This is a genomic window from Sphingobium sp. LMA1-1-1.1 (assembly GCF_040676365.1).
Taxonomy (GTDB): domain Bacteria; phylum Pseudomonadota; class Alphaproteobacteria; order Sphingomonadales; family Sphingomonadaceae; genus Sphingobium.
This window is the reverse complement of record NZ_JBEGHS010000045.1, coordinates 115,344-171,212: the sequence shown is the minus strand read 5'-3', so window position 1 is coordinate 171,212 and position 55,869 is coordinate 115,344. Positions and strand designations below refer to the sequence as shown.

At 63.8% G+C, this 55,869-nt stretch carries 53 protein-coding genes and 1 pseudogene (2 of these 54 running past the window's edge); 12 read left to right on the top strand and 42 right to left on the bottom strand.

Annotated elements, in window-relative coordinates; all coding sequences use genetic code 11:
- The 26 genes and pseudogenes from trbF to MRBLMA1_RS17380 form a co-directional block, all read right to left on the bottom strand.
- Positions 1-675, bottom strand: the 5' portion of a protein-coding gene (gene trbF, locus MRBLMA1_RS17505) for a conjugal transfer protein TrbF (protein WP_363738491.1). It extends 9 nt beyond the left edge of the window; 675 of the gene's 684 nt are visible here — the first part of the coding sequence; it begins with the start codon at positions 673-675; the stop codon falls past the left edge of the window.
- A gap of 3 nt (positions 676-678) precedes the next feature.
- Complete coding sequence (gene trbL / locus MRBLMA1_RS17500; protein ID WP_363738490.1) at positions 679-2,058, bottom strand: P-type conjugative transfer protein TrbL; 1,380 nt, start codon at positions 2,056-2,058, stop codon at positions 679-681.
- A 1-nt stretch (position 2,059) separates the two neighbouring features.
- The gene (trbK-alt, locus tag MRBLMA1_RS17495) at positions 2,060-2,449 is read right to left on the bottom strand and encodes a putative entry exclusion protein TrbK-alt (protein ID WP_363738489.1); all 390 of its coding nucleotides are present in this window, start codon (positions 2,447-2,449) and stop codon (positions 2,060-2,062) included.
- Between the two features lie 10 nt (positions 2,450-2,459).
- Complete coding sequence (gene trbJ / locus MRBLMA1_RS17490; protein ID WP_363738488.1) at positions 2,460-3,224, bottom strand: P-type conjugative transfer protein TrbJ; 765 nt, start codon at positions 3,222-3,224, stop codon at positions 2,460-2,462.
- On the bottom strand, positions 3,221-5,680 hold the full coding sequence (gene trbE, locus MRBLMA1_RS17485; protein WP_363738486.1) for a conjugal transfer protein TrbE: 2,460 nt from the start codon (positions 5,678-5,680) through the stop codon (positions 3,221-3,223). Before trbE ends, trbJ begins: the two co-directional genes overlap by 4 nt.
- A gap of 14 nt (positions 5,681-5,694) precedes the next feature.
- Positions 5,695-5,976 (bottom strand): VirB3 family type IV secretion system protein, encoded by a 282-nt coding sequence (locus MRBLMA1_RS17480; protein WP_363738485.1) that lies wholly within the window; start codon positions 5,974-5,976, stop codon positions 5,695-5,697.
- Positions 5,976-6,323, bottom strand: coding sequence for a TrbC/VirB2 family protein (locus MRBLMA1_RS17475; RefSeq protein ID WP_414714773.1), 348 nt, complete (start codon positions 6,321-6,323; stop codon positions 5,976-5,978). The genes MRBLMA1_RS17480 and MRBLMA1_RS17475 overlap by 1 nt, the downstream gene beginning before the upstream one ends.
- Entirely contained in the window at positions 6,320-7,348 is a 1,029-nt protein-coding gene (trbB, locus tag MRBLMA1_RS17470; RefSeq protein WP_363738484.1) for a P-type conjugative transfer ATPase TrbB, read from the bottom strand. Before trbB ends, MRBLMA1_RS17475 begins: the two co-directional genes overlap by 4 nt.
- Before the next feature lie 172 nt (positions 7,349-7,520).
- The gene (locus tag MRBLMA1_RS17465) at positions 7,521-7,955 is read right to left on the bottom strand and encodes a CopG family transcriptional regulator (RefSeq protein ID WP_363738482.1); all 435 of its coding nucleotides are present in this window, start codon (positions 7,953-7,955) and stop codon (positions 7,521-7,523) included.
- Between the two features lie 11 nt (positions 7,956-7,966).
- Positions 7,967-9,952, bottom strand: coding sequence for a conjugal transfer protein TraG (locus tag MRBLMA1_RS17460; protein ID WP_363738480.1), 1,986 nt, complete (start codon positions 9,950-9,952; stop codon positions 7,967-7,969).
- Between the two features lie 25 nt (positions 9,953-9,977).
- Positions 9,978-11,717, bottom strand: a complete 1,740-nt coding sequence (locus MRBLMA1_RS17455) for a relaxase/mobilization nuclease domain-containing protein (protein ID WP_363738479.1) — start codon at positions 11,715-11,717, stop codon at positions 9,978-9,980.
- Between the two features lie 244 nt (positions 11,718-11,961).
- Positions 11,962-12,726, bottom strand: coding sequence for a lytic transglycosylase domain-containing protein (locus MRBLMA1_RS17450; protein ID WP_363738478.1), 765 nt, complete (start codon positions 12,724-12,726; stop codon positions 11,962-11,964).
- A gap of 3 nt (positions 12,727-12,729) precedes the next feature.
- The gene (locus MRBLMA1_RS17445) at positions 12,730-13,077 is read right to left on the bottom strand and encodes a DUF736 domain-containing protein (RefSeq protein ID WP_363738476.1); all 348 of its coding nucleotides are present in this window, start codon (positions 13,075-13,077) and stop codon (positions 12,730-12,732) included.
- A 45-nt stretch (positions 13,078-13,122) separates the two neighbouring features.
- On the bottom strand, positions 13,123-13,668 hold the full coding sequence (locus MRBLMA1_RS17440; RefSeq protein WP_363738474.1) for a S26 family signal peptidase: 546 nt from the start codon (positions 13,666-13,668) through the stop codon (positions 13,123-13,125).
- Positions 13,665-14,183: a DUF2840 domain-containing protein gene (locus tag MRBLMA1_RS17435; RefSeq protein ID WP_363738473.1), complete on the bottom strand. Its 519-nt coding sequence runs from the start codon at positions 14,181-14,183 to the stop codon at positions 13,665-13,667. Before MRBLMA1_RS17435 ends, MRBLMA1_RS17440 begins: the two co-directional genes overlap by 4 nt.
- Complete coding sequence (locus MRBLMA1_RS17430; protein ID WP_363738471.1) at positions 14,180-14,434, bottom strand: hypothetical protein; 255 nt, start codon at positions 14,432-14,434, stop codon at positions 14,180-14,182. The genes MRBLMA1_RS17435 and MRBLMA1_RS17430 overlap by 4 nt, the downstream gene beginning before the upstream one ends.
- Complete coding sequence (gene parA, locus MRBLMA1_RS17425) at positions 14,431-15,069, bottom strand: ParA family partition ATPase (RefSeq protein WP_363738469.1); 639 nt, start codon at positions 15,067-15,069, stop codon at positions 14,431-14,433. The genes MRBLMA1_RS17430 and parA overlap by 4 nt, the downstream gene beginning before the upstream one ends.
- Positions 15,070-15,277: 208 nt before the next feature.
- Positions 15,278-16,165, bottom strand: a complete 888-nt coding sequence (locus tag MRBLMA1_RS17420) for a replication initiator protein A (protein WP_363738467.1) — start codon at positions 16,163-16,165, stop codon at positions 15,278-15,280.
- Between the two features lie 11 nt (positions 16,166-16,176).
- On the bottom strand, positions 16,177-16,458 hold the full coding sequence (locus tag MRBLMA1_RS17415) for a helix-turn-helix transcriptional regulator (protein ID WP_048648556.1): 282 nt from the start codon (positions 16,456-16,458) through the stop codon (positions 16,177-16,179).
- Between the two features lie 126 nt (positions 16,459-16,584).
- Positions 16,585-17,031: a DUF2285 domain-containing protein gene (locus MRBLMA1_RS17410; protein WP_229002132.1), complete on the bottom strand. Its 447-nt coding sequence runs from the start codon at positions 17,029-17,031 to the stop codon at positions 16,585-16,587.
- Positions 17,032-17,035: 4 nt separating this feature from the next.
- Positions 17,036-17,350, bottom strand: coding sequence for a transcriptional regulator domain-containing protein (locus tag MRBLMA1_RS17405; RefSeq protein WP_363738945.1), 315 nt, complete (start codon positions 17,348-17,350; stop codon positions 17,036-17,038).
- Between the two features lie 118 nt (positions 17,351-17,468).
- Complete coding sequence (locus tag MRBLMA1_RS17400; protein WP_363738465.1) at positions 17,469-17,807, bottom strand: DUF2285 domain-containing protein; 339 nt, start codon at positions 17,805-17,807, stop codon at positions 17,469-17,471.
- Between the two features lie 45 nt (positions 17,808-17,852).
- On the bottom strand, positions 17,853-18,095 hold the full coding sequence (locus MRBLMA1_RS17395; RefSeq protein ID WP_024021493.1) for a helix-turn-helix domain-containing protein: 243 nt from the start codon (positions 18,093-18,095) through the stop codon (positions 17,853-17,855).
- 182 nt (positions 18,096-18,277) lie between these two features.
- Positions 18,278-18,604: a DUF736 domain-containing protein gene (locus MRBLMA1_RS17390; RefSeq protein WP_031310163.1), complete on the bottom strand. Its 327-nt coding sequence runs from the start codon at positions 18,602-18,604 to the stop codon at positions 18,278-18,280.
- A 576-nt stretch (positions 18,605-19,180) separates the two neighbouring features.
- Positions 19,181-19,621 (bottom strand): annotated as a pseudogene (locus MRBLMA1_RS17385) (hypothetical protein).
- A gap of 144 nt (positions 19,622-19,765) precedes the next feature.
- On the bottom strand, positions 19,766-19,933 hold the full coding sequence (locus MRBLMA1_RS17380; protein WP_162833680.1) for a hypothetical protein: 168 nt from the start codon (positions 19,931-19,933) through the stop codon (positions 19,766-19,768).
- A 303-nt stretch (positions 19,934-20,236) separates the two neighbouring features.
- Here MRBLMA1_RS17380 and MRBLMA1_RS17375 point away from each other — a divergent pair, with 303 nt between their 5' ends.
- The gene (locus MRBLMA1_RS17375; RefSeq protein WP_109856087.1) at positions 20,237-20,989 is read left to right on the top strand and encodes a hypothetical protein; all 753 of its coding nucleotides are present in this window, start codon (positions 20,237-20,239) and stop codon (positions 20,987-20,989) included.
- Between the two features lie 6 nt (positions 20,990-20,995).
- Here MRBLMA1_RS17375 and MRBLMA1_RS17370 read toward each other — a convergent pair whose 3' ends face one another.
- From MRBLMA1_RS17370 to MRBLMA1_RS17345, 6 genes are all read right to left on the bottom strand, one after another.
- Positions 20,996-21,931, bottom strand: coding sequence for a DUF2493 domain-containing protein (locus MRBLMA1_RS17370; protein WP_363738463.1), 936 nt, complete (start codon positions 21,929-21,931; stop codon positions 20,996-20,998).
- Between the two features lie 312 nt (positions 21,932-22,243).
- Positions 22,244-23,290, bottom strand: a complete 1,047-nt coding sequence (locus tag MRBLMA1_RS17365; protein ID WP_363738461.1) for a DUF7146 domain-containing protein — start codon at positions 23,288-23,290, stop codon at positions 22,244-22,246.
- A complete protein-coding gene (locus MRBLMA1_RS17360) occupies positions 23,290-27,615 on the bottom strand; it encodes a strawberry notch family protein (protein WP_363738459.1) in 4,326 nt (1,441 codons plus the stop codon). Before MRBLMA1_RS17360 ends, MRBLMA1_RS17365 begins: the two co-directional genes overlap by 1 nt.
- Before the next feature lie 152 nt (positions 27,616-27,767).
- Positions 27,768-28,169: a hypothetical protein gene (locus MRBLMA1_RS17355; RefSeq protein ID WP_153204398.1), complete on the bottom strand. Its 402-nt coding sequence runs from the start codon at positions 28,167-28,169 to the stop codon at positions 27,768-27,770.
- A 97-nt stretch (positions 28,170-28,266) separates the two neighbouring features.
- Positions 28,267-30,411 (bottom strand): ParB/RepB/Spo0J family partition protein, encoded by a 2,145-nt coding sequence (locus MRBLMA1_RS17350; protein WP_363738457.1) that lies wholly within the window; start codon positions 30,409-30,411, stop codon positions 28,267-28,269.
- A gap of 175 nt (positions 30,412-30,586) precedes the next feature.
- On the bottom strand, positions 30,587-31,780 hold the full coding sequence (locus MRBLMA1_RS17345; RefSeq protein ID WP_363738455.1) for a DUF932 domain-containing protein: 1,194 nt from the start codon (positions 31,778-31,780) through the stop codon (positions 30,587-30,589).
- A 13-nt stretch (positions 31,781-31,793) separates the two neighbouring features.
- On the opposite strand from MRBLMA1_RS17345, the gene MRBLMA1_RS17340 reads away from it, so the two are divergent.
- From MRBLMA1_RS17340 to MRBLMA1_RS17325, 4 genes are all read left to right on the top strand, one after another.
- Positions 31,794-31,976 (top strand): hypothetical protein, encoded by a 183-nt coding sequence (locus MRBLMA1_RS17340; protein WP_363738453.1) that lies wholly within the window; start codon positions 31,794-31,796, stop codon positions 31,974-31,976.
- 157 nt (positions 31,977-32,133) lie between these two features.
- On the top strand, positions 32,134-32,739 hold the full coding sequence (locus MRBLMA1_RS17335) for a type IV toxin-antitoxin system AbiEi family antitoxin domain-containing protein (protein WP_363738451.1): 606 nt from the start codon (positions 32,134-32,136) through the stop codon (positions 32,737-32,739).
- 165 nt (positions 32,740-32,904) lie between these two features.
- Complete coding sequence (locus tag MRBLMA1_RS17330; RefSeq protein WP_363738449.1) at positions 32,905-33,282, top strand: helix-turn-helix domain-containing protein; 378 nt, start codon at positions 32,905-32,907, stop codon at positions 33,280-33,282.
- Positions 33,282-34,514, top strand: coding sequence for a type II toxin-antitoxin system HipA family toxin (locus MRBLMA1_RS17325; RefSeq protein WP_363738447.1), 1,233 nt, complete (start codon positions 33,282-33,284; stop codon positions 34,512-34,514). Before MRBLMA1_RS17330 ends, MRBLMA1_RS17325 begins: the two co-directional genes overlap by 1 nt.
- Before the next feature lie 244 nt (positions 34,515-34,758).
- Here the strand turns inward: MRBLMA1_RS17325 and MRBLMA1_RS17320 are convergent, their stop codons facing one another.
- Together MRBLMA1_RS17320 and MRBLMA1_RS17315 are read right to left on the bottom strand one after the other, a co-directional pair.
- A complete protein-coding gene (locus MRBLMA1_RS17320) occupies positions 34,759-34,929 on the bottom strand; it encodes a YegP family protein (RefSeq protein WP_082143912.1) in 171 nt (56 codons plus the stop codon).
- Positions 34,930-35,067: 138 nt separating this feature from the next.
- On the bottom strand, positions 35,068-35,322 hold the full coding sequence (locus MRBLMA1_RS17315; RefSeq protein ID WP_153206834.1) for a hypothetical protein: 255 nt from the start codon (positions 35,320-35,322) through the stop codon (positions 35,068-35,070).
- A 172-nt stretch (positions 35,323-35,494) separates the two neighbouring features.
- Here MRBLMA1_RS17315 and MRBLMA1_RS17310 point away from each other — a divergent pair, with 172 nt between their 5' ends.
- From MRBLMA1_RS17310 to MRBLMA1_RS17285, 6 genes are read left to right on the top strand one after another with little or no spacing between them, the layout of a single operon-like run.
- Complete coding sequence (locus tag MRBLMA1_RS17310; protein WP_211101586.1) at positions 35,495-36,115, top strand: restriction endonuclease subunit S; 621 nt, start codon at positions 35,495-35,497, stop codon at positions 36,113-36,115.
- Between the two features lie 7 nt (positions 36,116-36,122).
- Positions 36,123-37,649, top strand: a complete 1,527-nt coding sequence (locus MRBLMA1_RS17305; RefSeq protein WP_363738444.1) for a type I restriction-modification system subunit M — start codon at positions 36,123-36,125, stop codon at positions 37,647-37,649.
- Positions 37,639-38,919 carry a restriction endonuclease subunit S gene (locus MRBLMA1_RS17300; RefSeq protein WP_363738442.1) on the top strand — a complete coding sequence of 427 codons (1,281 nt, stop codon included), beginning with the start codon at positions 37,639-37,641 and terminating at the stop codon, positions 38,917-38,919. The genes MRBLMA1_RS17305 and MRBLMA1_RS17300 overlap by 11 nt, the downstream gene beginning before the upstream one ends.
- On the top strand, positions 38,916-41,885 hold the full coding sequence (locus MRBLMA1_RS17295; RefSeq protein ID WP_363738439.1) for a type I restriction endonuclease subunit R: 2,970 nt from the start codon (positions 38,916-38,918) through the stop codon (positions 41,883-41,885). Before MRBLMA1_RS17300 ends, MRBLMA1_RS17295 begins: the two co-directional genes overlap by 4 nt.
- Entirely contained in the window at positions 41,882-42,622 is a 741-nt protein-coding gene (locus MRBLMA1_RS17290; protein WP_363738437.1) for a M48 family metallopeptidase, read from the top strand. The genes MRBLMA1_RS17295 and MRBLMA1_RS17290 overlap by 4 nt, the downstream gene beginning before the upstream one ends.
- A 7-nt stretch (positions 42,623-42,629) precedes the next feature.
- Positions 42,630-43,559 carry a DUF5655 domain-containing protein gene (locus MRBLMA1_RS17285; protein WP_363738436.1) on the top strand — a complete coding sequence of 310 codons (930 nt, stop codon included), beginning with the start codon at positions 42,630-42,632 and terminating at the stop codon, positions 43,557-43,559.
- A 499-nt stretch (positions 43,560-44,058) separates the two neighbouring features.
- On the opposite strand, the gene MRBLMA1_RS17275 is transcribed toward MRBLMA1_RS17285, so the two are convergent.
- The 8 genes from MRBLMA1_RS17275 to MRBLMA1_RS17240 all read right to left on the bottom strand — a co-directional run bounded on the left by MRBLMA1_RS17275 (position 44,059) and on the right by MRBLMA1_RS17240 (position 53,659).
- The gene (locus tag MRBLMA1_RS17275; protein ID WP_363738434.1) at positions 44,059-44,685 is read right to left on the bottom strand and encodes a hypothetical protein; all 627 of its coding nucleotides are present in this window, start codon (positions 44,683-44,685) and stop codon (positions 44,059-44,061) included.
- On the bottom strand, positions 44,673-45,566 hold the full coding sequence (locus MRBLMA1_RS17270) for a hypothetical protein (RefSeq protein WP_363738433.1): 894 nt from the start codon (positions 45,564-45,566) through the stop codon (positions 44,673-44,675). The genes MRBLMA1_RS17275 and MRBLMA1_RS17270 overlap by 13 nt, the downstream gene beginning before the upstream one ends.
- Positions 45,567-45,664: 98 nt before the next feature.
- Complete coding sequence (locus tag MRBLMA1_RS17265) at positions 45,665-46,831, bottom strand: DUF4238 domain-containing protein (protein WP_363738431.1); 1,167 nt, start codon at positions 46,829-46,831, stop codon at positions 45,665-45,667.
- Positions 46,832-46,834: 3 nt separating this feature from the next.
- Entirely contained in the window at positions 46,835-50,257 is a 3,423-nt protein-coding gene (locus tag MRBLMA1_RS17260) for a DEAD/DEAH box helicase (protein ID WP_363738429.1), read from the bottom strand.
- A 79-nt stretch (positions 50,258-50,336) separates the two neighbouring features.
- Entirely contained in the window at positions 50,337-51,116 is a 780-nt protein-coding gene (locus MRBLMA1_RS17255) for a Hachiman antiphage defense system protein HamA (RefSeq protein ID WP_075822018.1), read from the bottom strand.
- An 11-nt stretch (positions 51,117-51,127) separates the two neighbouring features.
- A complete protein-coding gene (locus MRBLMA1_RS17250) occupies positions 51,128-51,934 on the bottom strand; it encodes a restriction endonuclease (RefSeq protein ID WP_363738427.1) in 807 nt (268 codons plus the stop codon).
- A gap of 101 nt (positions 51,935-52,035) precedes the next feature.
- Complete coding sequence (locus tag MRBLMA1_RS17245) at positions 52,036-53,073, bottom strand: nucleotidyl transferase AbiEii/AbiGii toxin family protein (protein WP_363738425.1); 1,038 nt, start codon at positions 53,071-53,073, stop codon at positions 52,036-52,038.
- Entirely contained in the window at positions 53,066-53,659 is a 594-nt protein-coding gene (locus MRBLMA1_RS17240) for a DUF6088 family protein (RefSeq protein ID WP_363738423.1), read from the bottom strand. The genes MRBLMA1_RS17245 and MRBLMA1_RS17240 overlap by 8 nt, the downstream gene beginning before the upstream one ends.
- Before the next feature lie 583 nt (positions 53,660-54,242).
- On the opposite strand from MRBLMA1_RS17240, the gene MRBLMA1_RS17235 reads away from it, so the two are divergent.
- Positions 54,243-55,869 carry the 5' portion of a type I secretion system permease/ATPase gene (locus MRBLMA1_RS17235; RefSeq protein WP_363738421.1) on the top strand. It continues 86 nt past the right edge of the window, so 1,627 of the gene's 1,713 nt are visible here — the first part of the coding sequence; its start codon is at positions 54,243-54,245; its stop codon lies beyond the right edge, outside the window.

Here is a 55,869-nt window from a genome sequence, read left to right as displayed (position 1 = left end):
AAGCTCCTTCGACCAGTTGATGGCGTTGATGTAGATTCCGAGCGGGTTCTTCCTGAGCGTGTCGGCATCGCGCGGCGGCTGGACGGCGACGGTGAGAATGGCGGACCAGCGCTCGGTGCTGGCGAGCGACCCGTCCTGATAGCGGCGCTCGATCCAGGCGACGCGGAAGCTCGACGGTGAGGCCCGGATGACCGACGATACCTCGACCGCAACCTGGCTCTTGCCGACCTTGCCGAAGGGGTCGTTGGCGCGGGCATAGTCGTTAAGCGCCAGCGCGCCGCCCTGCGTGGTGAAGTCATAGGCGCGCAGCCAGTTCTGCCGCACGATGATGGCATCGGCCGGTATCGAGCGGACTTGCTCGACGAAGCGCGCGAGGTAGAACGCGATCTGCGCGTCGTTGGGATGATAGTCGGCGGTCGCAGGTGCGACGGCCTGTGCCTGGCCGAGCTTGTCGACCTGCACCACCCACGGCACGATCGAGCCGCTGAGCGATTGCCAAACCAGCGCGGCCGACAGACCGGCAGAAAGCGCCAGCGAGCCGAAGGCCATCAGCCGCCAGTTCTTCGCCTGCACGCGGGCTGAACCGATGCGGTCGTCCCAGACCTGGGCGGCGCGCTGATATGGGGTCTCGGGTTGGGGTGATTTGCCGTAATGCGCGGCGGGTCTTCTGAACATGGATCAGTCGCTTTCGGAGAGGTTGACGGAGGAGCCACCGCCGTGGGCATCGCCGGATTTGACGGCGTGCGCGGCGGCCTGGACGGCGTGCGACATTTTCTGAGAGCGCTGCATCTTCCTGGCCCAGGCGGGCGGGCTGCCAGCGGCGGGAGCGGAAGAGGATGCGGTCGGAGCGGCTTCGCCCTCGGCGTCACCGCCGCCCATGCCGCCAATCGTGCCGCCTGTTGATGAGCTGCCGGATACCTCGAACGCCGCGCGCGCGCCGGACTGGTAGCTGGACTTCATACTGTCGGCGGCGCGCCCTGCCGCCTTCTTCAAGGGCGAAAAGGCAGCCTGCGCGCCAGTGCTGGCGACATTGCCGAGACCGGAGGACACGGCAGATGCGCCGGATTGGCCAGCAGCGCCAAGGCTGTAGGCTGTGGATGCGCCGCCCGCGAGCGCGGCCCCGCCGCGCGCGGCTGCGGCAGCACCGCCAACGAGGGATGCGCCGCCGGATGCCACCGCGCCGATGGCCGCTCCGCCGGCCGCAACCATACCGCCTGTGGCAAGCCCGGTTCCGATCGCAGCACCCGCGCCGAGCTGCGGGCCGCCGGAAACAAGACCGTTGGCGATACCGGGGCCGAAGATGCCGAGACCGAGAAGCGACAGGGCCGCCAGCACGATTGCCATGGCGTCGTCGATCGAGGGCGTTGCGCCGTTGAAGCCGCGCGTAAACTCGGAAAACAGCGTCGAGCCGATGCCTATGATGACGGCCAGAACCAATACCTTGATGCCGGAGGATATAACGTTGCCGAGCACCCGCTCGGCCATGAAGGCGGACTTGCCGAACAGGCCGAAGGGGATCAGGACGAAACCGGCCAGCGTCGTAAGCTTGAACTCGATCAGCGTCACGAAGAGCTGGATGGCGAGAATGAAGAAGGCGAGCAGCACCAGCGCCCAGGCGAAGAAGATGCAAGCGATCTGGATGAAGTTCTCGAAGAAGGACCAGTAGCCCATCATTCCAGAGATGGAGTCGAGCAGCGGATGACCGGCATCGAGCCCGGTCTGCGCGACCTTGCCGGGGCGCATGAGATCGGAAACGGAGAAGCCCGTACCACTGGCCTTCAGGCCGAGACCGGCAAAACTCTCGAAGATGATGCGGGCGAGATTGTTCCAGTTGCCGATGATCCAGGCGAAGACGCCGACGAACAACGTCTTCTTGACGAGGCGGGCTATGATGTCCTCGTCGGCACCCATCGACCAGAAGAGCGCCGCCAGCGTCACGTCGATGACGATCAGCGTGGTGGCGATGAATGCCACCTCGGGCTTAAGCAAACCAAAGCCGCTGTCGATATAGCGAGTGAAGACGTCGAGGAAATGATCGATCACGCCGGTGCCTTGCATGTCAGCGCGCTCCTTCGTCGGGAGACGCGAGCGGCCTGGAAGATTCTGGCTGCGTCACCTTCGCCGCCGAGCCAGCGGAGGCAGGTGTGTTCGGGAATAGTGTCGTCGGCGCGGATGATGCCGATGGCCCGACTGGTTCGCGCTGACCAAGGAAGCGGCGGCGCGCTTGTGCCCACGCCTTCAGGCAGGATGGATCGCGTGGCCCCGCTTCGCCGATGCTGCTGCACCGTGCCAGCTCCGCATCGAGTGGATCTCGCTCCGGTATGGGTTGCGCCTGTACCGGGACATTGCCTTGCGGATCGTCATGGCGGTTCATCTCGATCGCCGTCGCGACGCTGGCGAGGGCGACGAAGGCGACAGCGCCGATGCGCGCGATTGCTTTACCGTCCATCGCGCCGCCCTCAGTTGCCGCTATGGAACATCTGCGCGTTGCCGGGCTGGTAGCCCGCGCCCGGCGTCAGGAAGCGGCGGCGCTGCTCGCGGCCCTGTTCGGCCGCCGCCGCGCGCTCGGCATCCGATAGGGCCTGTGCCCGACCGTTCGCCGCGACGACCGCGGTCAGGTCGGCAAGTTGCTGCGCTTGGAGCGCGAGCAGTTGGTTGCCGGCTTGTGCCGCCTGCAACGCCCCGGTCGCCCCCTGGCTGGCACCGACCAGCCGCGACATCTCCGTGCGGTTGGTGTCGATATTGCCGACGACTGTGGCCTGCACCTTCATCGCATCCTGCAAGCCGCCCACCGTGTTCTGCCAGCGCGAGCGGGCGTCCTGTACGAGTTGCTGGTCGGACACCGACATGGAGGCGTTGCCGTATTTGGTCTGGAACGCCTTATCGATCGCCTGGACGTCGTAGGCGATGTTCTGCGCCTGATTGAGAAGCTGTTGGGTCTTCTGGACCGACTGCTGAATCTGCTGGAGCGAGGAGATCGGCAGGCTCGCCAGATTGCGCGCCTGATTGATGAGCATCTGCGCCTCGTTCTGAAGCGAGGTGATCTGCTGGTTGATCTGCTGGAGGGCGCGGGCGGCCTGGAGGACGTTCTGCGCATAGTTCGACGGGTCGAACACGATGATCGCGTAAGCGGGCGTCGTGACGATCGGCGACAGAGCGAGCGGTACAGAAAGCATGGACGCGGCGACAAGCGCGACGCGCGAACGCGAACGGATACGGATCATGACTGAACCTCCGGGTTTTTGGATTGCGGGATGATGTTGGTGAGATCGCCGATCATGTCGGCCGCCCAGGCAAGGCTATTTTCCGCGAGCCATCCGGTGAGGAAGCCGTCGGTGCCCGCGCGGGCATAGACCTCGGCGATGAGCTGCTGATGCTGGCGCGAGGACGCCGCGCAAAGTGTCAGCGCCACTTCGGACAGGCCCAGCTCGAACAACCGGTTGCCGCGCCGCGACTGGCAGTAGTAGTCGCGCTTGGGCATCGCCCGCGCGATGATCTCGATCTGCCGATCGTTGAGGCCGAAGCGCCGATAGATGGTGGTGATCTGCGGCTCGATCGCGCGTTCGTTCGGCAACAGCAGCCGGGTTTGGCAGCTCTCGATGATCGCCGGTGCGATCGCCGAGCCGTCGATGTCGCTGAGCGACTGAGTGGCGAAGATAACCGAGGCGTTCTTCTTGCGCAGCGTCTTCAGCCATTCGCGGAGCTGGCCGGCGAAGCCCTCGTCGTTGAGCGCCAGCCAGCCTTCATCGACGATGATGAGCGTCGGCAAGCCGTCTAGGCGGTCCTCGATCCGGTGGAAGAGATAGGCGAGTACGGCGGGCGCGGCGTCAGTACCGATCAGCCCCTCCGTTTCGAAGGCTTGAACGGTTGCCGTGCCCAAATGCTCGTTCTCGGCATCAAGCAACCGGCCCCAGGCGCCGCCGATGCAGTATGGCCGCAGCGCCTGCTTCAGGTCGTTCGACTGCAACAGGACGCAAAGGCCGGTGATGGTGCGCTCCTCGACCGGCGCTGAGGCGAGCGAGGTCAGCGCCGTCCAGATGTATTCTTTCACCTCCGGGCTGATCGCGACGCTCTCACGCGTAAGGATCGCGACGATCCAGTCAGCGGCCCATGCTCGCTCGGCCGCGTCATCGACGCGGGCGAGCGGTTGCAGTGACACGCTGTCGGCGCTGCCCTCTGTCAGCCCGCCGCCGAGATCGTGCCAGTCGCCGCGCATGGCGAGCGCGGCAGCACGGATCGAGCCGCCGAAGTCGAAGGCGAAGACCTGCGCGCCGGCATAGCGGCGGAACTGCAACGCCATCAGCGCCAGCAGCACGGATTTGCCGGCACCGGTCGGCCCGACGATCAGCGTGTGGCCGACATCGCCGACGTGGAGGGAAAACCGGAACGGGGTCGAGCCTTCGGTCTTGCCGAACAGCAGGGGCGGCGCTGCAAAATGCTCATCCCGTTCCGGCCCCGCCCACACCGCGGAGAGCGGAATCATATGGGCGAGATTGAGCGTGGAAATCGGCGGCTGCCGGACATTGGCGTAGACGTGGCCGGGCAAGCTGCCGAGCCAGGCATCCACCGCGTTGATGGTCTCGGCCATCGCGGTGAAGTCGCGGCCCTGGATGACTTTCTCGACGAGGCGCAGCTTCTCGTCGGCGATACGCGGATCGGCGTCCCACACCGTCACGGTGGCGGTGACATAGGCGATGCCGGCATAGTCCGCGCCAAGTTCCTGAAGCGCGAGATCGGCGTCGGCCGCTTTGTTCGACGCATCCGTGTCCACCAGCACGGATTGCTCGTTGGTCATCACCTCCTTGAGGATCGCGGCGATAGACTTACGCTTGGCGAACCACTGTCGTCTGATTTTCGTCAGCAGCTTGGTCGCATCGGTCTTGTCGAGCAGGATCGCGCGGGTGCTCCAGCGATACGGGAAGGCCAGCCTGTTCAATTCGTCGAGCAGGCCAGGCGTGGTCGCGGTCGGAAAGCCGGTAATGGTGAGCACGCGCAGATGCTGACTGCCAAGGCGCGGCTCTAGCCCGCCGGTGAGCGGCTGATCGGCGAGCAGTGCGTCCAGATACATCGGCGTTTCGGGGACGCGGACGCGGTGCCGGTGCGTGGAGACGCAAGCGTGCAGATAGGTCAGGGTCTCTCCATCATCGAGCCAGCGGCATTCCGGCATGAAGGCTTCGATCAGGCGGAGAAGCCGGTCGGTGCGATCAGTGAAGCCCGACATCACCTCGTGCGGATCGATGCCGACTTTCTCGCGGCCCTCATAGAGCCATGTCTCGGCACGGGCGGCGCCCTCGGCGGGCGGCAGATAGGTGAAGGTCAGGAAGTAGCTGGACTCGAAATGCGTTCCGGCTTCCTCGAAATCGGCCTTGCGCTCGGCATCGACCAGCGCGGAGGCGGAATCCGGGAATACGCTGTTCGGATAGGTCGCGGCGGCATGGCGTTGTGCCTCCACGAAGATCGCCCAGCCCGAACCGAGGCGGCGGAAAGCGTTGTTCAGGCGACCGGCGACCGCGACCAGTTCGGCGGGCACCGCCGAATCCAGATCGGGACCACGAAACCGTGCCGTGCGCTGGAAGCTGCCGTCCTTGTTGAGCACGATGCCCTGACCGGCGAGCGCCACCCACGGCAGGAAGTCGGCGAGCCGGGCGTTTTTGTTACGGTATTCCGCGAGGTTCATCATGGTCGCGCTCCCCCTCAGACCGAAAGGTGCGCGGAGATGCGCAGATGGCGGCGGCCGACCTCGACGAAGAGAGGATCGCGCTTGGCCGCCCACACCGCCGCGAAATGGCCGATCGCCCAGATAACGAGACCGACCAGCCAGAGGCGCAGGCCCAGGCCGACCGCGCCGGCCAGCGTGCCGTTGAGGATCGCGATGGCGCGTGGCGCGCCGGCGAGCAGGATCGGTTCGCTGAGCGCCCGGTGCAGCGGGACGGTATAGCCGGGCACCTCTCCGCCCTGATCGACGACGCCCGCCATCAGACCAGCGCCCCGCCGCCGAACGAGAAGAACGACAGGAAGAACGAGCTGGCCGCGAAGGCGATTGACAGGCCGAACACGATCTGGATCAGGCGGCGGAACCCGCCCGACGTGTCGCCGAACGCCAGCGCCAGGCCCGTCGAGATGATGACGATGACGGCGATGATCTTGGCAACGGGGCCTTCGATCGACTGGAGGATTTGCTGGAGTGGTTGTTCCCACGGCATCGACGAGCCGGAGGCATGGGCGGGCGCCGCCGCCACCACCGACAGCGTGGCCGCCGATACGGTCATGGCGAGGCGCTGACGGGCCTGATTGAGGCGCGAGAGGCGCAGGGCTTGGATCACAGGGGGTCTCCTTCAGGGTTGAGGCTGAGGGCGTGGGAGGAGGAGGCCGCACCGCCGTCGCCCTCCGTGACGGCGGGCACGACGCGGTAATCGCCGTCCGGGCCGAGGCCCTCGACACGGGCGAGTTCAGAGAGCCGGCGCTGGGAGCCACGGCCGGAGAGTAGCGCGACGAGATCGATCGTTTCGGCGATCAGCGCGCGGGGCACGGTGACGACGGCTTCCTGGATGAGCTGTTCCATGCGGCGCAGCGCGCCGATGGCGCTGCCGGCGTGGATCGTGCCAACGCCGCCGGGATGGCCGGTGCCCCACGCTTTGAGCAGGTCCAGCGCCTCGGCGCCGCGCACCTCGCCGATCGGGATTCGGTCAGGCCGCAGGCGCAGCGAGGAGCGGACGAGATCGGAGAGTGAGGCGACGCCATCCTTGGTGCGCATGGCGACGAGGTTCGGCGCGGCGCATTGCAGTTCGCGCGTATCCTCGATGATGACGACGCGATCGCATGTCTTCGCGACCTCCGCCAACAGTGCGTTGGTCAACGTCGTCTTGCCGGTCGAGGTGCCGCCGGCGACGAGGATGTTGGCGCGGGACGCCACGCCCCGACGTAGCGCCTCGGCCTGTCCCGCCGTCATGATCCCGGCGGTGACGTAATCGTCGAGCGTGAACACGGCGACGGCGGGCTTGCGGATCGCGAAGGCAGGGGCCGCGACCACTGGGGGCAGCAGTCCCTCGAACCGCTCTCCCGTCTCCGGCAACTCGGCCGAGACGCGCGGCGCTCCGTCATGAACCTCGGCGCCGACGTGATGCGCGACTAGGCGTACAATGCGCTCGCCATCGGGGGGCGACAGCCGCTCGCCGGTATCGGACAGCCCTTCGGAGAGTCGGTCGACCCAGAGCCGCCCATCGGGGTTGAGCATCACCTCGACGATCGCGGGGTCTTCCAGAAAGCCGGTGATCGCCGGGCCTAGCGCGGTGCGAAGCATGCGCGCGCCGCGAAGGATCGCCTCGGATTTCTGGTGGGGCTTTGCCACGTCGTCCCCGTTCTTTTGCGGACGCGCCCGATGCGCGGCCCTGGATCGGGGATAAGTAGAAGGGGCAGAATTCAGGGCATTACAACAACCAGAATGTGGTCGCCGTACTGTGGCGTACAAAGACAGGGAAACGGCGGAACGGCTGAATACTTGTTATGCGCTTGGCGGGTGATTATTCCGCGTCGCGCGTGGGGGCGATATCTTCGGATATCTCCTGGCGCAGCTTCGGTCCGCTGGCGAGCCGCCGGCCGAGCGCGGCAACGAAGGCATCATAGCGTTCGGCGGCCTTGGCGCGGGCGGCCTGCGCCGTCGCTTCGGGCAAGGCTGGCGTGGTGTTGAACCAGAAGCGCACGAAGATGGCGAGCGTCTCGACGGCGATGCCGACATCGCGCTCCATACGCGTCATCCGCCGGTCGAGCTGGTCAAGGCGCTTGGTGATGGCGGCCTCCTGGCGCTCGGCCGCATCGGGCGACAGGAACGAGGCGATTCCCGCCTCGGCGACCAGTGAGAGCGACAGATCGCGACGCGCGGCATGGAGCGCCAACGCCTTCATCACCTCGGGCTCCAGATAGACGGACAGCCGCTGCTTCCTGGGTGGTTTCGACATGGTTTCTCCCTTCACAGCTCGATGCCGTCGCCTGGATCGAGCGAGGCCTGTCGGGCGACCCGGCGCATGGTGTCGCGCAGGCGGCTGTTGCTGGCAACGTCCTCTTCCGGCTCGTTGACCGGATCGATCTCGAACTCGTTGTCGATCGCTGGCTTCTTCTCGGGTGGCTCCACGCGGCTCAACTCGGGCTGGTGACGGCGTTCGGAGTCCGTGGTGTCCTCGTCCTCCGCGGGTTTGGCGGCGACGGGCTCCGCGAGGATCGGCGCGGGCGGCGGCGCCAGAGCGCTCCAGTCGTCAGGCAGAGGTTTCTCAGACTTTGTTAGCGCAGGCGGCGGGAGAACCCGCTCCTGAAACCCTCCGTCCTCAAAATACCGCGCCTTTTTCGCACGGATCGGCGGGGTGCCGGCGACCATGACGATCTCGTCGGCAGGCGGGAGCTGCATCACCTCGCCGGGGGTCAGCAGCGGCCGCGCCGTCTCCGAGCGCGACACCATCAGATGGCCAAGCCAGGGCGAAAGCCGGTGCCCGGCATAGTTCTTCATCGCCTTCATCTCCGTGGCGGTACCGAGGGCGTCGGATACGCGCTTGGCGGTCCGCTCGTCATTGGTCGCGAAGCTGACGCGGACATGGCAATTGTCGAGGATCGAGTTGTTGGGGCCGTAGGCCTTCTCGATCTGGTTGAGCGACTGGGCGATGAGGAAGCTCTTCAGCCCGTAGCCGGCCATGAAGGCGAGCGCGGATTCGAAGAAATCGAGCCGCCCGAGCGCCGGAAACTCGTCGAGCATGAGGAGCAGACGATGGCGGTTGCTCTTCGCCTGCAGGTCCTCGGTCAGCCGTCGCCCGATCTGGTTGAGGATCAGGCGGATCAGCGGCTTGGTGCGATTGATGTCGGAGGGCGGCACCACGAGGTAGAGCGTCGTCGGATGCCTGCCGCCGACGATGTCGCCGATCCGCCAGTCGCAGCGCCGCGTGACCTCCGCGACCACGGGATCGCGATAGAGCCCGAGGAATGACATGGCGGTGGAGAGCACGCCCGACCGCTCATTGTCCGATTTGTTCAGTAACTCGCGGGCGGCGCTGGCGATCACCGGGTGCGGCCCGGCTTCGCCCAGATGCGCCGTCTTCATCATCGCGGCGAGCGTCGACTCGATCGGGCGCTTCGGATCAGAGAGGAAGGCCGCTACCCCGGCTAGGGTCTTGTCCTTCTCGGCGTAGAGGACATGCAGGATGGCGCCAACCAGCAAGGCGTGACTGGTCTTCTCCCAGTGGTTCCGCTTCTCGAGGCTGCCTTCCGGGTCGACCAGGATGTCGGCGATATTCTGAACGTCGCGCACTTCCCATTCGCCGCGGCGCACCTCGAGCAGCGGATTATAGGCAGCCGACTTAGCATTGGTCGGGTCGAACAGCAGGACGCGGCCATGGCGGGAGCGGAAGCCGGCGGTCAACTGCCAGTTTTCGCCCTTGATGTCATGGACGATGGCCGAGCCGGGCCAGGTCAGCAGCGAGGGCACGACCAGGCCGACGCCCTTGCCGGAACGGGTGGGCGCGAAACACAGCACATGCTCGGGACCATCGTGACGCAGATAATCGCGGCCGAGCTTGCCGAGCACGACGCCATCGGCACCGAGGAGCCCTGCCGCCTTCACCTCGTCGAGCCGGGCCCAGCGCGCTGAGCCATAGGTCTCGACATTCTTCGCCTCGCGCGCCCGCCACACCGACATGCCGATCGCCACGGCGATCGAGATGAAGCCGCCGGACGCGGCGATATAGGCGCCCTCAACGAAGATCGGCGGCGCATAGGCGTCGTAGAAATACCACCACCAGAAGAAGGCCGGTGGGTAATAGACGGGCCAGCCGGCGACCTCGAACCAGGGCGGGCCGAGCTGCGGCTGGAAGCCCAGCCGCCATGCCGTCCATTGCGTCGCGGTCCAGGTCGTCAGCAGCACGATCATGAAGACGGTGAGGATCTGGCCCCAGAGGATTTTCGTCGCGGACATGGCAGTGCTCCTTGTCTGTTGGGCGCTAAAGGCCGAGGCTGCGCTTGCGCCCAAAACTCCAGTCGACACCGCCGTCACCGCGGGCGACGCCGGAGACATGCTGGCCGATCTGGCGTTCGAGCGAGGGCGTCCAGGGCACGAGTTGGAAGCCGAGACCATCGTCGATCATGGCGAAGCGGCCGGAGGCGAGTGCGAAGCGCTGGCGATAGGTCCCGGCGATATATTCGCCCGTTCCGGCCTTCGCGAACGGGCGTCCCGTCTCGGCCGCGAGCTTGGCGCCGAGCGCTTCGACCTCGCGCTGGCGCAGCGTATCGATGAGGTTGCGGGAGAAGATGACGCTGCGGCCATGGCGTTCGGCCAGGCGCTGCTCGATCAGATGTTCGGCGCGGCGGTCCATCGCCTCGCGCACCTCAACGCCGAACCCGCCACCGCCAAGCGCGACGGGCTCGCGGGCGATCGCCTGCCGGTCGAGCCAGGTCGCGCCGCTCGCGGTTACCTGGGCAGAGATGTCAAGATCCGAGCGGACGGCAAGCGCGACGCGCCGCTGCCCCCGCGCGTCGTCGAACTTGCGCAGTTCAACGATCGAGCCCAGCGCGCTGTCGCCTGCGGCCTCGAGGTCGGGCAGCTTGATGTGGTGGGTGCGGCCGTCGACCCCGTCGACGAGGGCATAGGCCGTGCCCTTGAGTTCGTCGTCGAGACCTCGCGTTACCAGCCGGCCGACAACAGGGTCGTTCAGGCTTTCGCCGGCGAGGACATAGCTTGCCGCGCCGCGCTCGATGCCGCGGTCGGTCAGCGCGCGGTGCATGCGCTTGATGATATCGCCGCGTTCGCCGAGCTCGCGCAGCGTCGCCTCGGCCTTCTCCGAGATCGTCCATTGGCCGGGACCGATCTCGTCGGCGAGGCCAAGGCCTTCGAGCTTGCGCAGCCGCCCGACCTTCAGGGCGTGGAATTCATCCGGCTGCCGGTCCGGATGCGGCGCGAGGTCGAGGACACCGGCCCTGTAGGCGTCGCGCACGAGCTGACGATCGAGATTGGTCCAGCGCTCGGACTCGACCTGCCGCTCAATGGTGCGACGGATTTCCAGATCAGTGCGCGGTCCCAGCTCCTGCGTGATGAGATCGCGCGCTCGGTCACGCATGCCCTCCTTGATGTAGTCGCGCGAGATCACGAGGTTCTCGCCGTCGCCGCGGACGCCGCGCATGATCAGATGCACATGCGGATGCTCGGTGTTCCAATGATCGACAGCGACCCAGTCGAGCCGGGTGCCGAGATCCTTCTCCATCTGACCGACCAGCTCCCGGGTGAAGCCCTTGAGGTCCGCCATCTCCACCGCGTCGTCGGGCGACACGATGAAACGGAAGTGATGCCGGTCGTCCTCGCACCGCTCGGCGAAGGCTTTGGGATCGGCATCATCCCCGCCGGGACCGAACAGCCGGGCCTTTTCGCCATCCTTGGTCACGCCCTCGCGGCGGAGATAATTGAGATGGGTGCCGAGCGGCGCGTTGCGTCCGCCCTGGCGCACGACCCGCGCCTTGACGACGGCGCCCCGCGAGCGGGCGGTCAGCAGCCGGTTGGCCTGCACCGCCGCGCGCTGGCCGCGGCCGAACCGGGAGCGATTGCCGGGCCCGATCCTTCCTTGCCGGGATACCGCGCCGCCGGCCTTCTGCGCGGCGGCGAGCGCCTGCGCGATGAAGGGTCTGGCCTGCTGGGCGCGCGTCGAGCGGATCCGACCTGGCCGGATGCGGAAATCGTCCTCGGCGCTCATGGACGTGGCCCCGCACATCGCGCAAAGCCGAGGAAATTGCTGGAAAAGCGCCGCGCGCGCAGGCTGCGCCGATCAGGCGCACATCGCGTAAACGCGCCACAACCCCTTGAAAACCCACAACCGCACAAGGCCGCACATCGCGGCCCTTTATCCTGCCATCGTGCGGTTGTGGTGACTGCTCTTCCCACTTCTGACGCCAATCTCACGCCAGAACCCGAAAATGCCGCAGGGATCGCGAAGCCCCTCATCGCGGCCTCGCAATGTCGCTTCGCGCCACGAAGAGGCCGTCCGATCGCGGCGCAGGCAGCGCCGGATCGCGCCCGGACTCCGAGGCGGATGGTACAGTCGGATCGTCATCGGGCTGCTGCTGATCTGCACGCGGCCTGCTATCGACCTGCACGATGAAGAGCGGCGCACGGGTCCAGGCGAGCGGATCGGCGGTCGCTACCGTGACGGGGGCAGCAATATCGCCGCCACCGATGATCGGTGCGAGAGCGGCGACATAGGCGCGCGTTTCGGCCGGCAAAGGGCGACCCGTCGCGCGATATTCCTCATAGCGCCCGGGACCAGCATTGTAGGCCGCCAGAAAGCCGGGCGAACCGTAGCGATCGTGCATCTCGCGCAGATACGCAGCGCCCGCCATGATGTTGTCGCGTGGGTCGTAGGGATCGCCGCTGAGACCATGTCGAGCGCGCAAATCGCCCCACGTCGCTGGCGTGATCTGCATCAGGCCTATCGCGCCCTTGGGCGAGATCGCGCGCACATTACCGCGGCTTTCAACGCGCATGACGGCCCGAATCCACGCCTCCGGAATGCCGAACCGGCGCGCTGCGTTGGCGATATGACCAGCATAGGGATCGCTAGGTGATGGGCGCTCCACCGGCGCGTCCTGTGCGGCGGCCGGGACGGTCGTCGACAGGCCGGTAAACAGACCGGAAAGGAGGAGGAAGGTTGTGTGCCGGACGGTGGGAAACCGTCCGACGACAGCGCGATGGCGTCGGGCCGGCATCGCTCAGTCCCGCTCGCCGCGCTTGGGCGGGCGGTTCCAGTGCAGGCCCCAGGCGGACTTGTTGTCGGCCGACTGGAACAGATTGGCGCGGATCGGCTGCGGAAAGCATGGATCATCGAGCTGTAGCGCGACGTACTCGCCGGCTTTCTCGCCGGTGCGCTTCCAACCCGCGCCGAGCTCGGCGCGGGGTTCGTTATTCATTCCGTCGAAAACGTGGACGCGGAAATCCGGCGCATTCTCGGCATCGGAAGCCTCGGCTGGAATGATGATGATGTCCTGGTGCAGCAGGAGTGTTTCCAAGTGGCCGATGAAGCCGCCATCGTCGCGGGTGAACTGACCGATCAGGGACATGATTTCCTCCTTGGGATTGCGGTGAGATTGGGATTGGGCACGTCGTCACCGCGTCGGCGCGCGCCAGACGAAGCGGCCATTGCCGTCCTCGTCGGTGTAGAGGGGGATCGCCCGGCCGATGACGGCGGAGGCGGGAAGCGGTCCGAAATAGCGGCCGTCCAGGCTGTCGCGGACCTGCCAGTTCATCAGGAACAGCTCGCCCTCAGCGACGACGCGGCAACCTTGCCAGACGGGCAGCGGATTGCCCCTGCGATCGCGGTCCAGCGCTTCACCCATCGGCACGGCGTCGACGGTGATGGCGAGGCCAGTCCGGCAAATCCGTTGACCAGGAAGGGCGACGACGCGCTTCATCAGCGGCACGCCGCGCGGCAGATAACCGCCCTCGGCGAGGAAGCTCGCGAGCGGCTCGGGCGCGCGAACGGCGACCAGATCGGTCACGTCCGGGGACTGGTCCGGTTCAATGGCGTAAAGGCCGATCGGCGTGCTGGCCGACGCGTTCCAGATCAGCTTAGGCGCGAAGGAGACGAGCGACAGGACGCCGAGAAGTGACACAGCGGCGGTCGTGGTGACGGCGTAGCCGAACCGGGTCATGCACCGATCCTCCGCGCTAAGAGGAAGGCGCGATGGCGCTGCATCGTGTACGCGCGGGGCGTCTCGCCGGCGGCAAGGCGGTTGTGGACGTGCCGCCAGTGATCGGGCGCGACCTCGACCGGATCGATGCTGGCCGCTTCGATCGCGTCGATGTGCTGGAGCATGCGCTCCACTTGTCGCCAGCCATCGACCCGTAGCAGGATGTCGCCGCCGGGCGTCACGGTCGGGAGCGTCTGGCAGGGTTCGCCGGAAGCGACCGCGCGCAGAATGTCGAGCCGGGAGAGCACGGTGCCGTGCTCGTTCGCGGCCCAGCGCACCAGCGCGAAGGTCGTGCCGGGAGGGAAGAAGAGGATACGGCGGCGACGGTCGATGACCTGTTCGTGGACCTCGTGGCCGAAGCGGATCCAGTGCTCGACCTGCTTTTCAATCCAGACGAGCTCGACCTGGGTGAGATCCTCCGGCGGCGCGTGAGGGGCGCGGCCGGCGCGCACGGATGCGGCGGCAAGGCCGGTCATTGGGCGTCTCCTTGGGATGGTGGGAATTCGCGCTCGAACAGTGCGCGGAGCATGTCGGCGACCGTCTGGCCGCGCTGGAAGGCCGCGATCTTGATCCGGCCGCGCATGTCGGCGGTGACGTCGATGGTCAGTCTGGCCGAGAAGTCGTCGGTGGGTTGAGCGCGCTGGGTCTGGCGATCGGGCGCCTTGATCCAACTCTCTGGATCACTGGGCCGGGATGCGAAGCCGCGCTTGGGGGTTTGTTCGCTCATGCGCCGATCCTCGTCACCTCGGCCGCAAGCGCGGCGATCTCGCGCGCGCCCGGGCTATTTTCGTCCTGCTCGGCGGCGATCCGTCCGGTCTGCACAACATCAGCAAAGACGATGCGCTGACCGATGGTCGTCGCCAGCAATGGCGGATCGTGATCGGCGAGCGTCTCGGCAGTTTCGCGGGCTAGCACGGTGCGCGCCGCGCAACGGTTCAGCACGAAGCGAGCGGCAAGCTCGGGGCGGTAGATGCGCGCTTCGCCCAGCAGCGCCAGCATCTCGGCCGAAGCCCAGCCGTCGAGCGGCGACGGCTGCACCGGGATCAGGACGAGATCGGCGGCGAGCAACGCCGAGCGCATGAGACTGGCGACGCGTGGCGGCCCATCGATGACGACATGGTCGGCGTCGCGCGCCAGCTCCGGCGCCTCGCGATGCAGGGTGTCGCGCGCCAGGCCGACGACACCGAACAGCCGCTCCAACCCCTCCCGGCTGCGCTGCTGCGACCAGTCCAGTGCCGAGCCTTGCGGATCGGCGTCGATCAGCGTGACGCGCTTGCCGCCTCGGGCCCATTCGCCGGCGAGATGCAGCGCCAGCGTCGTCTTGCCGACGCCGCCCTTCTGGTTGAGGAGCGCGACGATCATGACGGTCTCCCGGGAAAAGGGGACTCGTCCACAGCGGTCGAAAAACGGGTTTGCGTTAGAAAGATTCCGAAGGAATCTAGGTTAGATAAGTTACAGGGCTCGCAAGCGACTGATTCAGCGCGATGAATCGGCGATTCCGGTCCCCGATAGCACGAGAGTCCGGTCCCCGATGGCACGATAGTGCCGGTCCCTGATAGCACGAGATGATTCACAGCTTATCCCCAGGGCGAGTTGACGAGCGGCGACGGCGGCGCGGGATGCCGAGCGCGTCGGGATCGGTGGGTGCGAAGGACAGGATTTCGGGACCGCCGAGGCATTGCTCGATGGTCAGGCGGTAGCCGGGCAGCGGCTGGCGGCGGACGATGTCGCGCAGGTCGTAGGCGAAGTGCTTGAGTGGAGAGAGACTGCCGGATTTCGCGTGGAGGTGCGGGAAGTCGAAGCTCCAGCCGAACTCCTGTTTGCCGCCGTGCTTGCGCACGAGGCGGTAAAGCCAGCGCTCCAGGCCGCCAGTGAGATCGAAGTATTTGCGGTCGATCGTCAGCACGAGCGCATCGTCAAGCACCGCGCCATAGAACCAGTCGGGGAGGATCAGTTCGAGACCGAGCGGACGGCCGCGATGGTCGGCGCGTTCCTTCCATTCGTTGATCCAGGAGAAGCGGTGCATCCGCCGCTCGGTCGGCTGGCGGATCGAGGTCGCGACCGTGGTCGACTGCAATCGGTCGAGTGCCGCCTTGAGGCGGTCGTAGTCGCGCAGCGATACGCCGCGGCCGATGAAGTTCAGGATTTCATAGGGGGTGGTCGCCATCAGGCGCGAGGGGCGCAGGCCGACATCGCGCGCCTCGACGATCTGCGAGGCCGCCCAGATCAGGACGTCCGCGTCCCAGATCGTCGCCATGCCATGTTCCGGCACCGCTTCGACACGGATCTTCACCGACCCGGCCTTGAAGTCTATCGGCGCCAGACGCTTCGACTTGGCGAGCGAAAAGAACGGGTAGGCCATGAGGTCCTGCGCATCGCGGGGTGCGAGATCGCCGGGCAGCGCCCGGAACAGATCGAGTTGGGCGCGCTCATCGTATTGGGTGTGGCGGGACGACATGGCCGGTCGTCTCAGCGCGGGAAGCGTCCGCCGGCGGCGGTCGAGGCTGTTTGACGCTTTGCCGGTAAAACAGTGCCGCCCCGCGGATCGGACGTGGAGGTGACGAGACCGCGATCCGCCCAGGCCTGAAGGTCGTCGACGGAATAGACCACGCGGCCGCCGAGCTTGCGGTAGATCGGACCGGTCCCGTAGGTCCGATGCTTCTCAAGGGTGCGTTCGGAAAGGCCGAGGAAGCGCGCCGCCTCCTGCGTTCTCAGGTAGCGTGGCGGTAAATTGGCGGCTCTTTCGGCCATGATCGCACCTCCGTGGTCTCGCGGGCGGCCGCTTCGAATAAGCGGCGGGTTGCGAGCACGGTGGCGCGAAGACGGCGCCCCGGACGATGTCGAAGTAAGATGCTAAAATCGACACGCGAGTGGATATCAGCGATCCCGGCGTGGGCGGCGCAGCAGCGTCCGGTAGCCGCCGCGAACGAGCTTCATGCCGTCGCGGGCGAGACGGATGGTGATCTCCCGGATCGGGTCGCCGACCCACGATGCTGCGTCAATCTTGTGCTGGGGGAAGAGATGCTCGGCGACGGTGCGGTAGATGGCGCCGCTCGCGCGCGCGTCGATCGCACGCAGCATCTGGCGGGCGCGCTGACGTCTTTGTGGCGTCAGGCGTGGATCGGGCGGCACGCGCTTGCCGAACATCGCGTGCCAGAGGCGTTCAACCGCGGTCAGTCGGTCGGGCGTCAGCTCATCGAATATGATGAACGCGCCAAGGGGGCGGGCATCATCGACGCCGATCAGGGCGACGTCGTGGGGTTCGCCGCGCAGTACGAGCCGGATCAGACCAGGATCATGCTCGATGATGGCGTGGGCGTGCAGATCCTCAACGCGGAGGCGGAGATGTCCCGCCGGGTTCGGTCCGACGGTGAACGGCAGTGTCGCCGGATTGGTTTGCGGGATCCAGAAGATTGGCTGGATGAGCGCGGAGTTGCGAGGGTCGGCGACGAAATCGCAAGCCCCATTGCTCGGCGAACTCGCCCGCGACATCCTCGGTCAACCGCCCGACGGCTACCAGCTCCTGATAGGATTTTCTGTATTCAGGGTTGCGACGCAGGAACTCCCAGGCGAGATCGCTGGGCGTCAACTTGTCGATATAGTCATAGGCGGCTTCAGACCGCCAACTTTCATCCTCGGACATTCTCCACTGCCTCCGCGTAAGGTTGTGCAACGCGAGTTTTGCAGTGGATACGATTCCGGGTTGAACGGAGCGCGGGAAGAACGAAGTGGCCGCAACGTGATGCGGTTTACGCATCACCTCAGTGCAGGCGGCCCTGGAGCAACTCGCAAAAACCGCTCTTCGTCATCCATTTCGCGCGGTCGAGATGACTGGTGTAGATGCGCTGAGCGCGTTCCGGTTCGGCCTTGGCATCGAGGCCGAAGAGGACTTTGACGACTTCGCGCCAGTCGGCTTTTTCAGCGTCGGCATCCAGCAGCCGGACGTACAGCTTCAGATGCGCCTCGTCATAGGCGGTCAATGCCGCCCCAGCCGGCGGCTGGTCGAGAAAATCGTCTTTGGTCACAACATCCCCCGATGGCGAGATGTATCCAAACTGGAGGATATTGTTAACCGTGATTTGATCGGAATGATAACGCATGACCTTGACGCGAGACGAATTTGCAACGCCGCGACCTGTCGAACGTCAGGTTTCCTTCTTCGCATCAACGAGCAGCACTCCCTTGCCCTGATCGGAGTTCAGGAAGACAATGCCGGCGCGTTCGAAAGCCCGTCTCACCTCATCGCGCGTGCTCTCAAAAACCTCGAGGCCACTGGTGGATTCGAGGCGTTTGAGCGCGGTCAATGAGACCCGGGCCTTGTCAGCGAGCGTCTCCTGTGTCCAACCCAGCAACGCACGTGCGGCCCGAAACTGTCGGGCGGTGATCATGCATGATCACCTCCCACACGGACCTACGCGTACGCCAAAACTACGACTATAATAGTCGTTCTTGGCAGCGTATTCCAGTCAGAAGTGCTTATTTGCTCTCTGTCAGGCCGCCGAGATCGCAACTGATTCGGTCGCAGCAAAGCCGAGGCCCCGGCCTTCCGGTCGGGGCCTCGCGGGGGGCCTCAGTCGCCCCGGCGCCCGTTGGGACGGGACCAGATGAGCGAGAGGGTCTCGCCTTCCTCGTCGTCGAAGAGGTTAGCGTAGATCGGGGCGTTGAAGCTGGGATCGTCGAGCTTCAGGCCCAGATAGGCACGCCCTTCGTTGGAGGTCTTGGACCAGGCGGCGCCGATCTCGGCGCGGCCTACGAAGACGCGGTGGCTCGGGGCGTTCTCGCCCGTAGCGCGGGCCTCGGGGACGATCCGGACATTCTTGGTCTGGACGCTGAGGGTAACGATTTCGCCGGTGAACTCGTTGTTGCCGGTCTTCTTGAAGGTGCCGATGGTCGCCATGGTAGTTCTCCTTGAACTCTGTTGCGAGCCCGCACCATTGCGGCCTCGATGGCGATCGAGAGGTCGGAGGCGATTGACGGCGCACCCCGCAGGGGCCTGACAGCAAAGGAGGGGCTTTCTTGCCTCGCGAGGAATGGCGGCGCAGCCGGCAGGGGAAGAAAGTTTCGACGCCGCTGTTGCGGCATAGGCGATCGAGGCGCAGCCGACCTTCGGCCAGATCAGCCCATTGAAGAGGCCGTTTTGGAGCGGTCGACATGACAGAGACGCATCACAGGAGAACGTGGCGACCATACCGAACCGACATGACCGTCACAACGCCCGACACCGCGGTTCAACCATCTCCGTCGGACGCTATGTTCCGGCGTCTCCTGCCCGCCGCCCGCGAGATCACCCCCGCCGGCCTTCGCACCGTCTGCGCGCTGTCACGGCATTGCCCCCGGCACCGTCACCGATGGCATGGCACGTCAGTTGGGTTAGCCGTCGATCCGGTCAGCGCGATTGCAACCGAGCTCGGCGACGTGGAAGGCGCGACCGCTAAGACATCAATTTACCATCCCGCCGCCGCCTGCACCGATGTCAGGTTTGCACGATGGTCTGCCCGGTTGGCCCGGGCGCGGCCATAGCTGTCACGCGAATCAGCGCCGTGGCGCCAACGGCGATTGCCCCGATGACAGAGAAGATGAGCTGCCAGATGTCGGAGGGCATGGTGTGTTTCACGATGCCATGTGTCGCGTGATAACCGGCCAGCGCCGCGGGCGCGACGAAAGCGAGTGCGATCGCGAGCCGCATCCAGAGCGGGCGGACGAAGGCGAGCAGGAACTGGCCGAGGCCGAGCGTCACTGCGGCGGCGGCGAGGCCGACGAGGATCGCTCCGTGCCAACCAGCGCCGCTGCTATAGGCCTAAGTCCCGGCGCTGACGCCCGCGAAGAACGGCAGCGCGAAGACAGCTAGTGTGAATAGAAGCCAGCACAGGACGCCGATCGCCGCGATGCCGGAGAGGATGCCGATGAAGACCATGGTGGTGTTCTCCGTGAGATAAAGGTCTGACGGTCGCGCCTCCACCACCACCACGGCGCATTGATAGTATAGCCGAAGAGAACGCAGGGCGGGAGCGGAAATCCCGTGGGACTTCCGCTTGCGGCCCTGTCGCCTTGCCCGCGATTAGCGGGCGAAGGGGTCGATCTCGTGAACGATGGCGGCGGCTTCGCCGTCATATTCGCCAGCGGGCATGACGCCCATGGTGCCGTCCCCGGCCTGGAAGATGACGATCGAGACCATGAGGGTGGCGGCGAGGCTGAAGGCGAAGGCGTGAGCTTGATTGAGGGACATATGACCGGCTCCTGTCTTGGAGGCGGGAGGCCATCTCCCGCGCGACAGGCGCCCGATGTGTCCGGCCGATGGCCGCAATCACCGCGAAGGCGAAGCTGGAGCGGCGGCACGCTTTGCGTAGTCCGACCCTTTACGGGTTGATGGCGTCAGGCCCGCGGCTGGACCAAGGATCAGCGCAATGGAAGCGGGGGATGGTTTCTCGCTTCGACCGAGTGCTAGGATCGCCCCACAGCAATTCACTGCGTTGGATTCGAGCCGTGTCCTGGTCGTCCGCGTCGGAAGGCAGGAGGGCGCAAGCAAACGATGGCAGCCGGATTTCACATACCAGACGGCAACGACGCCCTTCGAGATGATCTTCCGGCAGTCGTCGAACTGATCGAGCGTACGGCCCGGTGGGTGAATCCGGAGACTTTCCGGCGTCTGCCGGTATGGGCGCCGCATACGGCTCGCGGCCGGCCTCTCTATGACGCAGCGTGGTCGCGCCGGTACACGAACACGAAAAAGGCGACCAAGATCACCGCTGAGAAGTTCGAGGGCAATGTCGCCGCGCTCAATGCACTCGTGGCGGCTCTGGGCGTCGCGGCTCCGAAGCCGAAGAACTGGACCGTGTGTCACATCTGGGGGTACGACGATCCCTCGTTCGCTCAGCAAAGCAGCGTCGTCCAGGATCTGCGCTACTTCTCCTGCGTCGCCAATATGGTGTGGCTGCCGACCCCGCTCAAAGGCTTCACGGACACGATGCCTGAAATCAAGGCGATGCTGCGAGTGTGCGCTTTCCACCTTTACGGTTGGGCTTGCGAGCATCCATCGGTTGCCGAGCAATATGAGAAGGTCAAGAACGGCTGGATTCCCGAAGGCTATCCGAAGAGTTGGCCTTGTCCGGAGCGCCCTGGACTGCTTCCGCCGGGTACAGCGCCGTTCGGGGAGCGGATCGAGCGCGAGATTGCCAAGCGGAAGGGCAAGCTGAAGGCCGACCTCGCGAATGCGGCCTTTCTCCATTATCCGAAGGAGGAAGTGCTCGCGGTGCTGAAGTTCTGGGGCGTCGACCTGGGGTGACGGCGCTCACGCGCCGCCTCCCTTCGGGCGAAAGTCGAAGACCGGGATGCCGAGCTTTCTGGCCTTGTCGGCAAGGTTGTCCTGGATGCCGGTGCCGGGGAAGACGATGACCCCGATCGGCAGAACGTCGAGCATCTGATCGTTGCGCTTGAATGGTGCCGCCTTGGCGTGTTTCGTCCAGTCGGGGGCGAAACCGACCTGTGGCACCTTGCGGGTGTCGGCCCATTTGGCCGCGATCTTCTCGGCGCCCTTCGGCGACTTGCCGTGCAACAGCACCATGTCGGGGTGCTTGGCGTGGACCTGATCGAGTTTGGCCCAGATCAGGCGGTGATCGTTGAAGTCGAGCCCGCCGGTGAAGGCGATCTTCGGACCGGCGGGGAGCAGCACCTCGTTGTCGGCGCGCTTCTTGGCGGCGAGGAAGTCCCGGCTGTCGATCATCGCCGAGGTGAGGTTGCGATGGTTGACCATCGATCCGCTGCGCGGTCGCCAGTTCGACCCGGTGTGGCGCTCATAGTGCTCGGCGGCCTGGTCGCGCATCAGCTCGAAGGCGTTGCGGCGTTCGATCAAGGTCTGGCCCTCGGCCGTCAGGCGTTCCAGTTCGACGGCCTTCACCTCACTGCCGTCCTGTTCGCGCTGGCCGCGGCGCTGCGCCTGTTCATTGTCGTCCAGCTCGCGCTCGATCCGGTCAGTGGCGCGGTGGAAGAGGTTGACGGTCGACCAGAGGAGATCGTCGAGGTCGGGCTCGAGGCGGGTGTCCTCCAGGGTGACGATCAGGGCGTCGAAGATGTCGGCGATGGCGCCGGCGACATGGTCGCCCTCGGGAAGCGGTCGGGGATCGGGTTCATCCGCGAAGGGACGGTAGCCGTAGAGCTGGAGTTCGCTGAGGACGTGGTCGGTGGGGGAAGAGGCGTGGGTAGCGTCGTAGTCGTCGTGCTCGCTCATGGGATGCTCCGTCGGTTCGACCGCGACCCTCGCGGCCTTCATGGCGACGAAAGCCGGCGGGCGGGCCGGACCTGCATCCGCAGCGAAGCGGAGGGCCGGAGCACAGCGGAGGATGGCGAAGGCGGGCTATTTTGTTTCGCGATGGAAAGGCCCGAAGGGCCGCCGGAAAATAGTCCGTCGCAGACATTGCGGGTCCGGGCCGTTTGCTGGCCGATCGCCCTCTCGAAGGCCGGGGCGCGGTTCTCTCCGACCTGGGGATCATCCGAGCGATGCCGACGACGGCGCTCCCGCCGTCTGCATTCTCCTGCCGGCCTATGCCGCCAGCGCCATGAAGCGTGCGACGTCCTGCGGCGCGATCTGCACCCGGGCCGCTGCCCGGAGGCTGTCCAGCCCCGCCAGGCGGAGATCCTCGTTGAAGTCGCCCAGGCTCGGTGACACCACGACCGCTTCGATCCCGGCCGCGTTCGCCCGTTCGATCAACGTCGCCATCGCACCGTCGCCGGCCGGATCATTGTCGCGGGCGATGTAGAGCCGTCGCAGCGTGTCGGGGAACAGGATGGCCGAGAGATGCGCCGCCGAGAGCGCCGCCGCCATCGGCATGGTGGGTAGCGCCATCCTGAGCGACAGCATCGTCTCGATGCCTTCGCCCGCCGCCATCACGTCGCCAGCCACACCGAAGCGAACGGCATGCCCGAGGAGGTCGCCCATCGCCCGTCTCGGCGTGTCGATCGGGGCTTTGTTCGAGCCGTCCGGCGCGAGCCAGGTGCGGTGCGCGCCGGTCTGACGCCCGGCGAGATCGGTGACCGATGCGATCATCGCCGGCCAGGTCTCTGTCGGGGAATGTTCGTCAGGCCGGTAGTAGCAGCGGGGATGGAAGCGCAGGCTTCCGGTTCCGTGCAAATCCGTAATGCCGCGTGTATGGAGATATGTCTTTACGAGTGTGCCCGCAATCGGCTGCGCCATGGCGAACAGCCGCCGGGCCGCTGCCGGCGATCCGGCCGGCGCAGGTGACTGGCGCCCGCCACCGTGCGGACGGTCCGGTTCGGGATGCGGCATCGACAGGAACGTGCGCGCCTCATCGGCAACGTCCTTGAAGTCGACCAGGCCGCAGCTTTCGCGGATTACGTCGAGGAGATCGCCATGCTCGCCGGTGGCGGCGTCGGTCCATTTGCCGGCGGCGCCCTTGCCGGTCTCGCCACCCTTCAGCCGCACGTACATCGAGCGGCCCGGCGTGTTGCACACGTCGCCGACCAGCCAATAGCGGCCCTCGCGATGACCGGCCTTGAGATAATGACGGCACACCGCCTCGGCTTGTCGGCCGAGACGGATCGCCAACTCGGAAGCGTCCTGCCGTGCCATCACGCCGCCTCCCGCTCACTGACGCGCTCGACGGGATAGCGCTCCAGCACTTTGGCCAGGATCGCGGGGCCGGTCGCATCGGTCGGCACGAACATCCGCAGCTTCCACGAGATGATCTCGTGAAACAGGCCATAGGCCCGCAGGCGATCGCGCATGGCGTCGGTGAAGCCCGACAGCTCGATGCGGTTGGCGCCCATGACCCGGACGCGGCGAAGTTGAAGACCCTCGGTCAGATCGAGGATGGTCTTGCCATCCATCAGCGCCATGAAGGCGTCGTCCGGCGTCAGGGTTGACGTGCCGGTGGCGAGCGCGCCGGCCACCCAGGCGGCGGAGACACGGCGGCCAACGATGCGCTCGCCGTCGTCGGTCTGGAGTCGATACACCCGCGTCGACTCGCTCGGGAGGCGTTTCCAGATCGGCAGCAATAGGCCGCTGACGACATGGATGGTGCTTTCGGCATACTCCGGCACGTCGGCTACCTCGGCGTTCCATGCCGCGGTGAAGCCCGCCCGGTCAGCATCGACCCAATGGGTCTCATCCATCATCTTGATGGGGATGTTGTGCGCCTCCATCGGTCGGATCAGCCGCACGCGGCGTTCGATCTCGCCATCGTCCAGCATGATGCTGGTGGTCGGTATCTGCACGGCGGCGCGGCCCGAGCGCTCGTTGATCAGCAGTCTGGCGCGTGGATCGTCGAGATGATCGAGCGCCTCGGCCAGCATCACCGGCCGGTTGCGCTGGCGCTGGGTGATGGTCAGCAGCCGGGCTTCCGCCCCGGTTCCGGGATGGACATGGATGGTCTGGCGATCGGTGACGACGAAGCTCTCAGCCTGCAGCGTCTCCAGCCCGACGTCGTAGCTACCGGAAGCGATAGCAGCTTCGATCTTGGCGTTCAGCAGCCGCTCGAACGCCGTGAACAGGACGCCCTGGAGTTCGATGGTCAGCGCCAGCAGCCGGTTGAGGAAGGTGGTGATCGGCGGCAGCTCGTCCTTGATGCCGGTGGAGTCAGTCAGCGACAGGCCGGTGGCGTCCTCGAACATCTGGAGCGAGCAGCCGTCGACCTTGCCTCGCACCAGCAGCAGGTAGAGCTGCCGCAGCGCGTCGCGGGCGTAGTGCGATTCCAGATTGTCCTCGGGTCGGAACAGACCCTGGCCACCGGTCTGGCGCTGGCCGCGTGTGATCGCGCCGAGGGTGTCGAGCCGGCGGGCGATGGTCGACAGGAAGCGCTTCTCCGCCTTCACGTCCGTCGAAATCGGCCGGAACAGCGGTGGCTGCGCCTGGTTGGTCCGGTTGGTGCGGCCCAGGCCCTGAATGGCGGCGTCGGCCTTCCAGCCCGGCTCCAGCAGATAGTGGACGCGCAGCCGCTGGTTCCGCGCCGACAGATCGGCGTGGTAGCTGCGCCCGGTGCCGCCGGCGTCGGAGAAGATCAGGATACGCTTCTGATCATCCATGAACGCTTGAGCCTCGGCGAGATTGGCCGATCCGGCGCGGTTCTCCACGGCAAGGCGGTCGATGCCGCCGGGGCTGGTCTTGCGGACGATGCGGCGCGAGCGCCCTGTCACCTCAGCCACGACATCGGTTCCGAAGCGCTGGACGATCTGATCGAGCGCGCCGGGAACCGGGGGCAGCGAAGCGAGCCTCTCGATCAGGCGGTCACGACGGGCAACGGCGTCGCGGCTCTCGACCGGCTGGCCGTCGCGAAACACCGGTCGCGACGACAGGTTGCCCTCGCTGTCGGTGAAGGGCTCGTAGAGCTGCACCGGGAAGGAATGGGCGAGATAATCCAGAACGTATTCGCGCGGCGTGATGTCGACGCGTATATCGTTCCATTCCTCGGTCGGGATCTCCGCGAGGCGGCGCTCCATCAGGGCTTCGCCGGTCGAGACGATCTGGATCACGGCGGCATGGCCGTCGACCAGGTCCTGCTCGATCGAGCGGACCAGGGTCGGCGTCTTCATCGAGGTCAGCAGATGGCCGAAGAAGCGCTGCTTGGCGGATTCGAAGGCCGAGCGGGCGGCGGACTTGGCTTGGCGGTTCAACGTGCCGCCGTCGCCGGTGATGTTGGCGGCCTGCATCGCCGCGTCGATATTGGTATGGATGACGGCGAAGGCGCCGGCATAGGCGTCATAGATGCGCGTCTGCTCAGGGGTTAGCTGGTGCTCGACCAGTTCGTATTCGACGCCGTCATAGGAGAGCGACCGGGCCGTGTAGAGGCCGAGGGAGCGCAGGTCGCGGGCCAGCACCTCCATCGCCGCGACGCCGCCGTCCTCGATCGCCTCGACGAATTCGGCGCGGGTCGAGAACGGGAAGTCCTCGCCGCCCCAGAGACCGAGGCGCTGGGCATAGGCGAGATTGTGGACCGTCGTAGCGCCGGTCGCCGAGACATAGACGATGCGCGCATTCGGCAGCGCGTGCTGGAGGCGCAGGCCCGCGCGGCCCTGCTGCGAAGCGGCGACGTCGCCGCGTTCGCCCTTGCCGCCAGCAGCATTCTGCATGGCGTGGCTCTCGTCGAAAATGATCACTCCATCGAAGTCGGAGCCCAACCATTCGACGATCTGCTTGACGCGCGAAAGCTTCTCGCCCCGGTCGTCGGACCGTAGCGTGGCATAGGTGGTGAATAGGACGCCTTCGGACAGGCGGATGTCCTTGCCCTGCGGGAAACGCGACGACGGCGTGACCAGCAGCCGCTCCATGCCGAGCGCCGACCAGTCGCGTTGCGCATCCTCCAGCAGTTTGTCGGATTTGGAGATCCACACCGCCTTGCGACGGCCCTGCATCCAGTTGTCGAGGATGATGCCGGCCGACTGGCGACCCTTGCCCGCGCCGGTGCCGTCGCCGAGCATGAAGCCCCGGCGGAAGCGCACAGCGTTCGGCGCGTCGTCTGGCGCGGCCGAGATGACATCGAATGTGTCGTCAAGCGTCCATGATCCCGCGAGGAAGTCGGCATGCGCCTCGCCAGCGTAGATGACGGTTTCGAGCTGGGCGTCCGAGAGTAAGCCATCCGGGACGATGTTTGCAGGCAGCCGGGGCCGGTAGCTCGGCCTGGGCGGCGCGACCGAGGCCATCGCGACGGATTGCACCAGTTTGGTGGGATGGGCCTGCGCCCCGGGAATACGGATCGCCTGCAATCCATATTCTTCATAGATCGCGTCGGTGATCCGGCCGTCTTCGGCGGGTGTCCAGTCCACGGTTTCATAGACAAGCTCGACGCCTTCCGGCTCGATGGACGCAGGCGTGGCGGGCGCGGCAGTGGTACGGGCGCGGTATCCGCGAACGGTGCGGGGCGTCGCGGGGGACGCCGAGGTTTTCACTGGCGGGAGGGTGGCAGTCGGACGCGGCGGAATCTGCGTCTCGATCCAGCCGAGCAGCGTACCGACGTCGGGCGCGATGCCGGGCGAAGGGGGAAATGCCGAACGATCGTCGGCCGGCAGCTTGTCGATGACCGTCAGCCGCGTATCGATGGTCGTGCCGTGCTTGGCATAGACCGAGCCGTCCACCGCCGCGGTGAAGACGATGCGGCCACGCTCCTGAAGCCGGACGAAGGCCGCGGCCCAAGCCGGATGCTCCGGGCTGAAGTTGGCACCGGTGATCGCCACCAGCCGCCCGCCATCGGCAAGCCGGGCCAGTGCTGAAGCGACATGGCGATAGGCGGCGTCGACCACGCGGCCGGAGACGTTCGCCATGACGGAGAATGGCGGGTTCATCAGCACGACTGTGGGGGTGGCGTCCGGCGCGAGGTGATCGTCGATCTGGGCCGCGTCGAAGCGCGTGACGGCAACGTCCGGAAACAGCGCAGCGAGCAGATCGGCGCGGGTTTCGGCCAGCTCGTTAAGGAGGAGCGCTCCGCCTGATATCTCGGACAGGATGGCGAGCAGGCCGGTGCCAGCCGACGGCTCCAGCACGATGTCGCCAGCAGCAATGGAGGCGGCCGCCACGGCGGCGAGGCCGAGCGGCGCCGGCGTCGAGAACTGCTGGAGCGCCTGCGATTCTTCCGAGCGCCGGGTATGCGTCGGCAGGAGCCCGGCGATCTTTGAAAGAGCGGAGAAACGTGCAGCCGGAGATGCGGCTTTGCGGAAAAGCGCCTTTCCGTATTTACGCAGGAAGAGGACCGTCGCGACCTCGCAGGCCTCATAGGCCGCCTTCCAGTCCCAGGTGCCGCTGGTGTCGGACGCGCCGAAGGCCGCTTCCATCGCTGCACGGAGGAACGTGGCGTCGATGCGCTGACCACGTTCGAGATGATCGATAAGCTGCTGTGCAACGTCGAGGATCGAGGACGCACGGGTGACGGGCGCGGCCGAAAGGGCCACGGGAGGCAGAATGTTCATGGGAGGAACCTCGGGAGAGCGGAAGGAACAAGCCCGGCCGGCGCTCTCTCTCGACCGCCCGGACTCGACCCGTCCCTGCCGTCCTCTTCCTCTCGTCCGCTGACATGAAAAAAGCGCCCGACCGTGAGGCCGGGCGCGCGCATGGTCGGGAATCATCGCACACCGCCCTCCGCTAGCCACCGGCCGGTGCTGATCCACTCGATCGTGCGGCCGGTGGAGAGATCGAGCAGATGGGCGCCGCCGGAGAAACCGTCGACGACAGGGTCCGAGGCAATGCCGGCCCACTGAAACCCCCAGGTGCCGGTGAGTGCGAATGTCTCCGCGCAGCGGGTGACGAAGGTGACCAGCAATTGCGGATCGGCGGTTCCGGGGTCGCGAAGCCAAAGGCGCGTCGCGCCGTGCTCGGGTGTCAGGGAGAGCAGGAACGGCTCGGCAGGCGGGTCCTCGCGACCGTTTTCGGCCATCAGCGCGGTGTAGATGTCGAAGGCCCGCGCGACATTGGCAACCGAGCCGACGTCCAGCAGGCAGGAGAAGCGGGTGAGATATTCGGCCATATTAGGCTCCTGAAACGAAAAGAGCCCGGCGCTGGGCCGGGCTCTGAGTGGATGGGATTGGAAGGTGCGGAGCGGCCGAAGCCGCCCCGCGAGCCGATCATTCGGCGGCGATGAGGTGACGTTCGTCGTCCTCGCCAGCGGCAGGCGTTTCCGACTCGTCGTCGGCACTCAGGAAGTCGGGCAGCGCCGCGCCCTCGGTTTTGCCATCGCCGTCCGCGTCCGGTGCCGGATCGCCGTCGACACCGGCAAGTCGAAGCGGCTCGGGCAGCCAGCCGCTGTCGGCGAGGAGACGCTCGGCCTCCTTGGCCATGTCGCCCTTTTTCATATGGTCGATGAGCTGTGCTGCCCGTTCGCCGGCGCCTTCGCGGACGGCTTCGAGGATGCGCGGCTTGGTGACACGGTTGAGGTAGTTCCCGAAGGTCGGACGCCAGCCGGCTTCGACCAAGTCGAGCCCGGTCGCCCGCGTCAGCCGATCGGCCTGCGCGAGCCTCATATCGAGCGTATGCTGCGACACGCCGCCCGCGCTGTGCGGGTTCGGCCGCTCATAGAGCGCGTTGACCCCATAGCTGACGCAATGCGCCAGTAGCGCCATGCGGCTGGCATCGTTGAGACCAGCGAGCCAGTCCCAGAGGGCGTCGTCGTCCTTCGGGATGTCGGCGGCCCAGGCGTCGTGACGCTCCTGCACGGCGCGGGCGGAAGGGCTGTCCTTCAGCGCTTCGTCCTGAACGGGGAAGAAGATGTGCTTCACCCCCGCTTCCATGGCGCCCGTGTACATGCGGGTCATGAAGTTGTCCGAGACCAACTTGTGGAGAAGCGCCGTCATGGCGATGTGCGGATTCTCCGCCACCGCGTTGCGCAGCGCGAGGGTGCGGTAGGCGGTCAGCTCGACGATGAGGCGTTCGGGCAACGGCTTGATGCTGTCGTCCTCATCGTCCTCTTCCGGTTCCACAGACCGGCCGCCGATAGTGATGACGGCGCGCTGCACCGAGGGGCTCGCGGTGCCATCGGATTTGATGTCCGTCTCCGAGCCTTCCTCACCATCGGTCCGGACTTGAGGCACATCCTCGGGCCGGACGAAGCCGCGATCGACCGAAAGCGATCCGTCGGCGTCGATGCTGACGAAGACGCCGGCGATGGCGATGTCGGCCGGGTCGAAGTGCTCCGGGCGATCGTCGAACGCGGCCAGAGCCGTCTCGATCTCGCCCATACGCTCGTCGACCTCATCGGGCAGCTCGTCGGCGTCCTGATATTCCGCTTCGAGCCTGGCCTGCTCGGCGGTGAGCGCATCAATGGTCGCCTGTTCCTCGGCCGACAGATCGATCGGCGCGCCGGAGACCTCGTGCAGGCCGCGTACCGCGTCGTAGGGGAAGCTGACCGCGACCTCGATCCACTTCCAGCCTTCGGCGGCGATCGCCTCGGCCTCGGCCTTCAATTTCTCGGCGACGAGGCGATCGAGAAGCCCCACGTCCTGCAGCCAGCCGCCATCGTCGGCCTGGAACAGGTCGCGCATGATCACGCCGCCAGCGGCCTCATAGGTGTCGATTCCAAGGAAGACGGCGCGCTTGTCTGAGGCGCGCACCGTGGTCTCGGTCAGCATACGCCGGATCTGATAGGGCTCCTTCGACCAGGCGTCCTTGATCGCGTCCCAGACCTGGGTCTGACGCTCGTGGTCGCCGGACACGGTGAAGGCCATGAGCTGCTCCAGCGTCATGCCATCGTCGGCATAGACGTCGTGCAGCGCGGGCGACACGGTTGCGAGGCGCAGCCGCTGTTTGACCACGTTGACGGACACGAAGAACGCTGCGGCGATCTCCTCCTCGGTCATGCCCTTGGTCAGCATGTCGTGGAAGGCGCGAAACTGATCGAGCGGATGGAGCGGCGCGCGCTCGATGTTCTCGGCGAGCGACACCTCCTCGGGGAGGATGGCGCCGTCGCGATCGCGGACCACGCAGGGGACGGGCGCGACCTTGGCGAGACGCTTCTGCTTCACCAGCAGTTCGAGCGCCTGGAAGCGGCGACCGCCGGCGGGTACCTCAAACATGCCGGTCTCCATGCCCTCGGCGTCAACGACGGGAAAGACGCTGAGACTCTGGATCAGACCGCGACGAGCGATCGAGGCCGCCAAGTCCTCGATCGAGACGCCGGCCTTCACGCGCCGGACGTTGGACTGGCTGAGCACCAGCTTGTTGAAGGGGATGTCGCGCGAGGACGACAGGATGATCTTCTGAACGGCAGTAGCCATCGGGATTTACTCCGCGACGGGCGGCCGAGAAACTCTCTCTCAACCTCCAACCCGTCACGAAGCGAAGCGCCGCCCTCTTCCTCTAAAGGGGGCAGCGCCGCGGACCGGCAAACCAGAAAGGCACGGAAGCGCAAAGCCGGAGACACGGAAAACCGCATCCCCGGCTTCGCGGAAATCAGGCAGCTCGATCGAGCAGCTTCTTGGCCTTGCCCTCCATGTCGAGGCGGGCGTCCTGATGCGGCTTGTCGCGTGCGACGGCAGTGATGCCCTGCACGAAGTCGAAGATGGACTCCGGCGGGCGGCCTTCCTCGGCCAGAACCCTGTCAATGATCTTGCCGGTCTCGGCCTTGGAGAACCCGCGTCGGCGCAGGAAGTCGGTGCGGTCTTCGTCGGTTCTGGCGACGATCCGCTCGCGGGCGGCCTTGATGCCGTTGACGAACGGCAGGGGCGAGGAGTTTGCGAAGTTCAGCAGCGCCGGGGCCGCCTCGTGCGCGAAGCGATTGGCGGCATATTTGCTGTGGCGGATGGTGATTTCCTCGAAAGCCTCCACCCCCCACAAATTGCGATTCTGGCAGACCGCGCGCAGATAGAAGCTCGCCATGCCGAGCGTCTTGGCGCCGACCTCGGAATTCCAGCAATAGAAGCCCCGGAAATAGAGATCGGGCGCGCCGTCCGGCAGTCGGCCGGCCTCAATCGGATTCAGGTCGTCGACCAGGAACAGGAAGACGTCGCGATCAGAGGCGTAGAGCGTGGTCGTATCCTTGGTGATGTCGACGCGCGGATTGTAGATCCCGGTCGACCAGTCGAGCACGCCCGGGACCTTCCAGCGTGTGTCGCCTGTGCCGTTGCCGGCGATGCGCTGCACCGCCTCTACCAGTTCGTGATCGTAGATGCGGCCATAGTCCGGGCCAGTGACGGCGCGCAGCTCGACACGGCCAGTATCGGTTTCGAGCGTCTTGATCTGTTCGGCCCGATTGGAGGCCAGGCCGTATTGCAGGTTGATGCCAGCAAGGGCGGCGGGGAGCTGCCGCAAATAGGCGGCGGGCGCTCCGACCAGGCTGGCGAGTTGTCCGAAGGACCAGTGCGTCGGCGCGATTGGCGCATCCGTGCCCGGCAGGATGAGGGCCAACCGCTCCGAATCGTTGCGGTTCGCCTCGACATGGATGAGCCCGCTCTCCACCACCCGCGTCCGGCTGCGTTCGGTGCGGTCGCGGACCGTGTGGGCCAACTCGGACAAGGAAAGGTAGCGCTCGTCGGCTGGACGCGAGAACCACTCTGACGAGACGCGGCCGACCCGCTCGCCACGGCCGACATCGACCTTGTAACCGCCGCTGGTGTCACGGCGCGCATTGAGGGCCTGCATATTCATGGGACCAATCTCCATGACGGGCGTCAGAGACCTCTTCTCCGACCTTCAACCCGTCACGGGAAACAAGTCCACTCTCTCACTCTCAGCGGGGCGTTGCGGGGCAGCCGCCCCGCAGAAGGGGTCGGTCGAGACCAAAGGCTCGGACGCAGGGGAAGGCTTTCCCCTCCCGGTGCGGATGTACAAGGTGACCCGGTGAGCAGTCGTCGCTGTTGGCTCAGGGGTCCGTTTGAGGCGAACGTGTTTCGTGGAGCGGCAGCCTCTTCTACCTGGCACCTTTCTCCATCCACGAAGAATGATACAATTCCTCGGATAAGAGGTCCTTTGCTCCGAGTTTCCGTATCGTGCCGTCGTTCATGTCCCAACGCCAGATCGCCCATACCGTTTTGACCGCGCGCGGAATTTCGCGCCTGGCAGAGCTGCGCAAAGCAGGTGTAACGGCCGCCACCGTGAGCCGGATGGAACGTGACGGAGAGGTGCTTCGGCTCGCGCGAGGACTTTATCAACTTTCTGATGCACCTCTCGACGTTCACCACAGTCTGGCAGAGGCCGCCAAACGGGTTCCCAAGGGCGTCGTTTGCCTCGTTTCCGCCCTGGCGTTCCACGGGCTAACCGATCAGCTGCCAAGGAAAGTTTGGCTCGCCGTGGGTCAGAAGGACTGGTCTCCGAAACCCGAAGGCACACCCATTCGGCTGGTGCGTTTCACAGATCGTCTCCTGACGGAGGGGGTTGAGACCCACCCTGTCGAGCGGGTGCCCGTGAAGGTTTTCGGCGTCGCAAAGACGATCGCCGATTGCTTCCGATATCGGAACAAGATTGGCCTATCGGTGGCGATCGAAGGCCTGCAGGAAGCGCTTCGTCAGCGCAAGACGACGCCAAGCGAGATTGCCAGCCAAGCTGAACGAGGAACGGTCGCCACGATCATCCGGCCCTATCTCGAGGCATTGACCGCCAATGGCTAAGGAGATCGAGAATATCGGCGCATCAGTCCGCGCCCGCCTGTCGCAGGTCGCCAAAACGAGGCGATGGTGATCCCGTAGGGCACCGACGGGAATTCTTGACCTCGAAGCTAATTAGTCATATATGATCGCTTTATCGATGTTTTTCATCATATATGGACGATTGATATGGGTTCTCCCAAGGCGAAGCCAGCACTGGAACGGCTGGGCCAGGATATCCGCAACGCGCGTCTGCGGCGTGGCATCGCCGTGGCGGATCTCGCCGTGCGTGCGGGAACCTCGCCAAGCTCCATTGCCCGCCTTGAACGGGGTGATCCGGGCGTTGCCATCGGAACGCTTGCCGACGTTCTCGTTGTGCTCGGTCTTCTGGAGCGGCTCGCTGACCTGGTCGATATCCGCAAGGACGATCTGGGGCTGGCGCTGGCAGCCCAGCACGGACCGCGCAGGGGCCGCTCCTTCGCGGCAAGGCTGAAAAAGCAGAAGGCTCAGACGGAGGAGACGCAGGATCGGCAGGACGTTGTGGACCCTGACGGGGCCTCTTTCTGATGGCCGATTTCGTCGCCCGTGTCGCGCTTGGCGAAGGCCGGACACCGGTTGGCCAATTGCGATTCACCCATGCCGGGCCGCGGCAATTCTCGACTTTCGCTTATAATCCCGAATGGGTCGAAAACCCGCGCGCCTTCGCCATACAGCCTGATTTTCCTCTTGAGGCCGGCCCATTTCATACCTCGGGGCAGCCCGGCAACATGCGCGACGCTTTGGCGGGCGTTTTCGCCGATGCGGCTCCGGACAGCTGGGGACGCAGGCTGCTCGAACGCGCCTATGGCAATGGTCTCAACGAGTTCGAGTATCTGACGCTTTCCGACGATACCTGCCGCCAAGGCGCGTTGCGCTTTCTGGATGACAAGGGCGAGGTCATTCGCGGCAAGGCAGCGGACGCCGTTCCGCGTCTTGTCGATCTCGAAACCATCACGGCGATCGCGCGGGCCTATGAGCAAGGCAAGGAAATCTCGCCCGAGGAAATGCAGGCGCTGGCCGGTGCCGGCGGCTCCGGCGGCGCGCGCCCCAAAGCCAATGTCAGGGACGGCGACGCGCTGTGGCTGGCGAAGTTCACCTCCGTCCACGATCAGCAGCCGATCGAGCGCGTCGAGGTCGCAACCCTTCGCTTGGCGGCGGCCTGCGGTATCCGCACGCCCGAGACACGGCTGGAACTGGCGGACGCGCCGTTCCCGGTCGCGCTGATCCAACGGTTCGACCGGCGTGGGGCTGCACGGATTCCCTACATCTCCGCGCGCACCGCACTCGGCAAGACGGGGGTGGAGCTGGGCTCCTATACGGAGATCGTCGATTTCATGCGGTCTTATTCATCCGACCCCATGGCCGACTTTCGCGAGCTCTATCGGCGTCTGATCTTCACGATCCTCGTGTCCAACAAGGACGATCACCTGAAGAACCACGGCTTCCTCTATGTGGGAGCGGGTCAATGGCGGCTGTCGCCGGTATTCGACGTGAACCCGGCGCCGGATCGCAACCCGTATCTCGAGACGGCGATCCTTGAGGGCGGGACTCATGATCGGTCGATCATCCTCGCACTGGAAGCCTGCGAATTTTTCGAGATTTCCGAGGCCGAGGCACGGGAGATCATCCGAACCATGGCGCAGCGCATTTCGGACGGATGGCGGGAAGCCTTCAGGCAGGTTGGCGTCTCTGGCGGGCTCGCACGCGATTATGAGGCTGCTTTCGTCGGCGATGAGATGGAAACAGCGCGCAGAGTTTAATTCATATATGACGATGAATCTCTGATTATCAGTCAAATATGAGTATTTGAGAGGTGTCGGCGTTGCGAATCACGACGGATCGTTGAGATGCGTTTGAAAGCGGGTCGTGAGAATTCAGGAGTGAGCAGCTGCAGGGGGCGAAGCCGCCGCGTGTCGGGCAATCAGATTTAGCTTGAAGGGCTGTGCAGAAAAATGAGCCCCGCAGCGTTCACTACGGGGCTCATCCAAACTCAAGATAGGTACGTTAGGTCCGATCGTGGACCTGGGCGAGCGGGGCAACCCTCTTCGCCGCATCGACGCCCGCCTGTGCGGACTGTTTGGAGGTGTAGACTTCGGAGTGGCACAGGGTTTCGCCGTTGGCACCCTTAAGACGCCAGAAGTACCCGCCTGCGTTCGCGCGAAGGATTTCAAACATGTAGCTGGCCCTCCTTGGGCCGGAAATGAGACCCGTCCGAAGCGCCGGGTCATTGATTTCTGAGGATGGGCCAGCTAGGGTAATGGTGTTCAAGCATGCCTAGCGGGCTTCGGCCCAGGTATTCGGAAATCGGCTGGTTTACGAAACCAGTCGGTTTTCCGTCCATGTTGCCTTCGGGGTGAGATAAGGCCCCCTCGGCGGAAGTTCGTCTGGACTCACCGGCGGAACTTCAGGAAACCGCGTCCCATCCTTTACTTCAGCGATCCGGCCCTGATTGAGGCCGAAGAACGCTGCAATATCGTGATGGCGGTCGCCCCGCTTGATCATTCCGCGAATGAGCGCCGCATCGCGCTCCGTAATTGTGAGGCCACTGGGCTTCGCCCGTGATGCCATGCATTTCTCCTATGTTTCCAACGCCAGACTCTAGCCTGACGTCTCCTATATGAGCGCGATTCGCTTGGCGGTCAATAGCAAATCACATAATTTTATGCCGTAGTCAGTTACGGTTTTATATTCTCTTGACGGCGTAGTGCGCTACGGCTATAAATCGCGTATGACGAAACGAGTGAAAACAGTCGCCCTCGGTCGCTCCGCCGCCCGCCTTCTGGATGTTGCGGAGGTCTTTGCGGGCGTTGGCGTGTCGCGCGAGGAAACGGTGGTTCGCCCTGGCGAACGGCTGCCGGTTATCGGCGTACGTGACCTCCAAGACGGCGCTGTAGCCGCGCGAGAAGCGCTGGACACAGTAGGGTTTTCGTCTCCCTCCAAAGCCGCGACCTATGCGGTGCAGGTCGACGACGTGCTCGTCACGGGGCGCGGCACGCTGCTGAAGTTCGGCCTCGTGGGTGATGAGACAGTAGGGGCTATCGCCAGCGCAAACATCATTGTCGTGCGGCCCGGCCCTGATGTGGCGGGCGGCGCGCTGTTTGCAATCCTGTCCAGCGATGTGTTTCGCCCAAAGATCGAGGTTCTGCGGAGAGGGGCGACGACGCTGCTGTCCCTGTCTCCGAAAGACCTTGCCAAGCTTGAAATCAATCTGCCGTCGCGGAACGAACAGGAGCGCATCGCCGCCCTCGTTAAGGACGCGCAAATCGCCTACCGCACCGCCCTGGAGGCTGCCGAAATCCGCCGCTCACTCGCGCGGCGTCTGATTGACGCTCGTCTGTTTGGCGACAACCAGAACAATTGAGGAAAACATGGCCAAGCTTACACGCACCGAACTGGAAAATCATCTTTGGAAATCCGCCGACATCCTGCGCGGCTCCATCGATAGTTCAGATTACAAGATCTACATCTTTGGCTTTCTGTTCCTGAAGCGGCTGTCTGATCGTTTCGAAGAAGAAGCCAAGGAGGCCATGCGTCAGGGTCTGCCGGAGGATGTCGCCTACAGCGACCCGGACGAGCATGAGTTCTTTCTGGTTGAACGCGCGCGCTGGTCGTCGATCAAAAAGCTGACGACGGGCATTGGCGATCACCTCAACAAGGCATGCGCCGCGATTGAGGACGCCAATCCCTCGATTGAAGGCGTACTGGCCAATATCGACTTCAATTCCGAATCACGCCTTGGCGACGCCAAGAACCGCGAAGGCGTTCTGTCGCGTCTGATTGACCACTTCTCACGCATCGACCTGTCGAATGCCTCGCTGTCTGAGCCGGATATGCTTGGTCGCGCTTATGAATATCTGATCGACAAATTCGCAGATGATGCAGGCAAGAAGGGCGGCGAGTTCTACACCCCACATCACGTCGTGCGGCTGATAGTCGAGTTGCTGGACCCCAAGCCCGGCATGCGCATCAGCGACCCCACATGCGGTTCAGGCGGCATGCTGGTTCAGGTCGCGGAGCATGTGGCGAAGCTTGAAGGCAAGCGGCTCGGTGAAGCACTTAACATCACGCTGCATGGGCAGGAAAAGAACCTTGGCACATGGGCCATCGCCAAAATGAACCTACTGCTGCACGGGCTACGCGATGCGCGTATTGAAAAGGGCGATACGATCCGCAATCCGCGCCTGCTCGATCAGGACGGCAACCTCTTCCTTTATGACCGCGTGATCGCCAATCCGCCCTTTTCGCTGGATAGCTGGGGCGCGGAGGATGTGTCAGGCGACACGGAGAAGAAGGGGCATAACCGCTTCATCTACGGTATTCCTCCTAAGAACATGGGCGATCTGGCCTTCGTTCAGCACATGGTGGCGACACTCAACGCCACGGGTGTGTGTGGCGTGGTAATGCCGCATGGGGTGCTGTTCCGCGGCTCGGGCGACGGCCGCATTCGCGAGGCGATGCTGAAAGCCGATCTGTTCGAGGCGATCATCGGCCTGCCGGAAAATCTGTTCGCCGGTACTGGCATCCCCGCAACTGTTTTGATCCTCAACAAGGCGAAGGCACCTGAGCGTAAAGGCAAGGTGCTGTTCATCCACGGTGCGAAGAAGTTTGAGGAGCGGCCCAAAAAGAACATCTTGGGTGAAGGCGATATCAGGGACATCCATAACGCCTTCCGCGCCTGGGGAGATGAGGACCGCTTTTGCCGTGTAGTGGATATGAAAGAAATCGAGGAGAACGATTTCAACCTCAACATCTCCCGCTACATCGACACGCTTGAACCGGAAAAGCCGATCGACGTGAAAGCTGAGCTTGGCAAACTCTGGGCGGCCGAGCAGGCACGCGACGAAGCCGCCGCGCGCATGAACGCCCTTCTCAAGGAGATGGGCTATGTCGGGTAATAGCCACTGGCCCCCGGTGAAAATAAGCGACCTCATAAGGGAAAGCCGAATTAAGGGAGGAAACGGCAGCAATGCCAGGAAGCTGACAATTCGACTTTATGGGCGCGGCATCGTTGCAAGTTCGGATCGTGGCGGAAGCGAAGCGACCAATTACTATGTCCGCAAAGCGGGCCAGTTTGCCTATAGCAAGCTTGATTGCTTAAATGGCGCATTCGGGATCATTCCGCCACATCTAGACGGATATGAAACAACGCTTGATCTGCCAACGTTCGACTTTGTCGGAGATGTGGACCCGTCTTGGTTCCTAAAGACGGTCGCACGTCCTAGCTTCTATGGGCGTTTCAAGTTCGCTGCGATTGGCTCGCGGAAAGCGAACCGTGTACCGACAGAAGAGTTTCTTGCTACTCGCCTAAGCCTTCCGCCGCTTGCTGAACAGCGCGCGATTGCCACAGTATTGGGTGCGACTGAGGGAACTATCGCCAAATCAGAGGCACTAATTGCGGCGCTCCTCGATGCCAAGCACGCCACCATGCGCGAATTGCTGACGCATGGCATTCGGCGCGAGAAGGCACCAATGAAGCCCTTACCGTCACGCTGGGTACTTGGACGAGTAGCCGAGGGGATCACGCATATCCCGGCAGATTGGGACCTCGTGACGCTGACGAAGGTAGCCAAGCTCGAAAGCGGCCACACTCCAAGTCGAGATAAGCCAGACTACTGGAATGGTGAAATCCCTTGGTTGTCGCTCGCAGACACCGAGGCTCTTGACGCGCTCGAAGTGGACCAGACCTCGGAATGCGTCACTGCTAAGGGGATTGCCAATTCCTCGGCGCGCGTCCTGCCCAAAGACACTGTGGTGTTCTCCCGGACGGCAACGGTAGGCAAGGCCTCGCGTATGAAGCGCCCAATGGCGACCAGCCAGGATTTTGCGAACTGGGTCTGCGGGCCAACTCTTGTACCGGCCTATCTCGTTCAGGTTTTCCGCCACATGGAACGCGAGTGGGATCGACTTCAGGAAGGCAGTACGCACCAGACCATTTACATGCCGGTCTTTAAGAAGCTGCAGATCTTGCTGCCCCCGACGACTGAGCAACAAAAGATCGCGGATGTCGGCGAAGCATTTGACATGCGGATCGCGAAAGAGCGTGAGACCCGCAAGGCGCTGGTCGAAAACCGGGATGCGTTAGCTCAGGAACTGCTCTCAGGGCGCATTCGCCTCCCGGAAAGCATCATTGTGCGGCATCGTGACAAAGCCGAGCAAGCTGCATGAACGAAACCAGTGAACAGCTTGAGCGCGAATGGGTAGAGGAGCCGGCGACGGACCTTCTGCGGGTGCTGTTCGACTATAAGCCCTTGTCACCAGACGACGTGCGACGATTGCGCGACGGTCTGGCGACCGAGCCGGTTTTGACGGTTCGCCTTGCCGAATGCCTGACGCGCCTCAATCCGTGGCTCGGCGAGGACGGCGTCCGCCGCGCTGTTGCGGCTGTAACACGCGTTACAGCCGTCGATGTCATGGAAGCCAACGAGAGCGCCTATACGGCTCTCACCTACGGCGTGACGGCCCCCCACACGGAAGGCGGCAGACGACAGGACCGCAATGTTCGGTTTTTTGACTTCGACAATCCATACGCCAACATGTTCGAGTTCGCCCGCCAAGTCGCGATCAAGGGGGCTCGTCAGGACATCATCCCCGATATCGTCGTTTACGTGAACGGTCTCCCGCTCGCAGTAATTGAATGTAAATCGCCATCACTGGCCGACCCGATGGGCGAGGCGATCCGTCAGTTCCGGCGCTACGAAAGCCGGGATGAATTCGCCGGACTTGGCGCTCCACGCTTGTTCGAGACGGCGCAGATTTCCATCGCACTGGCGCGCGACGTGGCGAAATACGGGACGACGCTGACCCCCGCTCGCCAATGGGCTGAGTGGAAAGACCCATATCCGCTCACGCTCGATGCGCTTGCGGCGCAATTGGGTCGAACACCAACCGGACAAGACATCTTGCTTGCCGGGCTTCTCGCCCCGGCCAATATGCTCGATCTCATCCGCAACTTCGTGATGTTCGAGACTATCGACGGACGGCGCATCAAGAAGCTGGCGCGCTATCAGCAGTTCGTTGCCGTCGGCAAGGCGATTGAACGCATCCGGACCGCACCCAATCCACAACGCCGTGGCGGCGTTATCCACCATACCCAAGGCTCCGGTAAGTCGCTGACGATGGTGTTTCTTGCGACCAAGCTGCGCCGCCTTCCCGAGGCTGAAAATCCGACGATTGTCATCGTTACGGATAGAACCGACCTTGATGACCAGATCACCGGGCAATTCCAGCGCTCAGGATTCGCCAACCCCATCCAGGCCGAAAGCGGAGACGCGCTGCGCAACGCTCTGTCGGGCGGCGCTGGAACGACTGTTCTGACCACCGTCCACAAGTTTCACAGCGCTGTGCCGAAACGCTCTTCGGTAATTTCCAAAGCGCGGAACGTCTTCGTCATGGTCGATGAAGCGCACCGGACGCAATATGGCGCGCTTGCCGCTCGGATGCGGGCAGGGCTTCCCAGTGCCTGCATGATCGCCTTCACCGGCACGCCCATCGACAAAAAGGACCGCAGCACCCGTGAGGTCTTCGGCGACTATCTGCACCGCTACCTGATCGACCAGGCTGTGAAGGATGGAGCGACCGTCCCGATCTATTACGAGATGCGCGACGCACAACTACGGATCGACGGCCGCGATCTCGAACGGGATATTCGGGCCACGTTCCCTGAACTGTCGAACGAAGAGATTGAGAAGCTGAAGCGCGGCATGCGGCTTCAGGAGAAGCTTGCCGGAGCTCAAGTTCGTGTTGAGGCCATCGCCATAGATATCCTTGCGCACTATCGAAGCACGATCGAACCGAATGGTTTCAAAGCCCAAATAGTGACGGTCAGCCGAGACGTCGCCGTGACCTACGTCGAAGCTTTGCGGCAGTTCGGTGCGCCAGAATGCGCGCTGATCATGTCTGCATCCAACAACGACAGCGCCCGGTTGCAAGCCCATCACCTGTCCAAACGCGACCGCGACACCATGATTGGCCGGTTCAAGAAGCGTGACGATCCGCTGAAAATCTTGGTCGTGTGCGATATGCTGCTCACCGGTTTTGACGCGCCGGTAGAGCAGGTTCTGTATCTTGATGCCCCTCTGCGAGAGCATACGCTTTTGCAGGCCATCGCCCGCGTAAACCGGACCGCTGACGGTAAGACCTATGGGTTGGTCGTTGACTATTGGGGCGACAATCGACGCATTTCCGATGCCTTGGATATGTTCTCGGACGAAGACGGCATAGCCAGTGCGCTTCGTCCACTGTCGGAGAAAGTCCAGCTTCTTGAAAGTCGGCACCGGGCCGCCATTCGACTCTTCGAAGGTATTGGCCGCGAGGACGATACGACGTGCGTCGAGCTGCTGCGCCCCGACGACATCCGCGCCAAATTCGAACTCGACTTCCTACGCTTTGCCGAAGCCATGGACATGGTCTTGCCTGATCCCAAGGCATTGGAAGAACCCTATCCGTCCGACCTGAAGTGGCTATCGCGCATTCGCGTTCTCGCCCGCCGCGCCTATCACGAGGAGCCATTTGACCCGAAAGACTACGGCGCGAAGGTGGGCGAGATTATCACCAGCCACCTCTTGGTGACGGGTGTCGAACAGCTGCTGGTGAAGTTCGATATTCTCGACCCCGCGTTCCGTCCGCATCTGGAAAGCCTCAGGTCGAGCGATGCCAAGGCAGCAGAGATCGAGCACGCCATCCGCCAGGAGATCCACGTCCACCGCGACGAGAACCCCACGGCTTACGCCTCGCTTTGGGAACAGTTGGAGCGGATCGTCAATGATAGGCGGGAAGCTCGCGTGTCCGCTGCCAGCGCCTTGACCCAGCTTGAAGCAATGGTCGGGCAAGCCGCAGATATTCGCTCGGGCTCGGCGGGCAGAGGCGACGGCCTTACCGGAACGGCTGCCGCCATCCTGCCCTTCATTGACGCAGACCTACCAGACCCCGAACGCTCCCGGAGCGCTGCCGGTATCACCAAGGCGCTTGAGGAATATGCCGAGGTTGTCGACTGGCATCAAAAGGAGGACGTCCAGCGACAGATGCGCCGATCCATCAAGGAGCAATTGCGCAACTTGGGACTGGATGCGCACAAGGTTGAAGCCACGACGGCAAAGATCATGGATGTCGCCCGGGCGAGATATGCGGGATGACGGACGCGGCTCAGCATTCCATCGTTTTTGGCGGCGAAACGTTTGCGTTCCTAATCGAGCGGACGGCGCGCCGGAAAACCGTGGCGATATCTGTTGGCTTCGACGGAGTGCGCGTCCTCGCACCGTCGGACTTAGACGATGACCGCGTCCTCGGCATCGTTCGCAAGAAAGGCGCTTGGCTGCTTCGCAAACAGGCGGCGTACCGCGAACTTGGGGGGCAGCCGGTCGCCAAGGAATTTGTGAGTGGCGAAACCTTTCACTACCTCGGCCGGCAATATCGCCTGAAGCTCATTCCCGACGAAACCGCCGTCACGACCCGGATTGCTGCGAGGGGTTCAACCCTTGTCGCTCCGGTACTGCCGAATGGCCATGAATCCATTCGGCGCGCCGCTGTCCGCAGCGGGCTCAGGCACTGGTACCGAGCACACGCGATCCAGCATTTTCCTGCCCGTGCGCGAATGATTGCAGAGACGCTTGGCATTCCAACACCGACCGTCAATGTCGTTGACCAGTCCAAACGCTGGGGAAGTTGCGATTCACGGGGACGCATCCGCCTCAACTGGCGCTTGGTGATGGCTCCGATGCCGCTGGTCGACTACGTTATTGCACACGAGGCTTGTCACGTTCTTGAGCACAATCATTCACGGCGATTTTGGCGGTCGTTGGAAACGATCATGCCGGACTACGAGGATCGCCTAAGAAGACTTGATAGAATGGGGCACCAGTTCATTTGGTGATTTTTGTATGAGCGATATAAAACTCTTTCGCACGGACAGTGCTTCGGTCACAGAGCTTCGCGGCAGCGCGGTCGCGCTAGAGAAGTCGTTGCAGACCCTTATTGAACGCAACATGGAAGCGTTCCTCGGTGTGCGGTTTCTTGCATCGGAGTTTCCGACGACGAACGGCGGACGCATGGATTCGCTGGGCATCGACGAGAATGGTTCGCCAGTGATCGTCGAGTACAAACGGGCCAGCAATGAGAACGTCATCAACCAAGGCTTATTTTACCTCGACTGGCTGATGGATCACCGCCGTGATTTCGAATGGCTTGTTCTGGAGCGCTTCGGCGCCGAAGAGGCGAAGGCCGTCGATTGGACGACGCCCCGGCTGATCTGCATCGCGGGTGATTTCACAAAATACGATGCTCATGCGGTCAACCAGATGAACCGAAATATCGCGCTGGTTCGCTATCGCCGCTTTGGTGACGAACTCTTGCTGTTCGAACTGCTGACCTCGGCATCGGAGCGGCCTGCGCGCGAGATCTCTGCCAGCGTGAACGACCAAGGCGAGCCTACGGCAACGCGACCTCGGTCACGCCAGAAAACTGTTACGCAGTACCTCGCGGATGCTGACCAGGGCCTTGTCGATCTCTACGAGGCAACGAAGGCGTACCTGCTGGCGCTGGGCGATGATGTCGAGTTGAAGACTCTGGACAACTATGTCGCCTTCCGCCGCCTGAAGAACTTTGCGTGCGTCGAGGTCAAGCCGCAGATCAGGCACCTTAAAGTTTTCGTCAAGGTCGATCCGGCGACCATTCAACTTGAGCCGGGTTTTACCCGCGACGTGCGCAATATCGGTCACTTCGGCACTGGCGACCTTGAAATCATCATCACTGACGTCGCCACGTTGGACAAAGCTAAACCTCTGATGGATCGCAGCTATGACGGGGCGTGATGCTGGAAATTAAGGCTATAAACGAATATTGCCGGCCGGTGGCGGCGTTTCTCGGCATGGCGAGTGGCGCCTTGGCCGCCGCCGTCCCCGAGGGCTGGACCTAGGGCACGCGGCCGGCCTCCAGCTCAGAGATGATCGTGCTGGTGATATCGTCGTAGAGGCTCGTCCGGTCGGAGCCGGTACGCGCGCGAGCGGTGTTTCTGAACATCGCGGATCTCCGCGACGGGCGCCGGAGGGCTCTCCTCCAGCCCTCAACCAGTCACGGCAAAGCCGATCCGCACTCTCACTCTATGGGGGCGTTGCGGGGTGTCCCCGCAGAAGGGGTCGGCCGAGACCACGGCTCGGCCGCAGGGGAAGGCATTCCCCGTTGCGAACGGCCGGATTATCGTGGGACTGGATTTCAGCGTGCAGCGGCCATTGAGGACGTTGCGCTGTCCAGTAGCCATATGGAGTGCGCGGGTTTCTGAGGCCGTCGATCGCTCTGCAGGCCTGACACGGATCAGTGGGGTGGCTCGGTGACAGCCCCAGGAAGAGGATCGCACTGGCCCCAGAAGCGCGTGCCAGCCCGGACATAGCGGATGAGATCGGCAGGTCTCAGTCTCAGATGCTCGCTCGGCAGCGTGGGTCCGGGAAGCAAATCGAGATAGTCGCCTGCCTCGTTGGACCAAAGAGCGGGTGCGATCGCCCGGAGCTTCTCGCAGGCAGGCCCCTCGCCATGGCGGACGACATTGGCGGCGACGAACATCTCAAGAAGGTCAGGCCCAACGTTGTCGCTGCCGAGGTCGACCTCGGCAATCTCAGCGCAGGCCAGCAGTTGCTCTTTGAAGCCGCGCAGCATCGGCGCATCATCAGGCCTCTTCGCACGCGCCCAGATGCTGAGCTGGCGTTCGAAAATGGCGGCCATTGTGAGAACGAAGGACTTGGCGGCCTCATTTGCCGTGTAGTTGTCGACCTGCGCTGCGGCGCGGTCGAGAAACTGCTCTAGCGATTGCGCCTCGCCGGTCGCAAGGGTTGGATGAGCGGTCAGCGCGTCCATACCGGGCCAGATCACCCGGTCGAAGAAGCGCGACAGGTTAGCTTGGAAAATCCGTGGAAGCTGCTCGGCCGGCGTCATCACGATTGCCATCTCCGCACGGGAAAGCCGAACCGTTTCCAGCAGATGGCAGCGAGGTCCATGACCGTGACCGGTTGCACATTGAACACGCCCTGGACATCGGTCGCGTGCTGCCCCCCAAAGATCGAATTGGAGACCAGCTTGCCCTGGTCTTCCGTGCAGAGAAGGTCGTAGCCGTAGGCATAGTGCGTTGCGGCAATGTCGAAATCTGCCCAATCGGCCATCAACTTCCGCAACGCCTTCAAGAAGGCGTCGCGAGTCGCGTGAATACGCGGTACGACCGCTTCAGCTCCGATGCCGTTGCGCCAGAGATAGCGATCGAGCGTGATGTTGTTCAGTGCGGCAGCCTGGGCGTAGCGCTGATTGAGGGCCGCAAGCCCGTGCGCTTGCGAGAGCTGCGTCCCGAAATCCTGCAAGGCACGCAGCGGATATTCATTGAAGTGGCGGATGAAGGCGCTCATCCGGTCTTGGCGCTCACCGATCTCGTAAAGCTCATCGACGGCCCAGTCGCCTTGATCGAAATCCGGAAGCGCGCCGTAGCCGATGCGCGGCCCGTGCATCACGCGAAAGCCGGTCGCGAGCGCAAGGCGGATGATGTCCTGCCGGATTGGAGGGATGTCGGGCCGCGGCGCCTTTTTGCCGACGGCGAGCAACAGATCCACGCGATCGGTGTTCTGCAAGCTTTCCGCGGCGAACGCCGCTTCGGGAATGCCGGCGCGGATCCGGCCTTTCCGGATGCAGCGTTGAATGTACCACCATGCCACACGGCGCTTCTTCGACAGCAACCGATCCCTGCTGAGCGGCCGCCACTTTTCAAGGAGCTTGCCGATCTGCGGATTGGCGATGGTGCTGTAGGTGTTCGTGTCGAAGGTGACAGATATCGGCGTCTTCATAAGCAGCGGCTTTCGGGCGTTTCTAGCTAGCGTCGGCGTGGCGGCGCAGCTTGATGTCGTGGAGTGCGGAGAAAGGGGCTCGCGGTGGTGGCATCTGATCAAACCTCCCGCTGAGTCTGGCTGGGCGTCTCGGTCACGATCGGGAGTTCGGTTTGTTCGGTAGAAGCGGCCGCCATTTTTGCCTCAAGGCGTGCCGCCTTCTCAGGCGTGTCAATAAACTGCGACAGCACCGGGCGCGGACCGAAAACATTCCGGACGATGATTTGGATTTCCTTGTCCTGTCGGCGCACTTCCGTGGTGATGGTAGGCACGAGCGCGGCATGGGCCCGTATCAGCTCGTCGCTCGATCGATCACGGGCGATCGTCATGCGATAGGAAAACTGCGCAATCGTCCGATTGAGCTGCCGCACCTTCCGGCTGTCGGATATGTCGCGATGACGCGATACCACGTTCACCGGTCCGCGCTTGCTGGAGCCGCGCACGAGCATGTGCGCGGAAACCGGGAAGATCAGCTCGACGTCGCCTGAATGCTGGTAAGGCGTCCGCGCGTGCAGCGTTTGGCGTGGATCGTAGCTGCAGACGGGATTGTCCGAGGTGATGAAAGGCGTGCTCGTCTTGTTGTGCAGCACTTCAAAACCGAGCCGGAAGCAGAGATCTCCGAAATCCTTGAACTCACCCTGCATCGCCAACAGCGTCTCGTGAGGGTTGATGCCGACGGGCACGGTGTCGAACTGACCGGCGTAGCGCTCCATTTCCGGTGGAAGCGCGCCGATCTCTTCGGCGACCTTGTGTTGGCTGCGGAGCTTAGCTTCGATCATCAAGGCATGTCGGTCGCGCGTGGCCGGGACGCGGGCACGCATGATCGTTTGCATGCCGAGGACATTGAAGGAAATGGCGGGCGACAATCGTCGTGCCTCCAGCGCCCTGATCGTCTCCGGCCACACGGTTTCGATGGTGTTCCAGAAGTCCTCGAAACGGTGGGTTTCCTGCCCTCCCTCGGGGAGCTTCTGGGAATAATAGTCTCGCTCGAACCCGATCGACCGCGGTTTCATCAGAAGCGGATTTTCAGGTGCTTCGCAAAGATAGACCCGAATGCGGTCGTCTTCGGCAGCAAAGCCATCCATATAAACAGCTGAGATGAAGTGATGCCGGCGATTGTTGCGGTTGGTATTGCCGCCCGAGGGATTGATGAGGCTGAACGGCCGCACGTCGCCATCGACGGGAACGGCCCCCCAAAGGCCGAAATATGTGGGCGCCTTCGTCATCTTCTAGACCGTCCACAAATCATCGGGGCCGAGATAGCTCAGGTCGAGCTGAGCTACATTCTGGGCCACATTCGCCCGCACGAGACCGCGGGCATTCGGGTTGAGCGGATGCTGTAGCTGGCCGATCGCACGCCCGTCGGGCGCCAGCACCAGCGGCTGTCCGTTGCTATGAAAGAGGCTGACTGGCGTCCCGGGAGGGACCGGTGCGGCGAACCACTGGACGTTTCCAAGGTAATCCCGCCGCGCCCAGGTCCGGTTATCCGAGGGGGCAAACTCCTGAATGAATTCGAGCCATATCGCCCGTGTCTCGGCCGTTGGCCAATTGGGTTGCGCCGACCAGACCGCGAGGCCGGGCGAGCGCAGCCAGGCGCGTAATTCCGCGCCGGTCGTGAAGGTGGCGGCGGTGTCGGTAACGGCTTTGATGGCCGCCAGCCGTGAATTGAAGCCCGCCTGGATCAGGATTGAAGCGGAGCGGTTCATAGTACCCGTTTCGACGGCCGGCACTGCCAAGCCCAACTCGTGATCTTCCAACGCCAATTCGAACACACCGGCGACATCGCCATTGGCGGCGGCACGGACGCGCAAGGCCTCCATGGCCCAAGGAAGGCGATAAACCAGGCCGCCTTCGATAAACTGCAACGTCTCGGCTTCCTGTCCAGCGACGATCGCGGCCAGCGGCTGTCCGAGCAGCCAGCATCTGAGGATGTCGCGCCAATTTGCCGGGAATGGATCCGGCTCAAATGGGTAGAAGGCGAACACGCGCTCGGCGATGCCGGTGATCGCAGCGATTGCCGCCTCATGGTCCGCCGCCGCGAGGGCCGCGTTGGCCTGTATGAGAAGATCGTTTGCCGCGGGTGCAATTGCGTCCAGCGCGTGCCCGGCTTCGAGGCCGAGACCGGCCAAAAAGTAGCCGCGTCGTCTAGCGGCGGTCGAGTTCGCCCATATGAAGCGGGTCCGGGTGAGCAGCGTGGTGCGATATGCCGCCCGCACTGCATCGTTCATGCGGAGCAGGCGACGCTGCCAGAGCGAAGATTGCAGGATATTGTCGAGCGCGGCCTCGATCTGGTCATCGGGCACGTCGGCCTCGCCGATGAGACTGAGAATGGCGGTGTCGAGCGTCGCCATATGACGCTCCCACTCTTTCAGCGCCAGCTTGCGCTTTTCGACCTTCTCGCCGGCGACCTCAGGGAAGGTCCACGCCGCGGCATTGTTGACGACATAGTCGATCAACTGGTCGAGGTTGCCGCCAAGACGCGCGTGCATGCGGTTGAGCAAAGACCAGATGAGTTGGATGAGCCCGCTTTCCATCTCGCGGGCGCCGAGATCTTCGATCAGCTCGACCCATTCGCCGTGCTTCTTGTTCTTGGCGTCCTCAAAGATGGGATAGAGGACAAGGCCTTCGACATCGACGTAGGCCCGGCCGGCGCGGCCGATGACGTTCTTGAATTCGGAGACCTTGATCTTCTCGCCGTGCCGGTAGAGCGAGTGCATGACGACGGCGGTCGCCGACAGATTGAGGCCCTGCGCCAGGGTCGGCGATGAGATCGTGACCTTGAGCACGCCGTCACGCAGGAGACGCTCGACCTCCTTGCGATAGGCGGTCGGCAAAGCTCCATGATGAAGCGCCACGCCAAGTCGCAGGCATTTCAGGATGTCGCTGTGCGGGCCGAGCCATTCTTCACCGAGCGCGATGGTGGTCTGCAGCGTGGCCGGGTCGACCGTGAGCAGGGACGCGAGCGCGCCGCGCGAGTGCAAGTCGACGATGACCTTGGCAAATGGTTCGACACTGCGCCGTTCTGGGCAGTAGATCAGAACGGTCTGGCCGTCGCCTACGAGGCGCCAGGCGGTGGCAAGGGTCAATTCCTGCTGGTTATCCGGGAAGAGCTTGGTGCGAAGTCTCTTCGGCGGCACGAACAGCGGTGGCGCCGCGCCGGTGAGGAACCGGGGCACAAAGGGCCTTTCCTCGCCGACGCGAAGACTAAGGCGCGCCGTCGGCGAGTTCCAGGTCACTTCACCGAAGCGCAGGCGCGTCGGACGCCAGTCGTGCTTGATAGGGCCGCCGGGCTGATCGCGGCGCAGCCACGCCGAGAAGTCCTCCATTTGATCGCCGTCGGGAAGAATCGCCGATAGGCAGACGATGCGGCGCTGATCGGCGTCCGGGCGACGCAGGAGGCGCTGAATCTGAACTTCGTATCGAACTTCGCGCTCGCCGGGCCCGATCATATGGCCCTCGTCGAACACGAGCAGGCCGACATCGTCGAGCAGCGACGGGTCGTTCCTCAAGGCAAAGTCGAGCTTTTCGGGGGTCGCGACGACGATGTCACGCTCGCGGATGGCATCCTCGTCGAAACCAGACACCCCAATGCTGCCATAGAGGGCGGAGATGGTCTTGCCGAGCGGCCCGAACGTGCGCTGGAGCGTGGTTTCCGTCTGCGCAGACAGGGCGCGAAGCGGGGTCACGAACATGACCCGCCGTCCGCCTGCCAAACATCTCAGAATGGACAATTCGGCGATGCGGGTCTTGCCGGCGCTGGTCGGCAGCGAGACGACGAGATTGTCGGTCTGATCGACAGCACGCGACGCCGCCTCGGCCTGCGAAGGCCAGAGGTCGATCTCAGCCCTCGGGCGGCGAGCGAGCAAGGCGATGAAGAGCTCGCGAAGGCTCGGCCATGAAGCTGCAGCTCCGCCGGCGGGGAGCAGCGGAACCTTTTCGTGGAAGGTGTTCGACCAGAGATCGGAAAGCAGATGAATGGCGACCCGATGCGCCCACCATTGTGGCAGAAGGTTCAATTCCGCGCAGATGTCGAGACTTTCGCGAAGCTGGGCGATCGCCCTGTCAAGAAGCGCACGCTCGCCGCGATCCAGCGCCAGAAGGAACATCGCGAAGGCGCCGTAAAAGGTGTCCGTCAGCGCCAGATCCAGGCCTTCGAAGAGAAAGTCCTGACCATCACGGTCCTCCGCATCGGCGGCCGGCTCGGCGAGGCGCTGCTGAAAGAGCGCGGCAATGGTTGCGTCAGAGCCTCGGCCGTCCAGACGGAAGGCGTACACTCGCGCCCTTAGCTCGGTGATGTCTCGGCGCATCAACAGCGCGAGTACCTGCTCGATCGGGGAAAAATTCTCCTCGGCCGCGACGACCGCGAGGAGTGAATAGGCTCGAGCTGATAGATGCGCGAGGTGATAGCTTGCGGCCGCCATGACGAAATGGAAGTCGCGATCCGCCTCGGCCCGATTGCCTTTGGCGATAACTGCTTCGAGCGCGGTTGCCGCCTGCTCGAATGCGATACGTGCCTGGTTTGGATCGCCGCCAAGTTCGAGGAGGCGCAGCCCCAGCCCAAGCAAGCCATAGGCGTAACTATGGAGATCGAAGCTGAGCTGGGGCGAGAAGGCGGGGGCGTCAGGAGGTAAAACACCGTCACGCCAGATCATGGCGCGCGCTTGGCCCCGCGCGATAAGTCTGCCGCGAAAGCCAGCCGTCGCCGCGTCCGTGATGGCGGCTATGATCGCTTCAGGGTTGGTTGGCATTGGCGATGACCTGAGCGTAGACGGCCCCGACGAAGGCGGCATGGCCGTCTACGTGTAGGCCGATGCCCCATTGTCCGATCGGACCGGGATAGGCCTGCAGAGCCTGTGTCAGCAGTGCCTGCGGGGAGTTTCCTGAGAAGGTGAAGAGGAGATGCTTGACGCTCTCGGGTGGAATGCCGTGCCGATAAAGGGCATCGTCGATCGCGTCGACGAGCGGCATATCCGTGCCCAGTTCCATCAGTCTGGCCGAGATGTAGGATAGAGAATGCGACGATGGCAGGCCGCCATCCTTGTCGAGGCCTGTACGCGCCTCTTCAAGTGTCTTGGTGCGAAGCGCGGCGCGGCTCTTCGCTTCCGTTTTGAGGAAGCGAAGGCGTTGTGTCGCCGGGTCGAGGATCATCCCGATGACGTCATCGCCGCGCATCGCCATGTCGCGGTGATCTCCCCAACGTAGCCGTTTGATGGGCGCGCGATAGCCGCTGTGCGCGTTGATCCATTCGGTGGCGTAGATCTCGCCGAGGTCACCAGACCGTATCTGAGGAGTCTGCGGCAGGAGGTCGGTGATCATCTTTGCCGCCCCGGCTTTGCCCAATCGTGCCAGCGCTCTCGCGATCCGTTCTTCAGCGGCGTAGTGAGTGGGCACGGCGGTAGCCGTCACCTGGATGCCGGTCGGAGCATCCGCCGGACGGCCGGTCATGACCCGGACATGATGATTGCCGAGCGGCGTGTCCGCGGCGTCGCACCAATCGTTGAATTGTACCATGCGCCTCCTCCTCAGGCCGGGAAGAGGTCGCGAACACGAAGGAAGGGCATGCCGGTTTCGGCTGCTCTGCGCACCTTGCGTTCCAGAACATGGTTGAGGGGTATCTCGCGATCGAGCATCTCGTAGAGGTCGAGCCCGTCCATACTGATGACGCGCTTGCCGCGTCCGAAGGCGGCAAGGCCATCATCGGTGAAACCGCTATTGCTCACGAACAGACCGCGGGTCCATGCGGCCTTCTGTTCGATCTTGCCGTGGAAGGTGTGCAGCTCGGCCACGCCGATCGGCTGGCCGTGCCATTTGGCCTCAAGGAGATAGATCTCGCTTCCGAGCTGGAAGCTGCCGTCGATCTGCTCGCCGCGCAGGCGAAAGGGCTCCTGGGCGGCAAGGCCGAAGGCGTCGAACAGGCCTTTGAGAAATGCCTCGAATGCGTAGCCACGCGCATGTGGCGCGAGCGCGGTGACCTGAAGCAGATCCGCCTTGATCTTGTTGATCGCCTGTCGATCGACAGCGGCAGGCTGCGGGTTCGTTGCGGCGCGTTGGGGCGAGACGCCGCCAGAGAGGCGGTTGATCAGTCCCTGATAGTGCGTCTCGGCATTGGCGACGGGGTCGGTGGCACCGGAGCGGGCGAGATATTCGCTGCGATGTTCCCAGAGCGCCGTCAGGGCGCGGACGGCGGTCGAATCGTCGCAACTCTGCAAGAAATAGCGCAGGCGCTTGCCCTTTGATTTGCCGTTTACCGCGTATTTCGGATCGTCGATGTTGATCTTGAGCTCGGATGCAAAGAAGTCCGCGAAGCTGGGATCGGAAAAATCCAGCACGAAGCCAGAGCCTCGGACGAAGTCGACGAGGTCGTCAATAAGGCGCAGATCTATGGATCGAATCGAACTGATAACCTTTCCCCCGAGCGAACAGCCTTGAGTTAGCTGTTGATCGCTTCTTGAAGCGCGGCAATTTTTGCAAGTATGTCGTCGAATGACGGCGGTGTCTGGTCAAACATCATCGGCGCCATCGCCCGATAATCGGCCCGTAAGTCTTTAACCCGCGCCTCGTCCGGCATCAGCCGGAGCGTGCCTGGTCGAGCCGTTTCATAGCTTGCCCAGCCCGAGCGGAAGAAGGTGGTTTTGTGCTGTGCGACCTGCGCCAGCAGATCGAGATCGGCAACAGCTGCTCGCCCCTCGTCCGTGTCGAGGAGCATGGAGAGGTCGTAATAGTGCCGCGAGAAATATTGCGGCGTCGGGGATTCTGCAGAGCGATGCGCCTCCGCGTGGAGCGCGGTCGCCTTTTCCCAGAAGGTGCGCCGAGCTGACAGCACGGTCACGCTGGTGTCGGGTTCGGCGAAAAAGTCGGGATAGTCGTCGGCCGCATAGGGGCGGATGACTTTCTCTTCAGTCGGCCAGGGATCGCCGCGCGCACCGAGTTCGAGTTTCACGCGTGGAGTGATGTAGGCCATGCCCTCATATTCAGCGGCTGGCAGGGCTGTCGGGTAATGGAAATTGACGGTCTGGGCGTCGCCGGCGTCGATCTCCAGCGACCACTCGCCGTTGGCCGGCTCGCCGAGCTGTTCAACGATCGCGGCGCGAAGCGCCGGGAGGAGTTTCTCGGCAATGTGCCGCTCAACGTCGCCGACCAGATCCTCGATAAGCCGGGCTGCTTGCTTCCTGCTGATCCCCTCCTTCTCGGGATCTCGATCGCCGGTGTATCCTAGTTCTGCCCGATCGAATGATAGGTCGATGTCCTCGGAGAACCGGCGGATGGCGCCGAACGCTTTCGAGAGCGAGGTGCCGCCCTTGAAGACAAGGGTTGCCGTAGTGCCCTTCGGCAAACCGAACAGGCGCCTCAAGCTCCAACAAACCCAGAAGTCCTTTTCGATGATCGTGTCGGCGACGCCCCGGCCGGCGCCGGTCTCTCCGAAGAGAGCTGCTCGATCGTCGACGGGAAGACGGGCGACCTTATCCATCGATATCGGCCACCGCTGCGTTGGCGATCGAAACGAGCGTCGGCCGCATCCATGCAGGCGCTTGAACGGCGGTTGAGGCCAGTGTCTTCTTGTCGTTGGCCGAAAGCCGGCGCGCCGCGACCTGTACGACGTCAGCCGCCCGCACGGGGCCGACATGGCGAAGCGCCTGAACCACCGTACCGGCAGGACTGCCCGGCGCGATAAGATGTTTGGGCGAGGCGTGGCGAAGATCGACGACACGCTTTCCCAGCACGACGCGTCGTGACGGACCGTCGGTGAGATAGGTGCTCTGGGCGGGAACCTGCGTCGAGAGGCCAAGCGCGTTCGCTGCCCGAGCGCCAGCAATCTGCACCTGCGAGCCGGTCTCCCGGGCAAGAGCGTGGGCGACATCGTCCGGAGAGGGCGACAGCGGCCCGAGCTTCGGATGCAGCTTCGGGAAGTCGTAGAGCCCACGCGCAAGCCGGCGGAGTTGTCCGCCCTTCACCAATCGTGAGAGGGCCTGATCGACGGATGAGCGGGCGGCAACGGTGAGAAAGTCGCTGGGCGTGAAGACGCTGCCGCGTCCGCTGGCTCGGACACGTTTCATCACCCGGTCAGGAACGGAGGTGGCGATCATCTTCATGCGTCAGAAAATAAGGTATCTTTTTCTGACATGCAAGGGGTGGTCTCTGGAGGTACAACCCATTCTCGGGCGCGACCTGGATTTTCGCTTTCCAATCTGCTAATTGATGACGGTACTTTTCGGGGTTGGCGGCAAGGCCCATGCTGGCCGAAAAATTCGGCTCTAAGGAGCGATTGATCCCGATAGATGCTGGAGCCACGCAAAATATTTTTTGCGGAAATTTCCCTTTAAAATCAAAACCGTAAGTTTTTGACGACCCGCAGGTCGGCTTTTGGCGTACCAAACAAGAAAAAACCAAGCTAGATCAATGATCTAACTGGGCTAAATACAATTGAGTGGGAATGATTTTCGCCAGCACCGATTGACGGCGGTCCGCTGAACATCTGTTCCAGCGCGGCACAAGCCGTCAACTATGCTGATTGATATATTTACCGAAACTTGCCGGAATATTATGGTCCAGGCACAAGATATAGGTCGCATGATTTAGCGTCAGCTTTCGAGAAACGGGGGCGGTATGTTGCTTGATCTGCATGAACCGGCAGCCCCCATGAAAGCCGCACTATCTTCGTGCAGGCGACATTTCCTGTCTTCGCTGATCTTCAGCGCCTTGATGAACCTGCTCTACATCGGGCCCGTTCTGTACATGTTGCAGGTCTATGACCGTGTCGTGGCAGGACAGGGCAGGCTGACGCTGCTTTTCCTGACAATCATCATCGCGGTGGTCATCGGCACCCTGTCGCTGCTGGAACTGGTCCGGTCGCGCCTGTTGGTACGGGCGAGCATCCGGCTGGACCGGCAATTGGCGGGCCTGCTGCTCGACACGACGCTGAGGGCGCGCGGATCGACCGGCGAGACGATGAACAAGCAGGTCCTGCGGGAATTCGACACGCTGAGGCAGGCGCTGACCGGCCCGACCATCCTGTCGATCTTCGATTTTCCCTGGAGCCCGGTCTATGTCCTCGTCTGCTTCCTGATCCACCCTGCCATTGCCGCTCTGGCCGTGGTGGGCGGCGCCGCCTTGCTGTTCATCGCGCGACGTAATGAAAAGGGCACCAACGCGCCCTTGAAGCAAGCGAACGAAGCCGCCAACAAGGCCTATGTCAGCCAGGAACAGACGCTTGCGGGCGCGGAGGTGATTCGGGCGCTCGGCATGCGGAATGCGCTGGTGCGGCGCCATCTGCTGGAACGGCAGACGATGCTCGACCTTCAGGCGAGCGCCAGTTTCGCAGGTGGCCATTATGTTGCGATCAGCAAGTTCATCCGCCTGATCCTGCAGTCGCTGGCGCTGGGCCTCGGCGCCTGGCTGGCGATCAACAACCAGATTTCGGCAGGTGCCATCTTTGCCTCGTCCTTCCTTGTCGGACGCGCCCTCTCCCCCATCGACCAGTTGCTCGGCGCCTGGCGTAGCGTCGTCCATGCGCGGGCGAGCTATGCGACGCTCAACGACCTGCTGGCGACGCGGGAAGCAGATATCGCCCTGACCCAGCTCCCGCCGCCCAGCGGCCATATCGCGGTCGAACATCTCACCCATTTCATTCCCGGCCAGGAACACCCCCTGTTGGCCGATATCAGCTTTGCCGTCGAACCGGGCGAAGTCGTTGCCATTGTCGGTCCCAGTGGCGCGGGCAAATCGACGCTGCTGCGCATGCTGTCCGGCGCGGCGCGGCCCCTGCGCGGATCGATCCGCTATGACGGCGCGAATGTGCAGGATTGGGATACGGAAAGGCTGGCGGCCTTCATCGGCTATCTGCCGCAGGACACCGCGCTGTTCGCCGGCACGATCAAGGAGAATATCGCTCGATTCCGGAATTTCCTGTCCGACGATGGCGAAGCCATCGACAATGCGGTGATCGAGGCGGCCCGGTTGAGCGGTGCGCACGACCTGATCCTGCAAATGCCGGGCGGATATAATCGGACGCTGGGCTGGGGAGGGCGCGGACTTTCGGCCGGGCAGGCCCAGCGCGTGGGATTGGCGCGCGCGCTTTATGGCAAGCCGCCCCTGGTCTTCCTGGACGAACCCAATGCGCATCTCGATGCCGAGGGAGAGGTGCGGCTGGTCGCCACGCTGGACGACCTCAAGAAGAAAAAGGCCTCCGTCATCATCGTCGCCCACCGGATGGGGATATTGGGAGTCGTCGACAAGATCATGGTGATGCGCGACGGAAGGCTGGAGA

What these genes read in the sequence shown, in the direction of transcription:
- MRBLMA1_RS17350 (WP_363738457.1), bottom strand. Translation starts at nt 30,411, where the DNA reads ATGGCTACTGCCGTTCAGAAGATCATCCTGTCGTCCTCGCGCGACATC.
- MRBLMA1_RS17390 (WP_031310163.1), bottom strand. Translation starts at nt 18,604, where the DNA reads ATGGCGACCATCGGCACCTTCAAGAAGACCGGCAACAACGAGTTCACC.
- MRBLMA1_RS17240 (WP_363738423.1), bottom strand. Translation starts at nt 53,659, where the DNA reads ATGAAACGTGTCCGAGCCAGCGGACGCGGCAGCGTCTTCACGCCCAGC.
- MRBLMA1_RS17445 (WP_363738476.1), bottom strand. Translation starts at nt 13,077, where the DNA reads ATGTCCCTGATCGGTCAGTTCACCCGCGACGATGGCGGCTTCATCGGC.
- MRBLMA1_RS17415 (WP_048648556.1), bottom strand. Translation starts at nt 16,458, where the DNA reads ATGGCCGAAAGAGCCGCCAATTTACCGCCACGCTACCTGAGAACGCAG.
- MRBLMA1_RS17440 (WP_363738474.1), bottom strand. Translation starts at nt 13,668, where the DNA reads ATGACCCGGTTCGGCTACGCCGTCACCACGACCGCCGCTGTGTCACTT.
- MRBLMA1_RS17435 (WP_363738473.1), bottom strand. Translation starts at nt 14,183, where the DNA reads ATGACCGGCCTTGCCGCCGCATCCGTGCGCGCCGGCCGCGCCCCTCAC.
- MRBLMA1_RS17405 (WP_363738945.1), bottom strand. Translation starts at nt 17,350, where the DNA reads ATGTCCGAGGATGAAAGTTGGCGGTCTGAAGCCGCCTATGACTATATC.
- MRBLMA1_RS17325 (WP_363738447.1), top strand. Translation starts at nt 33,282, where the DNA reads ATGGCCGATTTCGTCGCCCGTGTCGCGCTTGGCGAAGGCCGGACACCG.
- MRBLMA1_RS17465 (WP_363738482.1), bottom strand. Translation starts at nt 7,955, where the DNA reads ATGTCGAAACCACCCAGGAAGCAGCGGCTGTCCGTCTATCTGGAGCCC.
- trbJ (WP_363738488.1), bottom strand. Translation starts at nt 3,224, where the DNA reads ATGATCCGTATCCGTTCGCGTTCGCGCGTCGCGCTTGTCGCCGCGTCC.
- MRBLMA1_RS17355 (WP_153204398.1), bottom strand. Translation starts at nt 28,169, where the DNA reads ATGGCCGAATATCTCACCCGCTTCTCCTGCCTGCTGGACGTCGGCTCG.
- MRBLMA1_RS17455 (WP_363738479.1), bottom strand. Translation starts at nt 11,717, where the DNA reads ATGAGCGCCGAGGACGATTTCCGCATCCGGCCAGGTCGGATCCGCTCG.
- MRBLMA1_RS17275 (WP_363738434.1), bottom strand. Translation starts at nt 44,685, where the DNA reads ATGGCAATCGTGATGACGCCGGCCGAGCAGCTTCCACGGATTTTCCAA.
- MRBLMA1_RS17260 (WP_363738429.1), bottom strand. Translation starts at nt 50,257, where the DNA reads ATGATCTGGCGTGACGGTGTTTTACCTCCTGACGCCCCCGCCTTCTCG.
- trbE (WP_363738486.1), bottom strand. Translation starts at nt 5,680, where the DNA reads ATGATGAACCTCGCGGAATACCGTAACAAAAACGCCCGGCTCGCCGAC.
- MRBLMA1_RS17295 (WP_363738439.1), top strand. Translation starts at nt 38,916, where the DNA reads ATGAACGAAACCAGTGAACAGCTTGAGCGCGAATGGGTAGAGGAGCCG.
- MRBLMA1_RS17370 (WP_363738463.1), bottom strand. Translation starts at nt 21,931, where the DNA reads ATGAGCGAGCACGACGACTACGACGCTACCCACGCCTCTTCCCCCACC.
- MRBLMA1_RS17450 (WP_363738478.1), bottom strand. Translation starts at nt 12,726, where the DNA reads ATGCCGGCCCGACGCCATCGCGCTGTCGTCGGACGGTTTCCCACCGTC.
- MRBLMA1_RS17300 (WP_363738442.1), top strand. Translation starts at nt 37,639, where the DNA reads ATGTCGGGTAATAGCCACTGGCCCCCGGTGAAAATAAGCGACCTCATA.
- trbL (WP_363738490.1), bottom strand. Translation starts at nt 2,058, where the DNA reads ATGCAAGGCACCGGCGTGATCGATCATTTCCTCGACGTCTTCACTCGC.
- MRBLMA1_RS17255 (WP_075822018.1), bottom strand. Translation starts at nt 51,116, where the DNA reads ATGGTACAATTCAACGATTGGTGCGACGCCGCGGACACGCCGCTCGGC.
- MRBLMA1_RS17480 (WP_363738485.1), bottom strand. Translation starts at nt 5,976, where the DNA reads ATGGCGGGCGTCGTCGATCAGGGCGGAGAGGTGCCCGGCTATACCGTC.
- MRBLMA1_RS17290 (WP_363738437.1), top strand. Translation starts at nt 41,882, where the DNA reads ATGACGGACGCGGCTCAGCATTCCATCGTTTTTGGCGGCGAAACGTTT.
- MRBLMA1_RS17375 (WP_109856087.1), top strand. Translation starts at nt 20,237, where the DNA reads ATGGCAGCCGGATTTCACATACCAGACGGCAACGACGCCCTTCGAGAT.
- MRBLMA1_RS17315 (WP_153206834.1), bottom strand. Translation starts at nt 35,322, where the DNA reads ATGGCATCACGGGCGAAGCCCAGTGGCCTCACAATTACGGAGCGCGAT.
- MRBLMA1_RS17320 (WP_082143912.1), bottom strand. Translation starts at nt 34,929, where the DNA reads ATGTTTGAAATCCTTCGCGCGAACGCAGGCGGGTACTTCTGGCGTCTT.
- MRBLMA1_RS17380 (WP_162833680.1), bottom strand. Translation starts at nt 19,933, where the DNA reads ATGTCCCTCAATCAAGCTCACGCCTTCGCCTTCAGCCTCGCCGCCACC.
- MRBLMA1_RS17265 (WP_363738431.1), bottom strand. Translation starts at nt 46,831, where the DNA reads ATGACGAAGGCGCCCACATATTTCGGCCTTTGGGGGGCCGTTCCCGTC.
- MRBLMA1_RS17270 (WP_363738433.1), bottom strand. Translation starts at nt 45,566, where the DNA reads ATGAAGACGCCGATATCTGTCACCTTCGACACGAACACCTACAGCACC.
- MRBLMA1_RS17360 (WP_363738459.1), bottom strand. Translation starts at nt 27,615, where the DNA reads ATGAACATTCTGCCTCCCGTGGCCCTTTCGGCCGCGCCCGTCACCCGT.
- trbK-alt (WP_363738489.1), bottom strand. Translation starts at nt 2,449, where the DNA reads ATGGACGGTAAAGCAATCGCGCGCATCGGCGCTGTCGCCTTCGTCGCC.
- MRBLMA1_RS17420 (WP_363738467.1), bottom strand. Translation starts at nt 16,165, where the DNA reads ATGTCGTCCCGCCACACCCAATACGATGAGCGCGCCCAACTCGATCTG.
- MRBLMA1_RS17245 (WP_363738425.1), bottom strand. Translation starts at nt 53,073, where the DNA reads ATGGATAAGGTCGCCCGTCTTCCCGTCGACGATCGAGCAGCTCTCTTC.
- MRBLMA1_RS17330 (WP_363738449.1), top strand. Translation starts at nt 32,905, where the DNA reads ATGGGTTCTCCCAAGGCGAAGCCAGCACTGGAACGGCTGGGCCAGGAT.
- MRBLMA1_RS17460 (WP_363738480.1), bottom strand. Translation starts at nt 9,952, where the DNA reads ATGTCCGCGACGAAAATCCTCTGGGGCCAGATCCTCACCGTCTTCATG.
- MRBLMA1_RS17395 (WP_024021493.1), bottom strand. Translation starts at nt 18,095, where the DNA reads ATGATCACCGCCCGACAGTTTCGGGCCGCACGTGCGTTGCTGGGTTGG.
- MRBLMA1_RS17340 (WP_363738453.1), top strand. Translation starts at nt 31,794, where the DNA reads ATGACGGGCGTCAGAGACCTCTTCTCCGACCTTCAACCCGTCACGGGA.
- MRBLMA1_RS17400 (WP_363738465.1), bottom strand. Translation starts at nt 17,807, where the DNA reads ATGCGTTATCATTCCGATCAAATCACGGTTAACAATATCCTCCAGTTT.
- MRBLMA1_RS17285 (WP_363738436.1), top strand. Translation starts at nt 42,630, where the DNA reads ATGAGCGATATAAAACTCTTTCGCACGGACAGTGCTTCGGTCACAGAG.
- MRBLMA1_RS17365 (WP_363738461.1), bottom strand. Translation starts at nt 23,290, where the DNA reads ATGGCACGGCAGGACGCTTCCGAGTTGGCGATCCGTCTCGGCCGACAA.
- MRBLMA1_RS17335 (WP_363738451.1), top strand. Translation starts at nt 32,134, where the DNA reads ATGTCCCAACGCCAGATCGCCCATACCGTTTTGACCGCGCGCGGAATT.
- MRBLMA1_RS17305 (WP_363738444.1), top strand. Translation starts at nt 36,123, where the DNA reads ATGGCCAAGCTTACACGCACCGAACTGGAAAATCATCTTTGGAAATCC.
- parA (WP_363738469.1), bottom strand. Translation starts at nt 15,069, where the DNA reads ATGATCGTCGCGCTCCTCAACCAGAAGGGCGGCGTCGGCAAGACGACG.
- MRBLMA1_RS17430 (WP_363738471.1), bottom strand. Translation starts at nt 14,434, where the DNA reads ATGAGCGAACAAACCCCCAAGCGCGGCTTCGCATCCCGGCCCAGTGAT.
- MRBLMA1_RS17345 (WP_363738455.1), bottom strand. Translation starts at nt 31,780, where the DNA reads ATGAATATGCAGGCCCTCAATGCGCGCCGTGACACCAGCGGCGGTTAC.